Annotated in this window: 45 protein-coding genes and 1 riboswitch; of the genes, 44 read left to right on the forward strand and 1 reads right to left on the reverse strand. The window is 38.6% G+C overall.

Annotated elements, in window-relative coordinates; all coding sequences use genetic code 11:
- Positions 1–1,339: 1,339 nt before the first annotated feature.
- The 37 genes from HF876_RS13225 to HF876_RS13405 all read left to right on the forward strand — a co-directional run bounded on the left by HF876_RS13225 (position 1,340) and on the right by HF876_RS13405 (position 45,209).
- A complete protein-coding gene (locus HF876_RS13225) occupies positions 1,340–4,222 on the forward strand; it encodes a hypothetical protein (protein WP_169360535.1) in 2,883 nt (960 codons plus the stop codon).
- A 72-nt stretch (positions 4,223–4,294) separates the two neighbouring features.
- Complete coding sequence (locus HF876_RS13230; RefSeq protein WP_169360536.1) at positions 4,295–5,008, forward strand: alpha/beta hydrolase; 714 nt, start codon at positions 4,295–4,297, stop codon at positions 5,006–5,008.
- A 71-nt stretch (positions 5,009–5,079) separates the two neighbouring features.
- Complete coding sequence (locus HF876_RS13235) at positions 5,080–6,039, forward strand: ROK family protein (protein ID WP_169360537.1); 960 nt, start codon at positions 5,080–5,082, stop codon at positions 6,037–6,039.
- A 14-nt stretch (positions 6,040–6,053) separates the two neighbouring features.
- Positions 6,054–7,265, forward strand: a complete 1,212-nt coding sequence (locus HF876_RS13240; protein ID WP_169360538.1) for an alpha amylase family protein — start codon at positions 6,054–6,056, stop codon at positions 7,263–7,265.
- Positions 7,266–7,277: 12 nt separating this feature from the next.
- On the forward strand, positions 7,278–8,798 hold the full coding sequence (locus HF876_RS13245) for a DUF4127 family protein (RefSeq protein WP_169360539.1): 1,521 nt from the start codon (positions 7,278–7,280) through the stop codon (positions 8,796–8,798).
- On the forward strand, positions 8,795–10,357 hold the full coding sequence (locus HF876_RS13250) for an FAD-dependent oxidoreductase (RefSeq protein ID WP_277347118.1): 1,563 nt from the start codon (positions 8,795–8,797) through the stop codon (positions 10,355–10,357). The genes HF876_RS13245 and HF876_RS13250 overlap by 4 nt, the downstream gene beginning before the upstream one ends.
- Positions 10,358–10,515: 158 nt before the next feature.
- Positions 10,516–11,820, forward strand: coding sequence for an ABC transporter substrate-binding protein (locus tag HF876_RS13255; RefSeq protein WP_240949765.1), 1,305 nt, complete (start codon positions 10,516–10,518; stop codon positions 11,818–11,820).
- Positions 11,821–11,875: 55 nt separating this feature from the next.
- Positions 11,876–12,733: a carbohydrate ABC transporter permease gene (locus HF876_RS13260; protein ID WP_169360540.1), complete on the forward strand. Its 858-nt coding sequence runs from the start codon at positions 11,876–11,878 to the stop codon at positions 12,731–12,733.
- A 14-nt stretch (positions 12,734–12,747) separates the two neighbouring features.
- Positions 12,748–13,665 (forward strand): carbohydrate ABC transporter permease, encoded by a 918-nt coding sequence (locus tag HF876_RS13265; protein WP_240949766.1) that lies wholly within the window; start codon positions 12,748–12,750, stop codon positions 13,663–13,665.
- Positions 13,666–13,689: 24 nt separating this feature from the next.
- Entirely contained in the window at positions 13,690–14,328 is a 639-nt protein-coding gene (locus HF876_RS13270) for a YesL family protein (RefSeq protein ID WP_169360542.1), read from the forward strand.
- Positions 14,329–14,404: 76 nt separating this feature from the next.
- Positions 14,405–15,100 (forward strand): N-acetylmannosamine-6-phosphate 2-epimerase, encoded by a 696-nt coding sequence (locus tag HF876_RS13275; protein ID WP_169360543.1) that lies wholly within the window; start codon positions 14,405–14,407, stop codon positions 15,098–15,100.
- Between the two features lie 193 nt (positions 15,101–15,293).
- Positions 15,294–16,124, forward strand: coding sequence for a MurR/RpiR family transcriptional regulator (locus tag HF876_RS13280; protein WP_240949767.1), 831 nt, complete (start codon positions 15,294–15,296; stop codon positions 16,122–16,124).
- 408 nt (positions 16,125–16,532) lie between these two features.
- Positions 16,533–17,078, forward strand: coding sequence for a DUF2179 domain-containing protein (locus HF876_RS13285; protein WP_169360544.1), 546 nt, complete (start codon positions 16,533–16,535; stop codon positions 17,076–17,078).
- Positions 17,075–17,263, forward strand: a complete 189-nt coding sequence (locus HF876_RS13290) for an NETI motif-containing protein (RefSeq protein ID WP_169360545.1) — start codon at positions 17,075–17,077, stop codon at positions 17,261–17,263. Before HF876_RS13285 ends, HF876_RS13290 begins: the two co-directional genes overlap by 4 nt.
- 99 nt (positions 17,264–17,362) lie before the next feature.
- Positions 17,363–17,463: riboswitch (purine riboswitch) on the forward strand.
- Positions 17,464–17,603: 140 nt separating this feature from the next.
- Positions 17,604–18,092, forward strand: coding sequence for a 5-(carboxyamino)imidazole ribonucleotide mutase (purE, locus tag HF876_RS13295; protein WP_169360546.1), 489 nt, complete (start codon positions 17,604–17,606; stop codon positions 18,090–18,092).
- Positions 18,089–19,207, forward strand: coding sequence for a 5-(carboxyamino)imidazole ribonucleotide synthase (gene purK / locus HF876_RS13300; RefSeq protein ID WP_169360547.1), 1,119 nt, complete (start codon positions 18,089–18,091; stop codon positions 19,205–19,207). Before purE ends, purK begins: the two co-directional genes overlap by 4 nt.
- Before the next feature lie 15 nt (positions 19,208–19,222).
- Complete coding sequence (purB, locus tag HF876_RS13305) at positions 19,223–20,521, forward strand: adenylosuccinate lyase (RefSeq protein ID WP_169360548.1); 1,299 nt, start codon at positions 19,223–19,225, stop codon at positions 20,519–20,521.
- Positions 20,522–20,569: 48 nt separating this feature from the next.
- Entirely contained in the window at positions 20,570–21,286 is a 717-nt protein-coding gene (gene purC, locus HF876_RS13310; RefSeq protein WP_169360549.1) for a phosphoribosylaminoimidazolesuccinocarboxamide synthase, read from the forward strand.
- Positions 21,283–21,537, forward strand: coding sequence for a phosphoribosylformylglycinamidine synthase subunit PurS (gene purS, locus HF876_RS13315; protein WP_169360550.1), 255 nt, complete (start codon positions 21,283–21,285; stop codon positions 21,535–21,537). The genes purC and purS overlap by 4 nt, the downstream gene beginning before the upstream one ends.
- Positions 21,534–22,220, forward strand: a complete 687-nt coding sequence (purQ, locus tag HF876_RS13320; protein WP_169360551.1) for a phosphoribosylformylglycinamidine synthase subunit PurQ — start codon at positions 21,534–21,536, stop codon at positions 22,218–22,220. Before purS ends, purQ begins: the two co-directional genes overlap by 4 nt.
- Positions 22,204–24,435 (forward strand): phosphoribosylformylglycinamidine synthase subunit PurL, encoded by a 2,232-nt coding sequence (gene purL, locus HF876_RS13325; protein ID WP_169360552.1) that lies wholly within the window; start codon positions 22,204–22,206, stop codon positions 24,433–24,435. Before purQ ends, purL begins: the two co-directional genes overlap by 17 nt.
- Positions 24,411–25,832 carry an amidophosphoribosyltransferase gene (gene purF, locus HF876_RS13330; protein ID WP_169360553.1) on the forward strand — a complete coding sequence of 474 codons (1,422 nt, stop codon included), beginning with the start codon at positions 24,411–24,413 and terminating at the stop codon, positions 25,830–25,832. Before purL ends, purF begins: the two co-directional genes overlap by 25 nt.
- An 11-nt stretch (positions 25,833–25,843) precedes the next feature.
- Positions 25,844–26,899 carry a phosphoribosylformylglycinamidine cyclo-ligase gene (purM, locus tag HF876_RS13335; protein ID WP_169360554.1) on the forward strand — a complete coding sequence of 352 codons (1,056 nt, stop codon included), beginning with the start codon at positions 25,844–25,846 and terminating at the stop codon, positions 26,897–26,899.
- The gene (purN, locus tag HF876_RS13340) at positions 26,899–27,468 is read left to right on the forward strand and encodes a phosphoribosylglycinamide formyltransferase (RefSeq protein WP_169360555.1); all 570 of its coding nucleotides are present in this window, start codon (positions 26,899–26,901) and stop codon (positions 27,466–27,468) included. The genes purM and purN overlap by 1 nt, the downstream gene beginning before the upstream one ends.
- Before the next feature lie 394 nt (positions 27,469–27,862).
- Entirely contained in the window at positions 27,863–29,398 is a 1,536-nt protein-coding gene (gene purH / locus HF876_RS13345; protein ID WP_169360556.1) for a bifunctional phosphoribosylaminoimidazolecarboxamide formyltransferase/IMP cyclohydrolase, read from the forward strand.
- Positions 29,399–29,415: 17 nt separating this feature from the next.
- Positions 29,416–30,675, forward strand: coding sequence for a phosphoribosylamine--glycine ligase (gene purD / locus HF876_RS13350; RefSeq protein ID WP_169360557.1), 1,260 nt, complete (start codon positions 29,416–29,418; stop codon positions 30,673–30,675).
- Between the two features lie 579 nt (positions 30,676–31,254).
- Positions 31,255–32,985 (forward strand): adenine deaminase C-terminal domain-containing protein, encoded by a 1,731-nt coding sequence (locus HF876_RS13355; protein WP_169360558.1) that lies wholly within the window; start codon positions 31,255–31,257, stop codon positions 32,983–32,985.
- 11 nt (positions 32,986–32,996) lie between these two features.
- Entirely contained in the window at positions 32,997–34,055 is a 1,059-nt protein-coding gene (locus tag HF876_RS13360) for a DUF3048 domain-containing protein (RefSeq protein ID WP_251556574.1), read from the forward strand.
- Positions 34,056–34,080: 25 nt separating this feature from the next.
- Entirely contained in the window at positions 34,081–34,401 is a 321-nt protein-coding gene (locus HF876_RS13365; protein ID WP_169360559.1) for a YerC/YecD family TrpR-related protein, read from the forward strand.
- Between the two features lie 549 nt (positions 34,402–34,950).
- The gene (pcrB, locus tag HF876_RS13370; protein WP_169360560.1) at positions 34,951–35,631 is read left to right on the forward strand and encodes a heptaprenylglyceryl phosphate synthase; all 681 of its coding nucleotides are present in this window, start codon (positions 34,951–34,953) and stop codon (positions 35,629–35,631) included.
- Positions 35,632–35,701: 70 nt separating this feature from the next.
- Positions 35,702–37,930: a DNA helicase PcrA gene (gene pcrA / locus HF876_RS13375; protein WP_169360561.1), complete on the forward strand. Its 2,229-nt coding sequence runs from the start codon at positions 35,702–35,704 to the stop codon at positions 37,928–37,930.
- Between the two features lie 22 nt (positions 37,931–37,952).
- Positions 37,953–39,953 (forward strand): NAD-dependent DNA ligase LigA, encoded by a 2,001-nt coding sequence (gene ligA, locus HF876_RS13380; RefSeq protein ID WP_169360562.1) that lies wholly within the window; start codon positions 37,953–37,955, stop codon positions 39,951–39,953.
- Positions 39,954–39,967: 14 nt separating this feature from the next.
- Complete coding sequence (locus HF876_RS13385; RefSeq protein ID WP_169360563.1) at positions 39,968–41,101, forward strand: CamS family sex pheromone protein; 1,134 nt, start codon at positions 39,968–39,970, stop codon at positions 41,099–41,101.
- A gap of 82 nt (positions 41,102–41,183) precedes the next feature.
- The gene (gatC, locus tag HF876_RS13390; RefSeq protein ID WP_169360564.1) at positions 41,184–41,474 is read left to right on the forward strand and encodes an Asp-tRNA(Asn)/Glu-tRNA(Gln) amidotransferase subunit GatC; all 291 of its coding nucleotides are present in this window, start codon (positions 41,184–41,186) and stop codon (positions 41,472–41,474) included.
- Between the two features lie 22 nt (positions 41,475–41,496).
- Complete coding sequence (gene gatA / locus HF876_RS13395; RefSeq protein WP_169360565.1) at positions 41,497–42,963, forward strand: Asp-tRNA(Asn)/Glu-tRNA(Gln) amidotransferase subunit GatA; 1,467 nt, start codon at positions 41,497–41,499, stop codon at positions 42,961–42,963.
- Positions 42,963–44,393 (forward strand): Asp-tRNA(Asn)/Glu-tRNA(Gln) amidotransferase subunit GatB, encoded by a 1,431-nt coding sequence (gene gatB, locus HF876_RS13400; protein ID WP_169360566.1) that lies wholly within the window; start codon positions 42,963–42,965, stop codon positions 44,391–44,393. Before gatA ends, gatB begins: the two co-directional genes overlap by 1 nt.
- A gap of 177 nt (positions 44,394–44,570) precedes the next feature.
- The gene (locus HF876_RS13405; protein ID WP_169360567.1) at positions 44,571–45,209 is read left to right on the forward strand and encodes a Type 1 glutamine amidotransferase-like domain-containing protein; all 639 of its coding nucleotides are present in this window, start codon (positions 44,571–44,573) and stop codon (positions 45,207–45,209) included.
- A 181-nt stretch (positions 45,210–45,390) separates the two neighbouring features.
- Here the strand turns inward: HF876_RS13405 and HF876_RS13410 are convergent, their stop codons facing one another.
- Positions 45,391–46,707 carry a TrkH family potassium uptake protein gene (locus HF876_RS13410; protein WP_169360568.1) on the reverse strand — a complete coding sequence of 439 codons (1,317 nt, stop codon included), beginning with the start codon at positions 46,705–46,707 and terminating at the stop codon, positions 45,391–45,393.
- Between the two features lie 126 nt (positions 46,708–46,833).
- Here HF876_RS13410 and HF876_RS13415 point away from each other — a divergent pair, with 126 nt between their 5' ends.
- The 7 genes from HF876_RS13415 (at position 46,834) to HF876_RS13440 (ending at position 52,544) form a co-directional block, all read left to right on the forward strand.
- The gene (locus tag HF876_RS13415; RefSeq protein WP_169360569.1) at positions 46,834–47,397 is read left to right on the forward strand and encodes a thioredoxin family protein; all 564 of its coding nucleotides are present in this window, start codon (positions 46,834–46,836) and stop codon (positions 47,395–47,397) included.
- Positions 47,398–47,513: 116 nt separating this feature from the next.
- Entirely contained in the window at positions 47,514–48,425 is a 912-nt protein-coding gene (locus tag HF876_RS13420) for a diacylglycerol kinase (RefSeq protein ID WP_169360570.1), read from the forward strand.
- Between the two features lie 526 nt (positions 48,426–48,951).
- A complete protein-coding gene (locus HF876_RS13425; protein ID WP_169360571.1) occupies positions 48,952–50,298 on the forward strand; it encodes a cytochrome ubiquinol oxidase subunit I in 1,347 nt (448 codons plus the stop codon).
- Positions 50,295–51,320, forward strand: a complete 1,026-nt coding sequence (locus tag HF876_RS13430; RefSeq protein WP_169360572.1) for a cytochrome d ubiquinol oxidase subunit II — start codon at positions 50,295–50,297, stop codon at positions 51,318–51,320. Before HF876_RS13425 ends, HF876_RS13430 begins: the two co-directional genes overlap by 4 nt.
- 14 nt (positions 51,321–51,334) lie before the next feature.
- A complete protein-coding gene (cydS, locus tag HF876_RS19380; protein ID WP_445678175.1) occupies positions 51,335–51,439 on the forward strand; it encodes a cytochrome bd oxidase small subunit CydS family protein in 105 nt (34 codons plus the stop codon).
- Positions 51,440–51,524: 85 nt separating this feature from the next.
- Positions 51,525–52,226: a YjjG family noncanonical pyrimidine nucleotidase gene (locus tag HF876_RS13435; RefSeq protein ID WP_169360573.1), complete on the forward strand. Its 702-nt coding sequence runs from the start codon at positions 51,525–51,527 to the stop codon at positions 52,224–52,226.
- 135 nt (positions 52,227–52,361) lie between these two features.
- Positions 52,362–52,544, forward strand: a complete 183-nt coding sequence (locus HF876_RS13440; protein WP_169360574.1) for a hypothetical protein — start codon at positions 52,362–52,364, stop codon at positions 52,542–52,544.
- The last annotated feature ends 192 nt before the right edge of the window (positions 52,545–52,736 follow it).

Below are 52,736 nucleotides of genomic sequence, written 5' to 3' on the forward strand. Positions count from 1 at the left end.
AAGCTCTTCAGCGCCGATGGTAGTTGGGGGTCTCCCCCTGCAAGAGTAGGACGTCGCTGGGCACCAAAGAAAGTCGTCACCGAGTAATCGGTGGCGGCTTTTTTGTATTTAAAAGAAAAAGTGGAAGGCTATCTCTCCATAAAGAAGTGAGCGAGAAGCCGGTGGGCAAAGAGTTCGAGGAAGCAAGGAAGAGAGGCTCGGAGCGTATGGCAAACGCGAGAACCGAACGACTGCGGCTGACAAAGAAATCTGCCGCCCATCTGGTTTCGCAGCCGCCGAAGGTAGTTGGAGGACCACCCCTGCAAGAGTAGAATATCGCTGGGTACCAAAGAAATAAGATCAAGACCCCTATTCTCTATAAGGAAGTGACCTTGGGACAAGAGATTTTGTCATAATAAGCGAGAATCGGTTGGTTATATCCAATAATCGGTCGGTTCGGCATAATAATCGGTCGGTTTCACCCAATAATCGGTCGGTTCCACGAAAAAATCGGTCGGTTATACCCCATAATCGGTCGGTCAACCACCAATAGGAGACATTCACTCACCTAATGATAAATAAACTCTCTATTCATGAAGAATTCTTGCGCGTCTATCTGATTTAGCAACCCGTTCCTGGGCAATTGATGAGGCCGCCCGCAAGAGTAGGACGTCGCTAGGCAACTATAAGAAGTCGTCACCGAGTAATCGGTGGCGGCTTTTTTGTTTGTCTTTTACAGAAAAATCCAAAGGGGCAAAGAGTTCGAGGAACCGAACGACGACAGCTTACAAAGAAATCTGCAACAGATCTAGTTTTGTGAAAGCAGATGGTAGTTGGGTAATTGTCCCCCTGCAAGAGCCAAGAGCAAGAAGAGATTGGGGACCTTAAGAAAATCTTCCCCTGGTAACAGATGGAGGCTACTTTGTTTAGTATTCATCTTTAATGTCGAATGATATGTTAGAAGTTCGTCTTTAATTTACATTTCCCGGGAAATAGAAACGAGATGTGACAAAGCAAATATAAAATATAAAATTACTTAGTATATTTTAACGGAAAAGAGCAGCATTTTCTTTTGATTAAAAATTAATGTCTTAATAGATATTATTATGCAATACTCCATTATGGTAATAGAAGTTAAAAAAAGAATAATTATATATAATAATTAGAAATTTCTAATTATTATGTTGACTACGAAACATTGGTGGTGTATTTTAATTACGAAGGATTATTCCAATATTTATATTTATTTAGGAAATATTATTCTTCATAAAAGCTATGTAAATTACAACCAGAGAAAAAATTATAGGGATAGATTTAAAGCTAACTAGCTATTTAAATTATAAAGGAGATGAAAATTTCGATGAAGTATTACCAGCGACAAGTAAGTTTTGTGGTTTCTTTGTTACTTATTATTAGTTTATTACCTATTTCTGTATCAGCTGAAGTTTTAGAAAATGATTTTATTGAGGTAGAAGCTGCACCAGTAGATCCAACAATTAGTGTAGAAGGTCCAAGGCATGAGATTGATTTTGTTGATGAGAGTATAGAAGGTAAATCTGACTATATTGCTATTTTTACTGAAGAGTATGCTCGAGAAATACTTGTGAAAAAGTTTTGGGTTGCAGTCCAGGTAGACCAAAACAACCGAGTGGTAAGGGTTGTAAGTCAATCCAATAATGGAGCAGTACCTATCTGGGAAGATGAACAATTACTTTCAGTTCCCAAGGGCGGATATATTCTATTAGCACATGATGACTCTTGGGGAAACAAGAATTTCAGAAAATTTTTGGCTACAAACTTTAAAACTGCTGACGTAATCAAATTAAGAAAGAATGGTGAAGTTGTTCCAATTTCAGAATTCATGACAGGAGAAGGGTTACTTGCTGGGATTCAATTAAATAATGAGTTAATGTATACGGTCACAGAACCTCACACACAAATATCGGGAACCATTAAGAACTTTGAAAGTGGTGAAAGGTACCGGCTATTAGCGAGTGGACAAGAAATAAACTTAGCAGCAGACGGAACATTTAATTTCACACAATCAGTTAGTAATGGAACCAATTATATAGACTTAGAAATTTATAAAAATGATCGCTTGCATGAAACTCAATCACTGATTGTTTACTTTAAGGATACGAAGTCAGCAAACAAGCAGGTTTTCTTATGGGTTGAACAAGGTCCAAACGCACGTCATTTTCAATCATCAGAGGATGTTTATAATATGCTCGTAAAAGCAAAAGATGCTGGTGTAACGGCAATTGCGTTGGACGTTAAAGGAGTAGAGGGATTTGCAGCTTATAAGGAAAGTGACTTAACTGGGAGGCCATATATTAGTGAAATGACCTCGCCTGCAAGAGCTGGATCAAATCCTAATCTTGATTTATTGAAGGAATTTATTACTCATGCCCGTACGCTTGGTTTGGAAGTACATGCAGCGATAAACGTATTTGCAGAAGGGTCTATAGCTCATAATGAGTATGCGGTGCTTAACAATCATTTGGATTGGGAAGAGGAAGTCTACCGCTATGAGGACGGCGGAGAAATTTTACGATTACGAGACAGTAAATATGGAAAAGGCGGTGCACTGGTTGCATTTGTCAATCCAGCAAACTTAGAAGCTCGTAAATATCAATTGGATACATTTGAAGAAATTATTAAAAACTATGATGTGGATGGAGTTCTCTTAGATCGCGGCAGATATGATAATTACTTTGCGGATTTTAGTGAGGAATCCAGAGTACAGTTTGAAGCATATTTGAGTAAAAAGGGGAAAGTACTAACGAATTGGCCGGCGGATATATTCACTTATGACGGTAGTAATCGTATCGATGGACCACTAATTGATGAGTGGTTTACGTATAGATCTAGTGTGATTAAAAGCTTTACAAGTGAAGTAAGGGACTTAGTAGATTCATATAATGTAGCTGAAAATAGGGATGTATTATTATCTGCTTATGTTGGTTCCTGGTACGAATCTTATTATTTAAATGGAGTGAACTGGGCAAGCCCAACGTTCCAATATGATGAAAGACTCAACTATCCACAAGAAAGCTTGTATACAGAAGAATATGCAAATACAGGGTATACGGACGACTTGGATTTCCTAATGATCGGGACATATCAAACGACGGCAAATGAAGTGAAAAAGTATATTACGCAAGGAAATATTTTGACTGATGGGAAGCTGCCACTATATGCAGGAATGGCACTGGAGAATGTTCAAGAACCATACGTTCAAAGAGAGGTATTCCAAGCTGGATTGACAAATACGGATGGTCTTATGCTTTTCGACTATTCACAAGCAAACTTTCCTGTTATTAAAGCCTCCATTAATAACGAGGAATATATTAAAGATTACCAGTTGGGAATAAGTAATCCAAAAGAAAACTCTAATTTTATAGAAGGCGATTTCCTCAATATCAACCGAAATGATGGAAATATCAATGTTTACTCAGAATCTTTTGGACCATCAACTGCAACAAATAAATGGGGGGTTGAAGCGGTAGTCGACGGATCAGGGCAGGTTGTCAAAATGGTTAATAAACGGCAGGCGATGGAATGGAGTTGGGGATCACAAGAGGATAATAATAGCCTGATTCCAGAAGGCGGCTTTGTTGTTTCTGCACAAGATCCATCTGGTTCTCGTGAAAAAAGACAAACAGTAGCATTCGCATATGATATTGGTGACGAAGTAAGAGCAGCATTATTAAGTGGATTTTTAAATTATGAAGGCAAAACGTTTAACAACCATAATCTTGAATTTAAAGGAAATGTTCAAGTAGTTGGTCCAGGTGTAGCAAAAGTAGAGATAAATGGGGCAGAGGCTATTTTAAAAGAAGATGGTAGTTTCACCACTAATGTCGACCTACAGCCAGGAGCAAACAAGATTGAAGTAGTTGTTCATGTAGATGGATACAAAACTCACTTTAAAGTAGTGGAAGTTAATGCAGGAAAACTAACGATTGAAGAATTGAAGGAAGCGGTAGAAAGAACGGATATAAATCCGAATGGGATTAAAAATGCGATTCTTACACAAATCGATAATGCTATGAGAGACTATAAAAAAGCGGCTGAAAATAAGGATAAAGGAGAAGAAGAACTAGCAGCTAAGCATCAAGAAAATGGAGATAAAAAGCTTGAAGCAACGATGAAAATGATTGAGCAGCATGCAGGCAAGCATATCAGTGAAGAAGATGCTGCAGAGCTTATACGCATGATTGGATTAATTTTACCTAAATAACAAATGTTTTTCATTGTTTGGGGTGTTAGGGAAACTTTAGCGACACCCCAGACTTATGATGGAGGTATACATATGCACATGGATAAAGAAGTATTGAGGAGCAATTATTGTAATAGAGACTACGAATACCATCTATTAGGTTCTGTAAATGAAGCGAATGGAAAAGTAAACCTTCTCTATGTACAAGATGGCGGAGATTATTTGGAGTTAGGTGAAATTGAGAAGGTCTACAATAGCTTGATAAGAATGTATAAAGAACAAGGTGAAAATCTAATTTGTGTACTGGTATCACCTGGGGATTCGATTGAAAGATGGCATTCCTATGATAGAAGAGGAGCCAATTTTAATAATTATATCTCCTTTTTCAATGAGGAACTTGTGCCATTCGTAGAAGAGAAATTAAATCTGCAGGTAGGTAAAAGAGGACTTCTAGGAGATTCTTTGGGTGCGAATATTAGCTTAAATATTGCTATGCAAAAGCCAGAGAATTGGTCGCATCTATTGTTACAGTCGTCAGCAATATCTCCTAGGGAATTAAGTGATTTAGAAGGTTTCAGTACATTACCCTGGCATGTTTATCAAACGGTCGGCATTTATGAGGATGAGTTTATCTCCCCTATTTCTAATGAAAAGCTAAATATCTATTCCCGTAATCAGAAAATGTACCAAATCTTTAAGGGGAAAAATACAGATATTGAATACAAAGTGCAAGAGGAGAACCATTTATGGGATTTCTGGCGAAGAGACTTACCGACGGCTCTTCAATACTTTTTGAATAATGGTTAATTTCTATCATTATTTTATTAGAGTTAAGACGCATTATCTTTCATTACATAAAAGTGTTGGGAGAGATTGGAATGGAATATAGTATCGGAATAGATATCGGGGGTACTAAGATTGCCACAGGAATCGTAGGACGTGAAGGCAATGTACTGTCTAAAAGAATTTACCCAACGCCTAGTTCCACAAATAAGGAAATATTAGAACTTTTAACAGAAACAGTGGATGATTATATAAGGATTGCAACTGAAAAAGGTATGGAACTAGTAAGTGTGGGAATAGGTTCCGCCGGTCAAATAGATTATAAAAGGGGGAAAATACTCTCAGGTACGGTAAATATCAAGGACTGGAACAATATTGATATTAGAAAATCTCTATCTCTTATAACTAACCTTCCAATATATCTTGATAATGATGCAAATACATTTGCTATAGCGGAACATCAGCTTGGAAGCGGTAAAGGTGTAGATGACGTAGTATGCCTAACCCTAGGAACCGGGATCGGTGGGGGGATTATATCTGGCGGGAATGTCATTCGCGGTAGGTGGGGAGGAGCAGCAGAACTGGGTCATATGTCTGTGAACTTCAATGGACCAGATTGTAACTGCGGTTCTAAAGGATGTATAGAGACGTATGCCTCGGGCACAGGCATCGCCAATAGAATGAAGGAAAAGCTACGTCTCTCTAATCGGGCAGAATTTACTTATTATAAAGAGAATCCTCATTTACTTACAAGCAAAGAGGTATTCGTCTGGAGAGAACAGGGCTCAATTGAAGCAATAGAGATAATCGATCAAACCATAAAAGCATTAACTTTTGGAGTAGTGAATATTATACATACTTTCAATCCATCCATGATCATCTTTGGAGGTGGGCTAGCTGAGGCGAACAGTTGGCTGATTTCAGAAGTAAAAAAGAGTTTGGAGACAATAGGGATGTCTTCATTAGTAAAGGATGTAGAGTTAAAGATCTCCAAATTGGGTCAAGATGCAGGCCTTATTGGAGCAGCTTATCAAGTATGGATGGATAAAAACTAAAAGGAGGAAATTATATGAATGATGTTTTTAATGAAAACGCGAATATTTTGTGGGTCGATTTTTTAGCAAATGGAGAACGTCTAGCTAACGAAGAGGAACAAGTAAAATTGATTAAACAAGCAGTAGAGTCTGGAATTACACATATGATTATTGATGCCAAGGTGCCTTTTGGTCAAACTACTTATCCAAGCAACTATGCTCATCATATTAGCAGCTGGTCAGATGGCTCATTTAGTGCTTGGAAAAATCGCGACTTTTTAAAAGAGTTTTTAAGTAAGATGAAAGACATCAAGCACATTAAAGTTTTAGCGAATGTGGACGTATTTTCGGAAGGTATAACTTCTTCCCGCGATGGAATGGCATACGATAAGCCAGAGTGGCAAGTTACGTTTTATAACGACGCTGTTTCCAACGAATCAAATGCAGCTGAATACTCGGATGCTGCAACCATTTTTGTGAATCCAATTCATCCCGAAGTAGTGGAATACGAACTTAATATTATAAAAGAGATATGTACCTATAATTTAGATGGGATAGTCGTAGATCGCTGTCGTTATCCTAACATTTATGGAGACTTTAGTGATCTCAGCAGAATTGGCTTCGAATCCTATATAGGTAAAAAAGTTATCAATTGGCCAGAGGATATTTTCACGATTGATAAAACAAAAGAAATTAATCGCGGAGCACTATTCCCTAAATGGACAGAGTGGAGAGCATTAAACATCAAAAATTTCGTAAGCAAGGCAAGGGAATTGGTAAAGTCAGCAAATCCGAATCTTATATTTTCTGATTACGTTGGCTCCTGGTACCCACTATATTATAGCGAAGGAGTCAATTGGGGGAGTGAAACATATCATCCAGACCTTGAATGGACATCCAAAACCCATAATGTCTCTGGGCTTGCAGAACAATTGGACTTCATTATGACGGGCTGTTATTACCCAGAAGTATATGTTGAAGAAGCCGAACAAAATGGACGTCCTGCCGAGTGGTACAGTGTTGAAGGTGCAATTGATAAAAGTCTGGAAGTCATTAACGGTAGTATCCCTGTTGTAGGAAGTCTATTTCTGAAAGACTATACAAACAATCCAGATCAATTTAGAAAAGCGATTAGAATGTGTAAGGAAAAATCAGCTGGCGTCATGATCTTTGATACGGTGTATTTAGAGGAATATAACTGGTGGGATATCCTTGCTGAGGAACTGAATATATCTAAGGAAAGCTAAAGAGGGATGCATATGAGAAAGCTAGCTTTAATACCAGTAGATGCAAGACCAGTAACCTACGACTTACCGAAGGATCTTGCTCAACTAGCAGATTGGGAAGTAATTACACCCCCAAAATCAGAGCTTGGTTTTTTAAAGGAAGCAGCTAACTTTTCCGCTTTGTTTCAGTGGATTGAAGATATTTCGGAAAGTGTAGACGGTTTCGTAATTTCCATTGATATGCTTCTTTACGGTGGCTTGGTTCCTTCTAGAATTAATAACGAAAGTGAATCGATCATCCGGCAAAGATTGGATTGGTTAGTAAAGATAAAACAGCTATATCCAACTGTCCAGTTAATGGCATTTAGCTCGACGATGCGAATCTCCAATAATTACGTCAATCAAGAGGAAAAGGATTACTGGAATGTGTATGGAAAAGAACTATGGGCTTATTCATATCATTACCACCTATTTCAAAAGTATCAATTGAATGCGGACCGGGACATTATGAATGATTTAACAAGTAAAATTCCAGATCATATTCTTGCAGACTATATAACGAGTAGGGAACGAAACTTTAAGGTAAATCTAACCTTAATAGATTATGTGGAAAAAGGGATTATCGATTTGTTGATATTTCCTCAGGATGACACGAGTGAATACGGTTTGAATATTATGGAACAGGAGCAATTAAAGGAAAAGATTTTTCAAAAGGGTCTGTATGAAAAAATATTTATTTACCCAGGAGCAGATGAAGTTGCAAGTGTACTTACCTCTAGAATGATCTATGAATTAGAGAAAGAAGCATTCCCAACATTCTATCCGATATACAGTGGTATGAAGGGTGCGTTATCTATAGCAATGTATGAAGACCGACCTCTTTTTGAGTCTGTAAAAGGACAAATTTATGCTTTTGGTAGCCATACAGTTGAACACCCTGAGGAAGCAGATATTGTAATTGGAGTAAATGTGCCGGGTAGGAAACAAGGTGATTTGGCCTTACAAGTAAATTTAAATGAAGTAGATACAAATGACAGAAATATAGGCGAGTGGATAAGAAAACTCCGCTATTATTTTATGCGTGATAAATTAGTTGCAATTGCGGACGTTGCTTATGCAAATGGGGCAGATCGGACGATGATTCCTCAGTTGTTATCAGTCTTTTCAATTGAAGAACTTTCTGGATTTGCCGCATGGAATACAGCAGGCAACACGATTGGTACCACTATAGCGCAAGCTGCTTTAGTTTATTTAGCTGCTAAACAAGGAAGAGTGACCAGCCAAGTAAAAGATAAGCAAATTTTAATCCGATTACTCGATGATTACATATATCAAACAATTGTCAGACAGGAAGTTAGAAAAACAGTAGATGAAGAACAAGTTCAAAACGACGTGCTATTGGAAAAGGTAAGGGAATTATTTAAAGAATCATCGACTACATTTATCGAACAAACCAATATGAAATACGAGGTAGATTCTATTTATCTTCCTTGGGATCGATCATTTGAGATTGGTATAGAGGTAAAGTCGTATGAACAGGAGGGTTTCTCTTGAAAAAAGATATAGCAATCATAGGCGGAGGTATTGGAGGCTGTATGGCAGCACTGTCAGCAGTCAAGCTAGGAAAGAAAGTGGTCATGACAGAGGAAACGAAGTGGATTGGTGGCCAGCTAACAAGTCAAGCAGTACCACCCGATGAGCATCCATGGATAGAAGAGTTTGGCTGCACAGAGACATATAGGAAGTTTAGAAACGAAGTAAGAGACTATTATAAAAAGAATTATCCCTTAAACGAGAATGCAAAAAATAATAATCGTTTGAATCCTGGAAACGGCTGGGTTAGTAGAATTGCACATGAACCAAGGGTTGCTTTAAATATTTTATATGACTTTCTACAGCCTTATCTATCGAATGGACAAATCGAGCTATTGCTGGAGCATAAAATTACTGGAGTAGAAGTTAATAATGATGAAATTAAACAAGTATATGTACAAAACCTTTTAACGGAAGAGGAAATAGAAATTGAAGCACAATTTTTCCTCGATGCTACGGAACTTGGTGATGTATTACCGTTAGCTGGTGCAGAATATTCTATAGGGGCTGAGGCGAAGAGTGAAACAGCTGAGTACCACGCTTTAGATGTAGGTGACCCGCAAGATATGCAATCGATAACACATGTATTTGCCTTAGAGTTTGCTGAAGGGGAGAACCATACAATCGAAAAACCGGAGCAATATGAATTTTGGAGAAATTATCAAGCTCCTTTTTTAAAGCATAAACAAATAAGTGAGTATATACCAGAGGCTGATACAGGTGAATCTAAGATACTGCCGTTATTCCAGGACGAAAGCAACAGGCTACCGTTATGGGAATATCGAAGAATTATTGACGCTAATCAATTCACGGATGGTTTCTTTAAAGGAGATATTTCTCTAATTAATTGGCCACAAAATGATTATTGGTTAGGGTCAATTATTGATGTAAGTCCGGAAGAAAAGGCTACTCATTTAAAAGGAGCAAAACAGTTAAGCCTTTCATTGTTATATTGGCTACAAACGGAAGCACCAAGAGCTGATGGAGGCAAGGGTTATCCAGAGCTGAAGCTAAGACCTGATATTACAGGAACGGATGATGGTTTTGCAATGCATCCATACATCCGTGAGTCTCGTAGGATTAAAGCTTTACAAACAGTCGTAGAAGAAGATATAAATGCAGATCTACGAGGGGGAGCAGGGATTAAAACGTTAGAAAATTCAGTTGGAATAGGCGCCTATCGAATAGATTTACACCCAACAACGAAAAGTAATCGATTATTTTATGCAAAAAGCTATCCATTTGAAATACCATTGGGCAGCCTAATACCCGTGAGAATAAAGAATTTAATTCCTGCTTGTAAAAATATTGGAACAACTCAAGTTACCAATGGTTGTTTTAGAGTTCACCCGGTGGAATGGAATATAGGAGAAGCAGCTGGAACACTAGCCGCATTTTCTATTAACTCGGATATAAGTTTACATGAAATATATAATAGTCCAGATCGAATTAAGGAATATCAAAGTCTGCTAGTGGATAGAGGCATCAGCCTTCACTGGCCAGAAATCACGACTATATAAATAATACTAAGAAAATAAGTCTTAAAATTCAAAAAATTAAATTGACATGAATATTCTGGAAGGATATAGTTAGAATAGGAGGAAATATTCGCTTTTATTTACATAAAAGGAGGTTTACTCCGATTTTATTCATTAAAAAATATTGGGGGGGAATTATATTGACTAGTTTCAAGATGAAAAAGAGTCTTTTATGGATGCTTGTTTTGGGAGCGATGTTGTTTTTTATGGCAGCGTGTTCGGAGGATGATGCTGGAGAAGCGAAAGGGGATTCACCAGATGACGTAAAGGAATCCGGAGAGCTATCTGGGGAAGTTGAATTTATGACTATATCTCTGAGTCCTACTTTTGACGAGTACTTGAATAATTTAAAAGAAACGTTCGAAACAGAAAACCCAAAAGTAAAGGTATCTATTAGAGACGTACCTTATGAGCAAGTGGAACAAATCATTTTGACATCTGCAGCAAGTGGGAATATGCCAGATGTAATGAACCTTAATACAGAATTTGTGAAGAAAATAGCTGCAAATGGAGCACTAGTGAATATGGATGAAGCTGCAGCAGACGTCAAGGATACTTTCTTCGAAGGGTTATGGGAAACTGGTGGTGTAAACGGTTCTGTTTATGCATTGCCTTGGTATACCACTACTAGTGGTATGATTTACAATCCAGATATTCTAAAAGAAGCTGGCTTTGACGAACCACCTTCAACATTTGAAGAGGCATGGGAAATGTCTAAAGTTATTAAGGAGAAAACTGGAGCTTATGGAGAAGTAATTGCTCCTGATATGCATTTACTGTTTCCGAAAAATGGTATTAATATCTTAAATGAAGATTATACAGCAGCTGCCTTCAATACACCGGAAGCTGTAGAATTATGGACATCTTATAAAAAGTATCATGACGAAGGATTATTTCCTTTAGATATTATGTTAAAGCAAGTGTCCATGCCTGAGCTATATGCACAGGAAAAAGTTGCTTGGTGGTCGACAGGTCCTCAGCTTTTCCGTCAAGTAAACGATCTTTCTCCAGAAGTGTATGAAAAATCGATGGCAGCTCCTGCATTAAAAGGTGATGCTGGAAAGCAGCATGCTAACCCAATGAATATTGCAGTGTCGGCATCTAGTAAATCGAAAGAAGCAGCTGTTGCATTCGCTAAGTTTGTAACAAATGCAGAGAACCAATTGGAATTTGGTAAACTTGCATCTGTATTACCTCCAGTTGAAGAAGCAGTTAATGATGAATTTTTTGCACAAGGAGCAGATTCAAAGGATGCAACTGAGAGAGGAAAGTATTATGCAGCACAATCACTTGCAGATGCAGTAAATATGACTCCTGCAACTGAGCATGTGTCTAAAGTTAATGAGGCTATTCATACTGCTTTCCAACGAGTAATTTTAGAAGATAAGGATCCGGCCGAAGCGCTAAAAGAAGCGGAAGCAGAAGTAAACAATATTCTTCAATAATTTTATTGGACCTCCGATTAGAGGGGGTCCACTACTCTTCTAAGGAGGTTAACTTATGTATAAAGCAAGACATGCTTGGGGATTTTTATCTCTGCCACTTCTCCTATTGCTTCTCTTCACATTCATTCCAACCATTGCAGCATTTGTTTTGAGTTTTACAAACTATAATGTGTTTCGTCCAATGGAATTTGTAGGTTTAACAAACTATATTGATGCATTTATGGATGCTACGTTTAGAAAGGCAATGTTTAACACGGTTTATTACTGGTTACTTGTTACGCCTGCATTAGTAATATTACCAATTTTCGTAGCTATCTTAGTAAATCAGAAGCTTAGAGGTGTGAAAATTTTTAGGCTTATTTTTTATTTTCCTACATTAGTTTCTGTAGTTGTAACTGCCATCCTCTTTACTTGGATGTTTGCCGAACAGGGAATTATCAATTACTTGTTTAGTATTGTAGGAATAGATCCAATTGGTTGGTTAACGAATACGTTTACTGCTATGCCTGCATTGGCAATTGTAACAATCTGGCAAGGATTCGGATATTACATGCTTTTTTATTTAGCAGCTCTCCAAGGGGTACCAAACGACTTGTATGAAGCAGCGGAATTAGATGGGGCTAGTTCTTGGAAAAAACACTTACATATTACGATACCTATGATTAAACCAATGATCTTTTTTGTGGCCGTTATATCAACAATGGGAGCATTTAAAGAGTTTACCTTAATGTTAACCATGACAAATGGTGGACCCTTGAGCTCAACTACAACAGCTGTATTTCTAGTATTTAAAGAAGCATTTACAAACCTTGAAATGGGATATGCGAGTGCAATTTCGTTTATTTTATTTGTTTTTATCCTAATAATCACACTTATAAATCAAAAGTTGTTGGATAATAACCCTGAGAAATAATGGAGGTGAATACATTGGCACAATCGATAATCGAAGAAAATATAAAAGAAACAACAAATCAAACCGGCAAAAAATCTAAATCTGGTAATCCGAGTAAAAGAATAAATAAACAAAAAATGTTAATTAAATTGTTATCTTATCTACTTCTCTTAGTAATAACATGTATTACCATTGTCCCTTTCCTATTTGCGCTATCCACTTCTTTAAAAGGAACGAATGATGTCTTATTTTCTATACCACCTCAATTAATACCAAAGAATATTACTTTCGATAACTTCATTACTGTATGGAATACATTGCCTATTGCTAGATACTTAATGAATAGTGTAATCCTAACTTTTTTTGGCGTAGTACTTCCCTTAATATTATGTTCCTTTGCAGCTTTTCCGCTAGCAAGAATGACCTTCAAAGGTCGTAATTTTGTGTTTTTGCTAGTGATTGCGACAATGATGATTCCAGGAGAAGTTACAATGATTCCAACCTACCTAATCATCGATAAGTTGGGATTAATGGGCTCTTATGCTGGTGTTATTTTACCTGGGGCAATAAGTGTAATGGGTATTTTCTTGATGCGACAAGGATTTATGGGTATTCCTAAGGAAGTGGAAGAGTCTGCAATCATTGATGGGGCAAACGTGTGGCAAGTATTCTGGAAGATTATGTTCCCAATGGTTAAACCGATGCTAGGTGTTCTTACCATCCTAAGCTTTATGGGGGCGTGGAACAGTTTTCTATGGCCATTACTTATCCTAAACGATCCAAGTACTTATCCGATAACCTTGGGACTGTATCAACTACAAGGTGCATTTTCTGCGAACACAAGACTTGTTGCAGCTGGGGCTATGATTGCTTTAGTTCCGATTATTATCGTGTTTATAGCATTTCAACGCTATTTTATCGAAGCGGCTTATTCTAGCTCGGTAAAGGGATAAGAAATAAAGTAGGAGGTAATCTATTTGGATGCAATAACTTCTGGTATCTACGCTGGATTTGATTGGTTTATACGAATTGTTAAGCTCAATCTGTTATGGCTATTCTCATGCATAGCTGGAGTTTTTATATTTAGTATGTTTCCGGCTACAAGAGCAGCTTTTGTAGTAACAAATGAATGGACAAAAGGAAATACAGATATATCTGTTTGGGGGACGTTTAAAACATCCTTTAAAAAAAATTATTGGAAGTCACAATCAATGGGCTATTTGCTAGGGTTAATCTTTTTTATCCTTATTATAGATCTTAGATTATTTCTTTCTTTTGAAAGTAATATAATTTGGAGTTCTTTAATAGTTACCTTTTCTATTTTCTTAGTCTTTTTATTAGTAATCAGTTTTTATGTCTTCCCAATGATACTAGAATCCGAATTAAGTATGAAAGATACGCTTAAGACAGCATTCTTTACAGGGTTTTCTTATCCACACTGGACTTTCATTAACCTTTTAGGTGTATTGACGGTAACTTTTATAACTATTATCTATCCGATTTCGTTACTATTTTTGTCAGGTGGAGTAATCTTTTTATGGATAACCTGCATGAACAAAATTGTAAAGGCTAAGATTGAAACAAAATATGAAAAGTTACATGGAATTACGGAATAAATCTGTGTGGTGAACGGTGTGACGGTATTGAACAAAAATAATAATCTTATAGATTAGTACAAACAGTGGTGATTAGATGAGAAAGTCGGACTTCTTTAGTAAGGTTAAAGGTAAATTGATTGTTTCGTGTCAGGCTCTAGAGGATGAACCCTTACATGGCTCAAACATAATGGCTAAGATGGCAGTAGCAGCAGAACAAGGTGGTGCCTCTGGAATAAGGGCAAATGGAAGTGAAGATATTAAGGCAATAGAGCAAGTGACAAGCTTGCCGATAATTGGTCTTGTAAAGCGAGACTACGAGGATAGTGAGGTTTATATCACACCTACTAGAAAGGAAGTAGACGAGCTACTAGATACAGGTGTGGTTATGATTGCACTAGATGCAACATCTAGAAGGCGTCCCAACGAAGAAAACCTTCCTGACCTGATTACGTATATTAAACAACATGGCAGATTAGTGCTAGCAGATATCTCTACCGTCGAGGAGGGCTTGAAGGCTTTAGAATATGGTGCAGATTGTGTCTCAACTACCCTGTCAGGGTACACATCATATACTAGAAGTAGTAACAGCGGTCCCGATATAGAATTGGTAGAGGAGCTTTCTAGGTTAACGAGTCAACCAGTAATAGCAGAGGGTAGGGTGAATAACCCTGAAGAAGTAAGTATCCTTTTAGAAAAAGGGGCACACACAGTAGTTGTTGGATCAGCCATTACAAGACCACAGCATATTACGGAAAAGTTTGTTCAAGCACTGAACATTAAAAATGCATAAATGCACGTAGTCTTTGAAAAGGTGAAGCTAAGTACCGGCATAGACAATAATTAATGCGGACGCACAGTCTTTCGGATGTAAAGTTCCCGAAGAGGTATGTTTTTAGCTAAAAACTGTATTCAAAGAAGTAATAGTATAAAATAGAAGTATATATTTTATATTAACATTTCCTAAGATAAGGACGGTAGAATACATGAAAATGCCTATAATAGAAATAATAAATAGTTACTATCCATCATTGACTAACTCAGAGCAAAAAGTAGCAACATTTGTCCAAGAAAATTTGGGTAAGGTTATTTATTATTCGGTAACAGATTTAGCCGATGAAGCAGGCGTTGGAGAAACTACTGTACTTAGATTTTGTAGGAAGATAGGATTAAAAGGGTATCAAGAATTTAAACTAACGATTGCTCAAAACTTGTCTGAGGGTGAAAGAGACAAAGATAACTCGGAAGCATCTAATTTTATCCAATCCATTAGAGGGAATACCATTAAGGCAATAGAAAATACAGCTTCCATGATTATTGAGAACGATTTAGAGGCAGCTATCGAACTATTGAATAAGGCTCGAACCATTAGTTTCTTTGGAGTTGGTACCTCTGGAATAACTGCATTGGACGCAAAAAGTAGATTGTTAAGAATCGGTAGACCTTCAGAAGCAATTACGGATTCACATTTACAAGCTATGTCTGCGGCCACGCTTACTGCAGAGGATGTAGTAGTTGGCCTTAGTATATCTGGAAGTACTAGGGATACATTGGAGGCGCTAGAGATAGCTAAAATGGCTGGAGCAAAAATCATTGCCATTACGTATTATTCACGTTCCCCTATTACTCAATTTGCAGATATTGTCTTACTAGGCGGAGCAAAAGAGTCTCCATTGGAAGGTGGATCATTAACGGCTAAAATTTCTCAGCTTTTTATCGTCGATCTTTTATGCACAGGATTAGCATTACAATCAAAAGATAAATCACTAGAGATGAAGCAGAAAACCGCAAAGGCTGTTGTAAACAAAATCTATTAATCGTCTTAAGGCTTATGAGTTATAGTTAATGGGGGCTCCCGGGTATTAAATTTAATACTAGGGAGTTTATTTCTTTCCGTAAAATCTACATAAAATATCATTCAGATAACGAATGTTGTATTGAAAATTCTCCACACGCAACAATCCCATCCTTACCCTCAAAGTTGAATTTACTCTCCTTTAAATTCAAGATGCCCTTTCTTAACCAATCAATAAATGCTCTGTAATTCCCTTCTTTTTCAACTTTCTAATTGGTTTATACATTAATTGAATACCGATATAAAGAATGAAACCCATTTTACATGTTTCCATACTCCATGCAGCTTCCTTGATTATATATGTTCATATCGGGTATATATTAGAATATCTTCTACCTATGAGGAACTATTATTTAAAGGAGTTGGAAGAATGTTAGAAAATGCATGGATTATGGTGTTGACGATTTTTGTCATTAACATTGTATACGTTACGTTATCCACTACTAGGATGATTCTTACACTAAAGGGGTATCGATATATTGCTGCATTTATGAGTATTGTAGAGGTTACTGTTTATGTAGTAGGGCTTGGCCTAGTGTTAGATAACTTGGATGCTATTCAAAATCTTGTTGCCTATGCACTTGGTTTTGGTACGGGAATCATTGTTGGTTCTAAGCTTGAGGAAAAAATGTCTTTAGGATATATTATGGTTAATGCTATTTCTGTAGAAAGTGATGTAAACCAATTATCCAATATTCTCCGAGAGGAAGGGTACGGGGTTACCGATTGGACGGTAAATGGTTTAGCAGGGCATAGACAAGCTCTTCAAATATTAACTCCTAGGAAATATGAGAAAAAGCTATATGATCGATTAAAGGAAATTGATCCGAAAATCTTTATTATTGCACATGAGCCCAAAACGATTCATGGCGGGTTCTGGGTTAAAACGATTAGGAAAGGGAAGCTCTTTAGATGAAGCAAGAAACACAATGGTTTGAAGTGCAAGAAAATGAAAGCATTGCAGCCTGTATGGAAAAGATGGCAGAGCAGGGCTTTCAAGTGGTTGGTAGGAGAGAAGAGCCTTTGTTTGCAGAGGTGGATGGAAAACCTATTCCTATCAGGCAAATTATTCAATTAAAAGGTATTAAAGAAAAGAAATAATAGAAAATACATCAAAAACCGAACATTACAGTTTTCTGAAAATTAATTGTTCGCTTTTAGGCGTTGACGTTACTACCTAGACTTGTTAGAATATTAATAGTAATAGAACGATTTAATCCCCATATATGCTAAAGAATTGGCTTTAGCGTTTCTACCAAGTCACCGTAAATGACAGGACTATGAGGGAAAGCGACTTTTGGAAACTGCTAAAAGGGTGTGTTCTTCTATGCATATGCAAGTATCAAACACCCTTACTATGTTCCTCAAGTAAACTGCTTTTCTTCTTAAAGAAAGTAGTTTATTTGAGGAATTTTTTGTTTAAAAGGAAGGGACGAAAATAATGGACGCAAAAATTGGTGTAATTATGGGTAGTTCTAGTGATTGGGAAACGATGAAGCATAGCTGTGAAATATTAGATGAGTTACATATTCCATTTGAGAAACAGGTAGTATCTGCACATCGCACTCCTGATCTTATGTTTGAATATGCGGAACAAGCCCGAGGAAGAGGGATTCAGGTAATTATTGCAGGAGCAGGAGGAGCGGCACATTTACCAGGAATGGTGGCGGCAAAGACGACACTTCCGGTTATAGGTGTACCAGTACAATCCAAGGCATTGAATGGATTAGATTCTTTGTTATCAATTGTTCAAATGCCTGGAGGAGTTCCAGTAGCAACGGTGGCAATAGGTAAGGCCGGTGCTACAAATGCAGGTTTACTTGCTGCACAAATTCTTTCCATTCATAATGATGAAATTGCTATTCGGTTAGAAAATAGAAGAGAAGCAATTAAAAAAAATGTCTTAGAAAGTAATGGTGAGCTACGATGAAGACAATCTATCCGGGACAAACAATAGGGATTATTGGCGGGGGACAGCTCGGGAGAATGATGGCCCTTGCAGCTAAGGAAGCGGGATTTAAAGTGGCTGTCCTTGAACCGAAGATGGACTCTCCTTGTGGTCAGATTGCAGATATTCAAATTGTTGCACCATATAACGATGAGGCAGCTTTAGAAGAGCTTGCCGAAGTTAGTGAAGTGATAACCTATGAATTTGAAAATATAGATTATGAAGGTTTAAAGAGACTTACAGAAATTGCTTATGTTCCTCAAGGAGCGGAGCTTGTAAAAATTACACAAGACCGAATTTTGGAGAAGAGATCGATTCGAGCAGCTGGAGTGCCAGTAGCAAAATTTATAGAGGTACAAAGCTTTGAGGAGCTATCCTCCAACATAGATAATATCGGCTATCCATGCGTGGTGAAAACTACACGTGGAGGGTATGATGGAAAAGGACAGCAGATTGTTAAAAGTAAGGAAGAGTTACAACTAGCTAAGCCTCTTTTTCAACACTCACCATGCATAGCGGAAGCATTTGTACCATTTACTAAAGAGATTTCAGTAATTGTACAAAGAAACGGAAATGGAGAAACGTATTGCTTACCAATCGGAGAAAACATTCATGTGAACCATATTTTACATGAAACTATAGTGCCAGCGAGAATTAGTAAATCTCTATCTCAAAAAGCGGTAGAGGCTGCGGAAGTAATTGCGAACCATTTGAATCTTGTAGGAACGCTTGCTGTAGAAATGTTTGTGCTTGAAGGCGACAAGATATTAATAAATGAGTTAGCTCCTAGACCTCATAATTCAGGTCACTATTCTATAGAAGCTTGTAATGTATCTCAATTTCATCAGCATATAAGAGCGGTGTGTGGCTGGCCTTTAAGACAACCGAAGCTATGGACGAACTCAGTTATGGTGAACATACTAGGACAGCATGTAATTCCTGTAACAAACTCGCTCAGCAAGTATCCGGATTGGTCTCTACACCTGTATGGCAAAAGTGAGGCTATGGAAAACAGAAAGATGGGACACGTTACGATTCTTTCGGACGATATTGAGAAAACACTAGTAGAAATCGAACAATCAAAAATTTGGTCTTAATTTGGAGGAATAAAAATGATAGAACGTTATACACGCCCTGAAATGGGAGCGATTTGGACAGAAGAAAACAAATACAATGCCTGGTTAGAGGTAGAAATTTTAGCCTGTGAGGCATGGGCAGAAATAGGTGATATTCCAAAGGAGGATGTCGCACTTCTTCGTAAAAATGCTTCCTTTTCGGTAGACCGTATTTTAGAGATTGAACAAGAGACAAGACATGATGTTGTAGCATTCACTCGTGCAGTATCGGAAACATTAGGAGAAGAGCGTAAATGGGTACATTATGGATTAACTTCTACAGACGTAGTCGACACTGCTCTTTCTTATGTGATTAAACAAGCGAACAGCATTTTACGAAAAGACATTCAAAACTTTATCGAAATCTTAGAAAATAAAGCAAAAGAACATAAATATACGGTAATGATGGGACGTACTCATGGTGTTCATGCAGAGCCGACTACATTCGGTTTAAAGCTAGCACTATGGACAGAAGAAATGAAGCGTAACCTGGAGCGCTTTGAAGCAGCAGCTAAAGTAATTGAGACAGGTAAGATGTCAGGAGCGGTTGGTACGTATGCAAACATCGATCCATTTGTAGAGCAGTACGTATGTGAAAAGCTCGGATTAGCAGCTTCTCCAATCTCTACTCAAACCTTACAGCGTGATCGTCATGCTCAATATTTAAGTGTAATAGCGCTAGTAGCTACTTCTATCGAAAAATTTGCTACAGAGATTCGTGGACTGCAAAAGTCAGAAACTCGTGAAGTAGAAGAGTTTTTCTCAAAAGGACAAAAGGGTTCATCAGCAATGCCACATAAACGTAATCCAATTGGATCTGAGAATATGGTTGGGATGGCAAGACTTATTCGTGGTTATATGATGACTGCCTATGAAAACGTAGCGCTATGGCATGAAAGAGATATCTCTCATTCATCTGCAGAGCGTGTAATCTTACCGGATGCAACTATTGCATTGAACTATATGTTGAATCGTTTTAGTAACATTGTGAAGAACCTTACCGTGTTCCCTGAGAACATGAAACGAAATATGGATTCCACGTTAGGTTTAATATATTCACAGCGAGTTTTACTTGCATTGATCGACAAAGGGCTGGCGCGCGAAACAGCATACGATACGGTACAGCCACTTGCTATGAAGGCATGGGAATCTCAAAAGGCATTCCGTACCTTTGTGGATGCAGATGAAAAAATTACTTCATTATTAACTAAAGAAGAATTGGATGATTGCTTTGACTACAATTACCACATTCAGCACGTCGATATGATTTTTGACCGCTTAGGCTTAAATAAATAGAGTTAACAAAAACATCAAGACATATCTGATTATATGGGGGAAACTATCGTGATAAAAGGCGATCTATTATACGAAGGTAAAGCAAAAAGATTATATGTAACGGAGAACGAAGAGGTTCTCTACGTTACATATAAGGATAGTGCAACTGCATTTAACGGAGAGAAGAAGGCAGAAATCAATGGTAAGGGCATATTAAATAACAAAATTACTACTATTCTTTTCGAACAGCTAAAGAAGTATGGGATTGAATCTCATTTTATTGAGCAGCTTTCTGAAAATGACCAACTGGTAAAGAAAGTAGAGATTATCCCGCTTGAGGTTGTTGTAAGAAATATAGCTGCCGGAAGTCTTTCTAAGAGACTTGGTTTGGAAGAGGGGACCCTTCTAAAACATCCAATTGTTGAGTTTTATCTAAAGGATGACGAGCTTGGTGACCCACTTTTAACAAATGCACATTTAGATTTATTGGAAATTGCTTCTTCTGAAGAAATAGATACGCTTCAAACGATGGCACTTAAGGTTAACCAAGTGCTTCTCCCAATATTCTCTGATATTGGTGTTACTTTAGTAGATTTCAAATTAGAGTTTGGTAAAACAGCTGACGGTTCTATTTTGCTTGCCGATGAAATCTCTCCGGATACTTGTCGACTTTGGGACAAGGAAACAAACCAAAAACTAGATAAAGACGTGTTCAGACGCAATTTAGGAAGCTTAACAGAGGTTTATGAGATTATACTTTCCCGTCTAGGAGGACTATCAAAATGAAAAAAGTTAAAGTATATGTGACACTTCGTGAAAGTGTATTAGATCCACAAGGGAGTGCAGTAATGGGTGCACTACATTCTATGGAATACAAAGAAGTTACGGACGTGAGAATTGGTAAATATCTGGAGCTCCAAATAGAAGAAGGAACACGTGATTTAGATGCAATGATAAGAGAGATGTGTGAAAAGCTTTTAACGAATACAGTAATCGAAGATTATCGCTATGAGGTGGAGGAGGCTGTCAGCAAATGAAGTTCGCTGTCATCGTATTTCCAGGATCCAATTGTGATTTAGATATGTACCATGCGATTAAAGATGAGCTTGGCGAAGAAGTAGAATACGTTTGGCATGATGAGAAGGATTTAAGCAAATTTGATGCCATTTTACTGCCAGGTGGGTTCTCTTATGGTGACTACCTACGTTGTGGTGCCATTTCTCGCTTCTCAAATATTATGTCTGAAGTGGTGAAGGCTGCAGAAGCTGGTAAGCCAGTTCTAGGTGTTTGTAATGGCTTTCAAGTGCTGACAGAGGCGGGGCTATTACCTGGAGCCTTATTGCGCAACAAAGATTTGAAATTTATGTGTCGCACGGTTGACTTAAGAGTAGTAAATAATGAAACCCAATTTACCTCTGCTTATAAGAAGAATGATGTGATTCAGATCCCGATTGCCCACGGAGAAGGTAATTATTATTGTGATGAACTAACATTGATGTCACTAAAGGAAAACAACCAAATTGTCTTTACCTATGCTTCTGACAATCCAAATGGAAGCATAGAAGATATTGCAGGTATTGTAAACGAAAGAGGAAATGTACTTGGGATGATGCCTCACCCAGAGCGCGCTGTAAGCGAAATGATGGGTGGAAGTGATGGATTAGCATTATTCAAATCTATTTTGAAACAGTGGAGGGAATCTCATGTCAGTCATGCTTGAACCGAATGCGGAGCAGATTAAAGAACAAAAGCTATATGCTCAAATGGGAATGTCCGATGAAGAATTTGCGATGGTGGAAAAAATCCTAGGAAGACTGCCTAATTATACAGAGACTGGTTTATTCTCTGTTATGTGGTCGGAGCACTGCTCTTATAAAAATTCTAAGCCAGTTCTACGTAAATTCCCTACAAAGGGACCTCAAGTTTTACAAGGGCCAGGAGAGGGTGCAGGTATTGTCGACATTGGTGATGGGCAGGCTGTAGTTTTTAAAATGGAATCGCATAACCATCCCTCTGCAATCGAGCCTTATCAAGGAGCTGCAACAGGAGTAGGCGGAATTATTCGAGATGTCTTTTCAATGGGAGCACGTCCAATTGCTATGTTAAATTCTTTGCGATTTGGTGAACTAAAAACACCACGCGTTAAATATTTGTTTGAAGAAGTAGTGGCAGGTATTGCTGGCTATGGTAACTGTATTGGTATTCCAACAGTTGGCGGAGAAATTCAGTTTGATGACTGTTACGAGGGTAACCCACTAGTAAATGCTATGTGTGTCGGTTTAATCAACCATGAGGATATCCAAAAAGGAATAGCAGCTGGTGAAGGTAATACAGTGATGTATGCTGGAGCAAAAACAGGACGTGATGGAATTCATGGTGCGACATTCGCCTCGGAAGAATTGACGGAAGCTTCTGAAGAAAAGCGTCCTGCAGTTCAAGTAGGGGATCCATTTATGGAAAAGCTTTTATTAGAAGCATGTCTAGAGGTTATTAAATCGGATGCAATTATCGGGATTCAAGACATGGGAGCAGCTGGTTTAACTTCTTCCTCGGCAGAAATGGCTTCAAAAGCTGGGCACGGAGTAGAGATGAACTTAGACTTTGTTCCACAGCGCGAAACTGGTATGACTGCCTATGAAATGATGCTATCTGAATCACAGGAACGCATGCTAATTGTTGTTAAAAAGGGCCGTGAAGAAGAAATCGTTGAGGTTTTTGAAAAGTATGGTCTAGATTGTGTTGCTGTAGGTAAGGTAACAAATGATAAAATGCTTCGCCTTCTTCATAATGGCGAGATTGTAGCCGAGGTTCCAGCAGATGCACTTGCTGAGGAAGCACCGGTTTATCATAAGCCTTCTAAGATTCCTGCTTATTACACAGAATTCCAAGCTATGGAAAACAAAGAACCTGTAGTAACGGACTATAACGAAACGCTTTTAAAGCTTCTTCAACAGCCTACAATTGCTTCAAAGGAATGGGTGTACGATCAATATGACTATCAGGTTAGAACTAGTACAGTAGTTACTCCTGGTTCCGATGCAGCAGTTGTACGTGTTCGTGGGACAAATAAAGGCCTTGCTATGACGACAGATTGCAACTCTCGCTATATTTACTTAGATCCAGTAGCCGGAGGGAAAATTGCAGTGGCAGAGGCAGCACGTAATGTAGTGTGTTCAGGAGCTAAGCCATTGGCAATTACTGATTGTCTGAATTTCGGTAACCCTGAAAACCCGGAAATCTTCTGGCAGTTAGATCAGTCAGCAGAAGGGATAGCTGCTGCGTGTATCGCCTTAGACTCACCGGTAATTGGAGGAAATGTGTCCCTTTATAATGAAAGAAGTGGAACAGCCGTTTATCCAACACCAACCATTGGTCTTGTAGGATTAGTAGAGGATTTGGCTCATGTAACAACTCAATTTGTTAAGCAAGCGGAAGATCTCGTTTATTTGATAGGTGACACTAAAACAGAATTCGGTGGATCGGAGCTACAAAAATTAGTTGAAGGTCGCATTTTTGGTCAAGCACCTTCCATTGATTTAGAGGTAGAAGCAGCTCGCCAACAAGCCTTATTATCAGCTATTCAAGCTGGTTTAGTACAGTCAGCCCACGATATCGCAGAGGGTGGCTTTGCAGTAGCATTAGCTGAAAAAGCATTTGGCGCTAAAGGTCTTGGAGTAGAAGTGACGGTTCAAGGTTCCGCAGTAACGACTTTATTCAGTGAATCCCAATCTCGTTTCATCGTGACGATCAAGCCAGAGGATGCTGATCAGTTTGAAGCAATTGTAGAAGATGCTGTGAAAATTGGTCAGGTAACTGATACAAATAATCTAGTAATCTCTCAAGAAGACGGAACTACATGGATCAGCGGTTCTGTTGACGAATTCCGTTCCGCTTGGAAAGGAGCCATACCATGCTTGCTGAAATCAGAGGCTTAAATGAAGAATGTGGTGTGTTTGGTATTTGGGGTCACACCCAGCCAGCGGCCATGAGTTATTATGGACTGCATGCATTACAGCACCGAGGACAGGAGGGTGCAGGGATCGTTGTAACTGATGGCAAATCCTTACGCGCGGTTAAAGGCGAAGGCCTTGTGAATGACGTGTTTAATAATGGAAAGCTGGAGCAGCTGGAAGGGCACTCGGCTATTGCTCATGTTCGTTATGCAACAGCAGGAGGATCTGGACTTGAGAATGTACAGCCTTTACTATTCAATTCTACGACAGGCAGCTTAGCCATTGCGCACAATGGTAACATCGTCAATGCTACTCGTTTGAAGCGTAACCTAGAGCAGCAAGGAAGTATTTTTCAAACGACTTCAGATACAGAAGTGCTTGCTCACTTATTAAAAAAGAGTAAGTTACCCTCCTTTGAAGAGCGTGCAAAGCAATCTCTTCGATTACTAGAAGGAGCCTTTGCCTTCATCATTCTGACCGAGGATGGCATGCTAGTCGCACAGGATCCGCAAGGCATGCGTCCTCTTTCCCTAGGGAAATTAGACGATGCTTGGGTAGTGGCTTCTGAAACAAGTGCCTTCGATTTAATCGGAGCAGAGCTAGTACGCTCTATCCATCCAGGAGAGCTTTTAATTATTAATGACGAAGGTTGTCGTTCGGAACGTTATATTGAAAAAAAGGACCGTGCGATATGTACAATGGAGTATGTCTACTTTTCTCGCCCGGACTCTGATATAGATGGCATAAATATTCATATGGCAAGAAAGCGTTTAGGAAAGCAACTAGCAAATGAAGTATTCATCGATGCAGATGTGGTAACAGGTGTCCCAGACTCCAGTATTTCTGCAGCAATAGGATTTTCAGAATCAACGGGTATTCCGTATGAGCTAGGTCTGATCAAAAACCGTTATGTTGGCCGAACGTTTATCCAGCCATCGCAGGACTTACGTGAGCGTGGAGTTAAGATGAAGCTATCACCAGTTCGTCAAGTCGTGAAAGGCAAGCGTGTGGTTATGGTTGATGACTCTATCGTTCGTGGAACTACCTCTAGAAGAATTGTAAATATGCTAAAGGAGGCAGGAGCGACAGAGGTTCACGTAGTTATTAGTTCTCCTCCTTTAAAGAATCCATGCTTTTATGGGATAGATATTAGTTCTGATTCTGAACTGATTGCAGCAAATAATTCTATTGAAGAAATGCGTGAATTGATTGGTGCAGATTCCCTTTCCTTCTTATCGGTGGAGGGAATGGTAGAAGCTATTGGCAGACCAGACGGTGAAAAAAATTGTGGTCATTGCTTAGCCTGCTTTACTGGAGAATACCCAACAGATATATTTCCAGACACAAAATTACCACATGAAAAAGAGCTTGTTCGATAGGAGGATTATAGATGTCAAAAGCATATGAAAAAGCTGGTGTAAATATTGAAGCTGGCTATGAAGCAGTTGAACGCATGAAATCACATGTCGAACGTACAGCTAGAAAAGGAATCATGGGTACTTTTGGTGGCTTTGGAGGAATGTTCGACTTATCTTCTTTAAATTATAAAGAACCAGTCTTAATCTCTGGGACTGATGGTGTAGGAACAAAGCTTAAGCTTGCCTTTATGATGGACAGTCACGACACAATTGGTATCGATTGTGTTGCTATGTGTGTAAATGACATCGCTGCACAAGGAGCAGAGCCTTTATTCTTCTTAGATTATGTAGCGGTAGGTAAGGCAGTACCAACTCGTATCGAACAAATTGTAAAGGGCGTTGCAGATGGATGTGTTCAGTCTGGTGCAGCCTTAATAGGCGGAGAAACGGCAGAAATGCCAGGGCTTTATGAAGAGAATGAGTACGATTTAGCGGGGTTTGCTGTTGGTGCTTGTGAAAAAGCAAAAATAGTAACAGGTGAGCAGATTAGCGAAGGAGATGTATTAGTTGGTATAGCCTCTAGTGGTGTTCATTCCAATGGATATTCTCTTGTACGTAAAATAGTATTTGAAGAGCAAGGGTATACAACAGATACGATAGTGGAGGGTTTTGAGGACCTTGGAGAAATTGGCAAGGCTCTCTTAACTCCTACTAAGATTTATGCAAAACCAGTAATGGAGTTACATCAGCAATTAAACATCCATGGTATGGCACATGTAACTGGCGGAGGATTCTATGAAAACCTCCCACGTATGATGCCAGAAGGGTTGGCAACTGAAATAGATCTTGGTTCTTGGGAAGTGCTACCGATATTCCAATTCCTCAAGGAAAAGGGGCAGCTGACTGATAGAGATCTTTATAATGTATTTAATATGGGAATTGGCTTTGTACTAGCTTTAACTGAGGAAGAGGCAGAAAAGGCGATTGCTATAGCTGAGACTCATGGAGAAAAAGCATACACAATCGGTCGTGTGGTAAAAGGGGAAGGCGTACTATTCAACGGAACACATGACGGGAGTTTAGTGTAATGAGTACAGGTCCAAAGTTTGCCGTCTTCGCTTCAGGAAGCGGCACTAATTTTCAAGCAATCTATGATGCGGTTAGGACGGGTAAGCTGGTAGGTGAACCCGTCTTAGTTGTAACAAACAGACCAGATGCATATGTTGTGGATCGTGCAAAGGCAGTAGGAATTGAAACGCTAATATGTAAGCCATCCGATTTTTCTACAAAGGAAGCTTATGAGCAGGATATTTTAAACGAATTACAAGAGTTACAGGTAGAATGGCTAGTGCTTGCTGGTTACATGAGATTGGTTGGCAATGTGTTACTGGATGCATATCCGAATCGTATAGTTAATATTCATCCTTCCTTGTTACCCGCCTTCCCTGGAAAAGACGCTATCGGTCAAGCGATGGAGCATGGAGTGAAGGTTACAGGAGTTACTGTACATTTAGTAGATGCTGGCATGGACACTGGACCTATATTATCTCAATGTGCAGTAGAGGTTGTTGCTGATGACCGAGAGAAGACTGAGGAAAGAATTCATGCAGTAGAGCATGAATTATACGTAAAGGCCTTGCAACAGCTGTGGAGCTAGCCGACCTTGCTTTCTGCCAGCATAGAGCTTATGGAAAGATAACTTATTTAAAAATTAGGACCAATAGATCACAGATTTGCGCTTTCGGCGGACGCTTTCCGTGGGGTGAGCGATAAGCCATCCCCCGTCGCTTACGCGCGTGGTTGGGATGTCTTATCTGTCTCACTCTTCCCACTGGAGTCGCCGCCTACAGCTTTAATCACATGTAGTGCAGGTAGGGAAATTAGAAGGGCAAAGTTAAATTAATCCTTTATTTTATGTTATGCATGAAACTTAACATATTTAACTTTCACTAGAGGGGCTAACGAATAATTTACAATTGCTGTGGAGCTACCCCCGTACTTTTCATTTAAATATTTAATATCGATTTTTCAAAAAATTAGGAGGAATTATTGTGTCTAAACGTGCGTTAATCAGTGTATCTGATAAATCAGGAATTCTTGAGTTTGCAAAAGAGCTGGAACAGCTTGGGTATGAAATTTTATCAACTGGAGGTACCAAATCATTTTTAGAGAAAAATGGAGTTGCTATTACCTCTGTTGACCAAGTAACTAATTTTCCAGAGATTTTGGATGGTCGAGTAAAAACATTAAACCCAATGATTCACGGTGGATTACTAGCAAAGCATGATGATCCCTCTCACCAAGCTCAATTAGAAGAACATAACATAACCCCAATCCAAGTGGTTTGCGTAAACCTTTATCCTTTCCGTGAAACTATTTCAAAACCTGATGTAGCATTTGAAGATGCTATTGAAAACATCGATATTGGTGGACCGTCTATGCTACGCTCAGCAGCTAAAAATCATCAGTATGTAACAGTAGTTACTGATACAACTGATTACGAAGAAGTGTTAAGTCAGCTAAAAGAAACTGGAGAAACTACTATTGAAACACGTCGTAGACTTGCAGCTAAAGTATTCCGTCACACAGCAGCTTATGATGCGTTAATCGCAGATTATATGACAAATCTTACGGGAGAAGAATTCCCTGAGCTATTAACTCTTACATATGAGCGTAAGCAAGCTTTGCGTTATGGAGAAAATCCTCATCAACAGGCTGCATTCTACAAACGCCCACTTGGTTCTGATTTCTCGATCGCATCTGCTAAGCAATTACACGGTAAGGAGCTTTCTTATAACAATATCCAAGATGCAAATGCTGCTATCCAAATTGTTAAGGAATTTGAATTGCCAGCTGCAGTTGCTGTGAAGCATATGAATCCATGTGGAGTAGGTACAGGAAACACAATTTCCGAGGCATTCCAAAAAGCTTATGAAGCAGATTCTACATCTATTTTTGGAGGAATTGTGGCTTTAAACCGTGAAGTGGATGCTACTACTGCTAAAACATTAGCAGGCATTTTCTTAGAGATTATTATTGCTCCGTCCTTCTCCGAGGAAGCCATTGCAATGCTAACTGCTAAGAAGAACATTCGTCTTTTAACTATTTCCTATGAGCAAACGAAAAAAGACAAATGGAATACGGTCTCAGTAGAGGGTGGATTATTAATACAATCTCCAGATACTTACGGGTTAAAGGATGCAGATGTTCGAGTAGTTACAGAACGTCAGCCTACAGAGGAAGAATGGAAATCGATGACATTGGGATGGAATGTAGTAAAGCATGTTAAATCTAACGCCATCGTGGTAGCGAATGAAGAAATGACAGTAGGTGTAGGAGCAGGCCAGATGAACCGTGTAGGATCTGCTAAAATCGCTCTTGAACAAGCAGGTGATCTTGCAAAAGGAGCTAGTCTTGCATCAGATGCTTTCTTCCCTATGAATGATACGGTAGAGGCAGCTGCCAAAGCTGGTGTTACAGCAATTATTCAAACTGGTGGATCTGTGAAAGACCAGGATTCAATTGATAAAGCTAACGAGTATGGAATTGCGATGGTATTTACTGGCGTGCGCCATTTTAAACATTAAGGAGGCTTCCCACATTCATGAATATTCTTGTTATTGGTAGTGGAGGGAGAGAACATGCTATTGCTAAGCAGTTCCATCTATCTCCGTCTGTTCAGAAAGTGTTTGTAGCACCTGGGAACGCAGGGATGGAAAAGGACGTTCAAATTGTTCCGATTGATACGTTAGCTTTTGACGAGTTAGCCAATTTCGCAAAAGAAAACAAGATTGATTTAACGTTTGTCGGACCAGAACAGCCTCTTGCAGAAGGGATTGTAGATTTCTTCGAAGGTCAAGGCTTACGTATATTTGGCCCAACGAAGGCTGCCGCACAAATTGAAGGAAGTAAAACTTTTGCAAAAGAATTAATGGACAAATACAAAATCCCAACAGCTGCTTATGAAACATTTACAGAGGTAGACAAAGCAAAAGAATATATTGAACGTCTTGGAGCTCCAATTGTTGTGAAGGCGGATGGTCTTGCTGCTGGGAAAGGCGTAGTAGTTGCGATGTCGGTTGAAGAGGCGACAGCCGCAGTAGAGGACATGATTGGTAACCAATTGTTTGGAGAATCTTCCTCTCGTGTTGTTATAGAAGAGTTTTTAGATGGAGAAGAATTTTCATATATGTCCTTTGTCCATAACGGGGCTATTTATCCAATGGTAATAGCACAGGATCATAAACGTGCTTTCGATGGGGATGAAGGCCCGAACACCGGAGGGATGGGTGCATATTCCCCTGTGCCACAAATCTCTAAGGACGTAATAGAGACTGCTTACCAAACGATTGTGGAACCAACCGTTCAAGCAATGACTGCAGAAGGTTATCCTTTCACAGGTATTTTATATGCTGGTCTTATCCTGACAAAGGAAGGTCCAAAAGTTATCGAATTTAATGCTCGTTTTGGAGATCCTGAAACTCAAGTAGTTCTTCCTAGAATGAAGAGTGATTTTGGTGAATTTATGGAAGCGTTGATGGAAGGAACGTCTTATCATGTAGAATGGTCCGACGAGGCAATGTTAGGTGTAGTAATTGCTGCTGAGGGATATCCAATGAATCCGGCAAAGGGTGCAGTGATTCCTAATTTAGATTATTTGACTGAAGAGGGACTACACATATTCCATGCAGGTACGAAGTTGCAGGATGGTGAGCTAGTAGCAAACGGTGGTCGTGTCTTATTAGTAGCGGGAAAAGAAGCAACCTTAAAGGCTGCACAGCAAAGTGTCTATGAAAAGCTATCTAAAACAGAGTGGAATGGTTTATTCTATAGAACCGATATTGGTTGGCGAACATTTAAATAATTTGTAAAGAATGTCCGGTATAAGCTTGGACATTCTTTTTTTAGAAATGTGCGAGAACAGATTGTACTTCTCACGGAAGGTAATGTTTCATTAAGTGATAATACCTAATAATAGCAAAATGGAACATTTAACCACTTGTTTTAGTTTAGAGAAGCTAATGGACTTTGAAAGTGATACTAAGTCGGATCTTTATTTCCTATATACGTATGATTGAAGCGACAGGCGGGCCTTAAGTAGAGCTTGCTTATCGCTCACACCACAAAAAATTATTCGCTAGATAAGTGGGAATCTGCCATCACGTGTTAGTTCTAAACAATGACCTTTTTAAAATTTATCATAATTTCCTTTAAGGAGACTATTATATAAGAGAAGGCTATGCAATAGATATTCTAAACTATCATATGCAAACTTTACTTGTCTTTAAAATAGAGATTATTCGGTCGATAAATATAGTAGCAGATAAATTTACCTATTTGTTTATCAGAATTTACAAAAAATATAATTCAACACTTTGATTTACTAAAGTACTGTGCTAGTATTATTTTTATGAATAGAATATACGGGAAGGAGAAGGGTTACATGCATTATCCAATATGGAAAATCGAACATATAAGGCATCAAATAGAAGTGGTCAACGGTACAAAAGCACCCGACATTCTTATTAAGAATGCTACTTACTTACATAGCCATTTGAAAAAGTGGATAAGTGGAAACATTTGGATTGTCAAAGACCGCATTGTTTATTCTGGGTCTGAAACACCTCTAATTACGGATGAAACTGAAGTATACGATGCTGCGGGGCAAAAGATTGTACCTGGTTATATTGAACCCCATGTACATCCATTCCAGCTTTATAATCCACAAACATTTGCAGATTACGCTTCACAGCTTGGAACCACAACATTTATATCAGATAATTTAATCCTTTTCCTGATGCTTGAAAATAAGAAAGCGTTTTCAATAATGGATGAGTTAAAAAAATTACCCTTTTCTTTTTATTGGTGGGCTCGATTTGATTCCCAAACAGAATTAGAAAATGAAGAGCAACTTTTTAACTCCAAAACAGTAGGAGAATGGATCAATCGACCGGATGTCATTATGGGTGGTGAGCTGACGGGATGGCCTAGATTACTATCCGGAGATGACCAGATGCTGTATTGGCTTCAGCAGGCTAAAACCAAAGGAATGAAAATCGAAGGACATTTTCCTGGTGCATCCGAGAAAACACTTGCTAGAATGAGATTATTAGGGGCAGACGGTGACCATGAGTCTATGACAATCGAGGAAGTAGAAAGACGGATACTGCATGGTTATGCAGTTACCTTACGTCATTCTTCCATTCGTCCAGATTTACCAAACCTACTAAAGGATATTTTAGAGAAGGATCTACGTATCTTTGATCATTTAATGATGACTACAGATGGTTCGACACCATCTTTTCATACTGACGGTGTAATGGACAAATGTATCCAGGTAGCATTAGATGCAGGTGTAGATCCGATTGATGCGTACTTGATGGCGTCATTTAACGTTGCAAAGTACTATAATCTTTCAAATTTACATGGTGTTATTGCAACAGGTAGACTTGCAACATTGAATTTCCTAGAGGACGAGCGAAATCCTGTCCCAATCGCCGTTTTATCAAAAGGAGTATGGTTAAGAAAAGACGGAGAAAAAGTTCGTGGATTAGAAGAGGTAGATTGGTCTAATATGCCGCCGCTTCAGCTAGACTTCGATTTAACGGATAGCGATTTTCAATTCTCGATGCCATTTGGTATTGAAATGGTGAATGACGTCATTACTAAGCCTTATTCTATTAGTGTTGATACAACGGACAATGAATTGTCTCAAAGTCACGACCAAAGCTTCCTGCTACTTATAGATAGAAATGGTAAGTGGAAAGTATCTACTTTAATCAAAGGCTTCGCAACGTCCTTAATGGGATTTGCTTCTTCCTATTCGAATACTGGGGATATATTATTGATTGGGAAGAGTAAAAAAAGTATGATGCAGGCCTTTGATGAAATGAAGAAAATGAACGGCGGGATCGTCATTGTAGAAGATGACCAGGTTGTCTGTTCAATCAGTCTTCCAATAGGTGGAGGGCTTTCTGATAAGCCAATGGAAGAGCTTATAGAAGAAGAGATAGTGTTAAAGAGAGAACTAGCTAATAGAGGATTTAAGCATGGGGATGCTATATACACACTGCTGTTTTTACAATCTACTCATTTGCCGTATGTCCGTGTAACTCAAAAAGGGATATTCGATGTGATGAAGAAGAAGGTTTTATTTCCAGCAGTAATGAGGTAGGAGGCTTTAGCGTGTTAAAAAAATGGGGAATGATTGCTGTTGTTTGTGTTTTACTTTCAGGGTGTTCAAAGGAAGCAGTAATAGAGGAAGTAGTTGCTGAAGATATTAAAGAAGAGGTAGAGGAGAGTGTGGCTGAAATAATTGAAGAGGAACCGACAGTCTTGCCGTTCAATGCTCCATTTACTGGGGTTGGATCAGAAGAAGAGCTAAAGCAAAGACCAGTTATGGTAACTATCAATAATCATCCACAAGCACGACCGCAATCTGGGATATCTCAAGCAGATCTAGTTTATGAAGTCATTGCAGAGGGAAATGTTACTCGATTTTTGGCGGTTTTTCAAAGTGAGATTCCAGATAATATTGGACCAGTTAGAAGTGCTAGAGATTACTTTGTAGAGCTATCCAAGGGGTTAGATGCCTTTTATGTGGCGCATGGCTATAGTCCAGATGCACAGAAAATGTTAAACGCTAGAGTAGTAGATAATATAAACGGTATGCAGTATGATGGAATCTACTTTAAGCGTTCAAAAGAAAGAAAAGCACCACATAATTCTTATATTTCAGGTGAGAATATTTTAGCTGGAGCAGAACGAGTAGGGGCTTCAATGGAATTGAACAAAATACCGACCTTCTCTTTCTTAGAATCTATAGATGGTGCGAAGATTGGAAATCCAGCTTCCAATATAACTATTCGCTACGGGAATGGTACTAGCTTTGAGAACGAATATAATTATGTTTCAGACGAAGGGATTTACGAAAGAAAGTCTGCTGGAGTGCTTACAACCGATAAGGAAAACGAGACTCCTGTAAAACTTTCAAATCTTATTTTTATGGAAATCCCACATAAAACCATTGATAATTCTGGGCGTCAGCAGTTAACATTAGCTAATGGAGGAAAAGCATATCTTTTCCAAGCCGGTATTATGAAGGAAATAGAGTGGAAAAATATAGAGGGCATATTGGTCCCTATGGATAATGGTGTACCAGCAAAGCTAGTTCAAGGGAAAACATGGATTAGTATTGTTCCGACAAATCCTGGGATAGAAAATATGGTTAAGTATATACCGTAAACGACTAAAGAAAGGAATGAATACATTGCAGATTGAAAAAATTAAAGGTAAACAAACAGACCAACTATTCAATGCTATTCTGCAGTTAAAGGATATAGATGAGTGCTATCGATTTTTTGACGACTTATGCACGATTAGCGAAATTCAATCACTTGCTCAGCGATTTGAAGTAGCCCATTTGCTTCGTTTAAAGAAAACTTATGAATCTATTAAAAAAGAAACTGGTGCAAGCACTGCTACTATTTCACGTGTTAGACGAGCATTTGATTATGGCAATGATGCGTATGACGAAATGCTAGATAGATTATATCCAGACGAGAAACCAGTGTTAAATAGAAAAGAGTAATAGAGAAGAGCTCTCTCCGAAACTTATTCGGGAGAGTTTTTTTGTTTGTTAAGAGAAGTACCAGGGGAGGGTTGATTTATGATGCAAATAAATCTTTATATCAGAAAGTAGAATTGATTTCCGCACCAGCCGGACGCTTTCCGTGGGGTGAGCGATAAGCCATCACCCATCGCTTACGCGCGTGGTTGTGATGTCTTATCTGTCTCACTCATCCCACTGGAGTCGCCGTCTGGCGCTCCAATCAATAAATGGGAGCGGCTTTAATGCATCGATAAAGTGCTTATAAATTTACTCGCATTAACAAAAGACGAAAACGGTCACCAAACCCGATTCATAATCTATTTATTTTCTTAATAGTCAGTTGAATGACACTTTTTTAGTTTATACAGTCACTATAAAAAAAGAAATGTTAATCAAAATCAACCAATAACTTTAACAAAACTAATTTTTATTACAAATTTGGATTCCTCATGGCTTATGAGCGATGTCAGCAGGTATTTTTGGTATAATGGAGTAATGTTATCAAACAACAATTGTGTAGGTGAAAAAATGGATTATAAAGAGTGGAGACATATATTTAAGCTAGACCCTGCGAAGGAGATTTCTTCTGAGGCATTAGAGAGGGTATGCGAATCTGGAACAGATGCTATTATTATTGGCGGTTCTGATGGCGTGACCTTAGACAACGTAATAGATCTATTAATGAGAATTCGTAGATACGCAGTTCCGGTAGCGTTGGAAGTTTCTACGATAGATAGTATAACCCCTGGTTTTGATTTTTATTTTATTCCTAGTGTTTTGAACAGCACCGATACGAGATGGGTGAAGGACCTACATCATAAGGCAACAAAGGAGTTTGGTGAGGTTATGAATTGGGAGGAAATAATCCCAGAAGGCTATTGTATTTTAAACCCTGACTGTAAGGCAGCTAAGTTGACACAAGCGGAGCCAGTTGAAACAATCGATGATATAATTGCCTATGCTCAAATGGTAGAGCATATGTTTAAATTCCCTGTCTTCTATATGGAATACAGCGGAAAATATGGTGACGTTCAAACTGTAGCCAAGGTAAGATCTGGTTTAAAACAAACCCAGCTCTTTTATGGTGGGGGCATTAAAACAGAAGCACAAGCCCGCGAAATGGCTGCCTTTGCACATACCATTATTGTAGGAAACCAAATCTACGATAATTTGAATGAAGCGTTGAAAACTGTTAATGCAGTAAAATGAATTGAGGAAATAGATAGCCAAGGGTATAATAGAAAGAACAAATGTTCTTGTAGAGGAAGTGTAGTAAAGTATGGAACTTATAGCTAAAACCCTATTAAACGGGATGAATAAAGAGCAAGAGGAAGCAGTGAAATCAACTGACGGTCCACTACTGATTATGGCTGGAGCTGGATCTGGTAAAACAAGAGTGCTAACACATCGCATAGCCTATTTAATCGTGGAAAAGGAAGTTTATCCTTCTAAAATATTGGCCATTACCTTTACCAACAAAGCAGCCCGTGAAATGCGAGAGCGTATCAATAGTATTTTAGGAGAAGGCACTGGAGAAAGAATGTGGGTTTCTACGTTTCACTCGATGTGTGTACGTATTTTAAGAAGAGATATCGATCGAATTGGTTATTCTAAAAGTTTCTCTATATTAGATACTTCTGACCAGCTGACAGTTATTAAAGGTATTTTGAAGGATTTGAATATTGATACGAAACAATATGATCCTCGCTCAATGCTGAACGCTATTAGTAGTGCAAAAAATATATGTATTGATGCAGACACATATAAGTCTCAGATGAATGATTCCAATCCTTTTGAGAAAACAGTAGCAAAGGTATATGAAGGCTATCAAAAACGTCTGAGAAAAAACCAGTCGCTAGACTTCGATGATTTAATCATGACTACCTTGACATTGTTTAAGCGAGTGCCGGATGTATTGGAATACTATCAAAATAAGTTTCAGTATATCCATGTAGATGAATACCAGGATACGAACAAGGCTCAATACGAGCTAGTTCAAATGCTTGCAAACAAGTTCAAAAACATCTGTGTTGTAGGTGATTCCGATCAATCTATATATCGCTGGCGCGGAGCGGATATACAAAACATCCTTTCCTTTGAAAAGGACTATCCAAACGCGAAAGTGATTATGCTGGAGCAAAACTATCGGTCATCTCAAAGAATCTTAAAAGCAGCAAATGACGTCATTTGTAATAACCAAAGTCGTTATCCAAAAGTGTTGCGAACTGAAAACCTTGAAGGTGAAAAGATTGAGTTGTTCCGTGCAAATGAAGAGCAGCAGGAAGCTCAATATGTTGTTCAAAAGATTCAAGAGCTAATAGAAACAGAAAACAGAACGCTAAACGACTTTGCTATCTTATATCGAACGAATGCCCAGTCACGTGTGATGGAGGAAGTGCTCGTTAAATCGAACATGGCCTATACGATTGTTGGAGGTACCAAGTTCTATGATCGGAAAGAGATTAAAGACTTACTTGCCTATCTACGACTGATCGCCAATAATGATGATGATTTATCACTTGCTCGAATTATTAATGAGCCTAAGCGAAATATAGGAGCAACCTCATTTGACCGAATAGCGAGATATGCTATAGAACAGGATCGTTCCATTTTAGACGCTTTAAACGAGGTAGACTTCATGGGATTACCTGCTAGAGCAGTGAATTCTGTAGTTGGCTTCCATGGACTCATTCAAAACCTAACTCAAATGCAGGAATTCCTGTCGGTAACTGAAATTGTGGAGCAGGTATTAGAGAAAACTGGTTATAAAACGATGCTAAAAAATGAAAAGACAATTGAAGCAGAAAGCCGTCTAGAGAATATCGAGGAGTTTTTATCTGTAACCAAGGCCTTCGAAGAAAAAAGTGACGATAAATCCCTTGTTGCATTTTTAACAGACTTGGCGCTCATTTCAGATATTGATAAGCTCGATGAAGATGAGGACAAGTCACAGGGAAACATTATCCTGATGACAATGCATGCTGCTAAGGGACTGGAGTTTCCTGTAGTATTTATCATTGGAATGGAAGAAAATATTTTCCCACATGCTCGCTCTATTGGAAACGACGAGGAGATGGAGGAAGAACGTCGCTTAGCATATGTAGGTATTACTCGTGCTGAGGAAAGATTATTTATCACATGTGCACAAGCACGAACTATATTTGGACGCAGTAGCTTTAACAGTCCCTCACGTTTCATCGCGGAGATTTCAGATGAAATTATTGAGGTTGTTGGGTGGTCCAGAGATATCCGCAAAAACAAAAATAGAGATGCAAAAGTGATTGCACCAGTACCACGTGCTGCTGTGTCTAGACCGGCGTACCAGTCTACTGGTGGAGAGCGTTTAGGCTGGCAGGTTGGTGACAAGGCTTCGCACAAAAAATGGGGCGAAGGTATGGTTGTCAGCGTTCGTGGCGATGGTGAGAATACAGAGCTTGATATTGCTTTCCCAAGTCCGACTGGGATCAAGCGATTACTAGCTAAATATGCACCGATTGAAAAAGTATAATTTTCTTAGCGGAGGAAAATCGATGGATAAATTAGAAAGAGTAAAAGAGCTTCATAAAATATTGCATGACTATAGCTACTCATACTATGTATTAGATAAACCAACAGTACCCGATGCTGTTTATGATCAATATTTGCATGAGCTGATTGCACTAGAGGAAGAAAATCCGGACTTGATTTTCCCGGATTCTCCTACTCAGCGTGTAGGTTTAACTATAAGTGAAGGATTCAAAAAGGTTACCCATGCCAATCCAATGCTAAGTTTATCCAATGCATTTAATGAAGAAGATATTAGGGATTTTGACAAACGTATACGAAACATTATTGATGAGACACCGGTCTACGTATGTGAACTAAAAATAGACGGACTTGCTGTTTCACTTTTATACGAGAATGGACAACTCGTTCGTGGAGCAACTCGTGGTGATGGAACAACAGGTGAGGATATCACAAGTAACATTAAAACGATTCGTGCTGTCCCTTTACGTTTACAGGAAAATGTAACGCTAGAGGCTAGAGGAGAGGCGTATATGCCTAAATCTTCTTTCCTAAAGCTAAATGAACAACGAGCAGAAGATGGGTTAGAATTATTTGCAAATCCGCGCAATGCAGCTGCTGGTTCCTTGCGTCAGCTAGATCCTAAAATTGCAGCAAGCCGTAATTTGTCCATGTTCATTTATGGCATGGGGGGAGACGGAGAAGAGTTTAATATTGACGATCACTCGGAAGCACTTAAGTATATGAGAAAGCTAGGATTACCTACTAATAACGAAACGAGAGAATGTCATTCCGTTGAAGAGGTTATGGCTTTTATTGAAGAATGGACGACCAAAAGAAATGATATTCCTTATGAAATAGATGGAATTGTAATTAAGGTGAATAATTACTCGCAGCAAGAGGAGCTTGGCTTCACAGCTAAAAGTCCACGTTTTGCTATTGCCTACAAATTCCCTGCTGAAGAGGTAGTTACGACGATAATTGGAATCGACCTAACAGTGGGACGAACTGGTGTAGTTACTCCAACTGCATTGTTAGAACCAGCACAGGTGGCAGGTACAACAGTACAAAGAGCTTCCTTGCATAACGAGGATCTTATTCGCGAAAAGGATATACGAATAGGCGATCGAGTAATCATTCGAAAAGCTGGGGACATCATCCCAGAAGTAGTGGGAGTAATCCTTCAAGAAAGAAAGGATAATCTAGTCCCTTATGAAATGCCAACAAACTGTCCTGCATGTGATAGTGAACTGATACGTATTGAAGAAGAGGTCGCTCTACGATGTGTTAATCCGCAATGTCCAGCTCAAATTCGTGAAGGAATTTATCACTTTGCTTCCCGCAATGCGATGAATATAGAAGGTCTAGGTGGTAAGGTTGTAGAACAGCTTTATAGAGAAGAACTTATAAAGGATGTTTCGGACTTATATAAGCTTACGATCGAGGACTTGGTAAAGCTAGAACGAATGGGTATGAAATCTGCTACTAATCTTGTCGAGGCTATTACAACTTCAAAATCCAATTCAATGGAGAGAGTGTTATTTGGATTGGGCATACGCCATATTGGTGAGAAGGCAGCAAAAATTCTTTCAGAAAAGTTTCTAGATTTTGATGCACTAATGCATGCTACACGAGATGAAATTACTGGCATTCATGAAATTGGTGAAAAGATGGCAGATTCTCTTGTAACTTATTTTGAACAGGAAGAGGTTCAAAAGCTAATTGAGCGATTAAAAGAAGCAGGATTAGCAATGAGATACACAGGTAAGGTTATTGATGCTGCTACAATGGAAAACAGTCCATTTGCCGGTAAAACGGTTGTCTTAACAGGGAAACTCACACAATTGACACGTCCAGAGGCAAAAGAAAAAATAGAATCATTAGGTGGTAATGTAGCTGGCAGTGTAAGTAAAAAAACAGACTTAGTTATTGCAGGAGAGGATGCTGGATCTAAGCTAGAAAAGGCTACTAGTCTTGGTATTGAAGTCTGGGATGAGCAAAAGCTATTGGACCATTTAGAAGGATAAAAGGAGTTAAAAGCATGACCAAAAAATATTTAGTGTTAGCTCTTTTGATTTTGGCGTTAGTTATAACGGGATGTACTCCGAATCAAAAAAAGGATACAGAAGTTGTGCAAAATACGGAGGAAGAAGCGAAAACAGTCGTGATTCCAAGTCTTCAGCTGGATGAAAACTATTATCGTACTTTGATGCCGTATGAAGAGAGCGCAAGCAGAGGCTTAGTTGTCTCAAACCTTAACACGAAATACGACATGAAAGAAGTAGAATTAGGTCTCTTTCGTATTTCTCAAACAGAATTTTCCCCAGATAAGTATATGTTCCAAGAGGGACAATACTTAAAAAAAGACACCTTGCAGAAATGGCTGGCCAGAGAAGGTCAAACAAAGGAAGGGCTAAATCCGAATGATGAAGGCCTCACAGGAGAAGAAAAAGCATTAAAAACTCCTGTTTATATCACTCATATTGTCGAACAAAACTATTTAGAGGTAGTGGACAATAAAGCTAGGTTAGCGGGAGTATCTGTAGGTCTTTCCTTAAATTCAATTTATTATTATACAAAGGAAGAATATGGGGCAGTCTATGAACAAGCCCTAACAGATGAGCAAATCAAGCAGAATGGGGAAAGAATAGCTGAAGAGGTTGTTAATCGTATGAGAAAAATAGCTGGCCTGGAAGAGGTACCTATTGTTGTAGGTTTGTTTAAACAAAATAGTAATAATGCTATTGTTCCAGGTACTTATTTTGAATACGGTGTTGCTTCTAAAGGTGGCAACCTGTCTGATTGGAAGCCTATCAATGAAGAATATATTATGTTCCCGTCTTCCGAGGCTGAAAAAAAATATCGTGACTTAAATACAGTCTTTAGTAACTTTAAGCGGGATGTGGAAGAGTATTTCTCTAATTATACTAGTGTTATTGGCACAGGATACTTTAAGGACGAGCAACTACAGAAGCTAACTATTGAAATACCAATACAGTTTTTCGGTTCTGCAGAGTTAATTGGATTTACACAGCAGCTTGCGGGATATATGAAAGCCAATTTCCCTGCTTCAATGAATGTAGAAATTCAAGTGAACTCATTGGATGGTGCTGAGGCATTGCTAGTTAAAGAGGCTGGTGAAGAGGACGCATTTGTTCATATCTATAACCATTAAGGAAACGATGCGTACTCTGTTCAACTAGTGTGAAAAATGATATGATTATTGTTATGGTTTATTGAATTCGGAGGTGTAAAAATTGGCGAATATTTCAAAAGAAGAAGTAAAACATGTTGCGCATTTAGCTAGACTTGCTATTACTGAAGAAGAAGCGGAGATGTTTGCAGAGCAACTAGCTGCAATTACTAAGTTTGCAGATGAGCTGAACGAATTAGACACTACTGATGTAGCTCCAACTACTCATGTATTACCATTAGTAAATGTGCTTCGTGAGGACAAATCAGTACCTGGCTTAGAGCGTGAGAAAATGATGAAAAATGTTAAAGAAGAAGAAGCAGGACAAGTAAAAGTACCAACTATTATCGAATAAGAAAAAGTTAGGAGGGCATCTGATGACATTATTCAAACATTCAGCAGTAGAACTTCAAGATTTGATCAAAAAGAAAGAAGTATCTATTGAAGAGCTAACTGCTGAATCCTATAAAAGAATTAATAAAGTGGACGGAGAAGTTCAAGCTTTTCTAGCATTAAATGAAGAGCAAGCAACTGCTCAAGCAAAAGAAATGGATCAAGTTCCTTTCGAGGAAAGAGGCCCCCTTTTCGGAATGCCAATCGGAGTAAAAGACAATATCGTAACAGAAGGTATTGAAACTACTTGTGCAAGTAAAATTTTAGAAGGCTTTAACCCTATTTATGATGCAACTGTTGTACATAAACTACGTGATGCTGGATTAATAACAATTGGTAAGTTAAACATGGATGAGTTCGCAATGGGCTCTTCGAATGAAAACTCTGCCTTTAAAAACACAAGAAATCCTTGGAATTTAAATCATGTACCTGGTGGATCTTCAGGTGGCTCGGCTGCAGCTGTAGCAGCAGGAGAGGTACCATTTTCATTAGGATCTGATACTGGTGGATCTATTCGTCAGCCAGCTTCATTCTGTGGAGTTGTAGGGATGAAGCCTACATATGGCCGAGTATCACGTTTTGGATTAGTGGCATTTGCTTCTTCATTGGATCAAATTGGACCTGTTACACGTAATGTAGAGGACAATGCCTTTTTACTAGAGGCTATTTCTGGTTTAGATGCAAGTGACTCTACTTCTGCAAATGTGGAAGTACCAAGCTTTACTAAATCATTAACAGGCGACATTAAAGGACTTCGTATTGCTGTTCCTAAAGAATATTTAGGACAAGGTGTTGGAGAAGCATCTAAGCAATCTGTTCTTGACGCACTAAAAGTTTTAGAATCACTTGGAGCAACGTGGGAAGAAGTATCGTTACCACATTCTAAGTACGCTTTAGCAGCTTACTATTTATTGTCTTCTTCAGAAGCTTCCTCTAACTTAGCTCGTTTTGACGGAATTCGTTATGGCTTCCGTGCAGACAACGTAGAAAACTTAATGGAGCTTTATAAAGAAACTCGTGCACAAGGCTTTGGTGATGAAGTAAAACGTCGTATCATGCTAGGAACTTATTCACTTAGCGCTGGTTCTTATGACGCTTACTACAGAAAAGCACAGCAAGTACGTACTTTAATCAAGCAAGACTTTGACAATGTATTTGATAAGTACGATGTTATCATTGGACCAACGACACCAACTCCAGCATTTAAAATTGGGGAAAATGTTAAGGATCCATTAACGATGTATGCCAATGATATTTTAACAATTCCAGTAAACCTTGCTGGCGTCCCTGGAATTTCTATTCCTTGCGGATTCTCAGACGGTCTACCACTAGGATTACAAATTATCGGTAAATACTTCGATGAAGCAACTATCTATCGTGTGGCACATGCTTATGAGCAAGCAACAAGCTTCCATAAACAAACTCCGCAAATATGGGAGGGAGCAAAATAATGAATTTTGAAACGATTATTGGATTAGAGATTCATGTAGAGTTAAAAACAGACTCTAAAATGTTCTCACCAGCACCAGCTCACTTTGGAGCAGAACCAAATACAAATACACATGTAATTGACCTAGGTTACCCTGGAGTATTACCTGTTGTTAATAAAACAGCGATTGAGTGGGGCATGAGAGCCGCACTTGCACTTAATATGGACATAGCGCCTATTACTAAATTCGACCGTAAAAATTACTTCTATCCGGATAATCCAAAGGCTTACCAAATCTCTCAATTTGACAAGCCAATCGGTGAAAATGGTTGGGTAGAAATTGAAGTGGGCGGAGAAAAGAAACGTATTGGTATTACTCGTCTTCACTTGGAAGAGGATGCAGGAAAGCTTACACATACAAGCAATGGATACTCTCTTGTTGACTTCAACCGTCAAGGTACTCCTTTGATTGAAATCGTATCAGAGCCAGACATCCGCACTCCTGAGGAAGCGTATGCTTACCTAGAAAAGGTTAAATCAATTATCCAATACACAGGAGTTTCTGACTGTAAAATGGAGGAAGGTTCTCTTCGTTGTGATGCGAACATTTCCTTACGTCCATATGGTCAAGAAAAATTCGGGACGAAAACAGAGCTTAAAAACTTAAACTCCTTCAACTTTGTTCGTCGTGGTCTTGAGCATGAACAAATTCGTCAAGCAGAGGTTCTATTATCAGGTGGGGTAATTCCACAAGAAACTCGTCGCTATGATGAGTCAACTGGTAAAACACTTTTAATGCGTGTTAAAGAAGGAGCGGATGATTACCGTTACTTCCCAGAGCCAGACTTAGTGCAAATTGTCATTGATGATGCTTGGAGAGAACGAGTTCGCTCTGAAATTCCTGAGCTTCCAGATGCACGTAAAGTTCGTTATATCGAGGAGCTAGGCTTACCTGCATATGATGCAATGGTACTTACCTTAACAAAAGAAATGTCTGATTTCTTCGAGGAAACGATCGCCCTTGGTGCAGATGCGAAGCTAGCATCTAACTGGTTAATGGGTGAGGTATCTGCTTATCTAAATGCAGATCAAAAAGAATTAAAGGATATCAAGCTTACTCCTTCTAATCTGGCTGGCATGATTAAGCTAATCTCAGATGGTACCATTTCTTCTAAAATCGCGAAGAAAGTATTTAAAGAGCTTGCGGATAACGGCGGAGATGCTGCTGAAGTAGTAAAAGCTAAAGGCTTAGTACAAATTTCAGACGAAGGCGCTTTACGTGAAATCGTAACGGCTACTTTAGATGCTAACCCACAATCGATTGAAGACTTTAAAAATGGTAAAGATCGTGCCATCGGCTTCCTAGTAGGACAAATTATGAAAGCAACAAAAGGTCAAGCGAATCCACCTCTTGTTAACAAAATCCTAAACGAAGAAATCGTGAAACGATAAAATCCTAAAGATAATCATAGCGAGTAAGTGATCAGATTTCCTGACCACTTACTCGCTTTTTTGATGCATGTTAGCAAAAGCTTCTCCGCATTTAGCTACTTATCAAAGCTGTAAATATATTTAATTTTATAATTATAGATGCTATGATGAGATAATATTTGAGAAAGGGTGATGGGGATGGAGCTATGTTTTATCGGCGGGGGACATGTTTTAAAGGGTGAGCTTGATGACATTTTTGAAGAATTAGAGTGTAAAATTAGTCCGAATGCGAAAGTATTGGTCGTACCCTTTGCAACAGATGAATCTAGATACGAAAGTTGGATGGAAAGCCTGCAGCAGGCGTTTACACGCATTCCAAACGTGACGCTTGGTTTATTGCATGAAAAGCTACCAAAAGAAGACATGATTAATATGATGGAAGAGTATGATGTTCTTTATATTATAGGAGGACAACCTGAGCGTTTACTTCAGGTTATTTTGGATAAAGAGCTGACTGCAGCAATTAGTAGTTTTCCAGGATTAATGATTGGCTATAGCGCAGGTGCATTAGCTTTTTGCACAGACTGCATATTAACAAAGGATGAAGACTACCCCGACACAATTATTTTGCAGGGATTAGAATTAGTCGATTTTAGTGTAGAGGTTCACTATCGCCCAGAATCAGATGATGAGCTGCTGACTCTTTCTAAGGATAGACCAATCTATGCTCTCCCAGATGGCAGTGCAATCTTCTATAAAAACGACACCATACATACGAGAATAAATGAAGTCATTACCTTTAAGGACGGGACTAAGAAAAACTGTCTCAGCCAGTGAGGGCGTTATGGACTTGGACCGACCGATTATGAGGAGAAACCGACCGATTATCGTGCAGGACCGACCGATTATAAGAGAAAACCGACCGATTTTTAGCCAGAACCGACCGATTATTGCATATAACCGTCCGATTATAAAAAAACACCCCTGCAGACAGGCTAGTGCAGGGGTGTTTCTATCCTTAACCGGTAAACACCTGATCATTTGGATATTTATATTTAACCTTTTTCGGTTTAGTTAAGATGAAAAATAACGTGAGTGGTCCAATTCTGCCTAAGAACATCAACACACAAATGAATACCTTGCCTAACTCTGAAAGCTGAGAGGTAATGCCCATTGAGATACCAACAGTTCCGAATGCGGAAAACACTTCAAATAGCAAAGGGAGCAGAGGAAGCTGCTCTGTTATAGTTAAAGCAAAAGCAAATATAAAAACGGTTGCTAAGCTAACTGTGCTAATAACGAGAGACCTAATAATTATTTCTCGTGAGATGGACCTTTTAAATAGCACTGGATCCTCCTGCTGACGGAAAAATGCAAACGTTGCTGCTATGATGACAATAAAGGTAGTAAGCTTTATGCCAGAAGCCGTAGAGGCACTACCTGCACCGATAAACATGAGAAGCATTGTGAATAATAGAGATGGGTCCTCCATTTGGCCATAATCGATCATATTAAAGCCTGCCGTTCTTGGAGTTACTGCATTAAAGTAGGAGGTCATTATCTTCTCGAAGATTCCCATTTTGCCAATTGTATCATTATTATTAAACTCTAAGATTAAAAGAATAAGTGTAGCTATTGTATTTATTATTAATGTGCCCACGATCATAAGCTTGGTATGTAGTGACCATGCACGAAATTTATTCTTGCGAGAGATATCTATTACTACGACAAATCCAATTCCTCCAATGATTATTAGACTAGTAATAATCAATATAACTAGAGGATCACTAGTGAAGCCCATTAAATTGTCCGGAAACAAAGAGAAGCCTGCATTATTAAAAGCAGAAATTACGTGAAACAAACTATAATATAATGCATCTCCAAAGCCAAACCTTGGTATCCAGTGGAGTGTTAAGAAGACGATAGCAATACTCTCTGTAAGAAGAACAAATAAGAGAATATGCTTAGCTAGTTTGACGATACCTCCAATAGAAGGCTGATTAAAAGATTCCTGCAAATAAATTCGGTGCTGCAAACCAATTTTTTTGCGAAGAAGAATAAGTATAGCGACTGCAAACGTCATTAACCCAATACCACCACATTGAATTAAGACTAGTAAAACAATTTCCCCAAACATGGTTAGAGTACTACCAGGATCAAAAACACTGAGACCTGTAACCGTGGTAGCTGATGTAACTAGAAAGAATGCATCTACCCAAGAAATCGGAGTTGTCGTAGCAAAAGGAAGCTTCATCAAAACTGTTCCTAGAAAAATTAAGGTGGCAAAGCTACTTGCAATCACAACAGGCGGTGAAAAAGAGAGCTTTTTCTCCATTGGGACACTTCCTTTTATTGGATGTAAAATAATAACTACTTTAATCCTGAACAGGTCGCCTGTCAACAACTTGTTTGAAACAAGTGGCTAAAGAAAGTATACTTAAGGAAAAAGGGGGATTTTTCATTGAAAACTGAACAACAATATTTTGAAGAAGCTAAAACCTTAGAGCAGTATATGAATGATATGACTACCAAAAAAGAGGAATCCTTTCGTATATACGACCAATTTCAAGTTCCAGCGGATGATGAATTCATTGAGATATTAAAAACAGAAAAGCCGCATATATTAGTTATCACAGAAGACTGGTGCGGTGATGCCATGATGAATAATGCTATCGTACGAAAGATTGCAGAAGCTGGAAATTTGGACATTCGCACTGTCTACCGCGATGAGAATCTAGAGCTGATGGACCAGTACTTAACAAATGGAGGGCGCTCCATTCCAGTTTATTTATTGTTAAGTCAGGACGGAGAAGTAATTTCTAAATGGGGTCCTCGTGCTGAGATGGTTCAAAAATTTGTGATGGAAGGAAGAGCCAAGTTTCCTGATAAGGAAGACCCGGCATTCGAAGATATCCAAAAGAAATTTTATGAGCAAATGACACAGGAATTTATAGCAAACAAAGAGTTTCACTTGGCAGTTTACGAAGAAATTCGCAGTAGCTGGTTGCCTATTCTTCAAAAATAAGCGAATCGCATATTTAAGGGAGTCGGCTTTAGTCGGCTCTTTCATATGTTAGGAACTTTTTGTGAGGAAATAGAGTCTTTATAATGAAGAAATTGTAAAGTAGAAAGGAAATCCGTATGAAGCGTGCAAGAATTATCTACAATCCTACCTCAGGGAGAGAATTATTTAAGAAACATCTTCCAGAAGTTTTGGAGGCTTTAGAAATAGCTGGATATGAGACGTCCTGCCATGCAACGACTGGTGAAGGAGATGCAATTAGTGCAGCAAAAAAAGCGGTAGAAAATAATTTTGATATAATTATTGCCGCTGGGGGAGACGGAACACTGAACGAGGTTGTTGCTGGTGTAAGTGAATTTGAAAATCGCCCGAAGATTGGTCTCATTCCAATGGGAACGACAAATGATTTTGCTCGAGCAGTTCATATTCCTCGGGATATTAAACGCGCAGTAGATATTATCGTACAGGGTGATACTATTCCAGTGGACGTTGGTCAAGTAAACGACCGTTATTTTATTAACATTGCTGGCGGAGGAAGAATTACAGAGCTTACTTATGAAGTTCCTAGTAAATTAAAAACAATGCTTGGACAACTAGCCTATTACTTAAAAGGAATTGAAATGCTTCCATCGATTAATGCCACGAAGGTTCGAATTGAATATGATGGGGAAGTATTCGAAGATGAAGCGATGATGTTCCTTGTGGGTCTAACCAACTCTGTAGGGGGCTTCGAGAAGCTTGCTCCAAATTCAAGTATTAATGATGGGAACTTCTCGTTGCTTATCTTAAAGAAAGTAAATATTGCAGAGTTTATAAGACTTGCCACTTTAGCTATTCGTGGAGAACATTTAGAAGATCCTCATGTCATTTATAAAAAAGCCCAGCACATTAAAGTGACCTCCGAAGATAAGGTTCTCTTAAATCTGGATGGAGAGTATGGGGGAACTATTCCTGCCACATTCCAAAACCTATATAGACATATAGATGTCTTTGTTCCAATCGATGAGATTCGTGAGCAAGATAGACCATAAAATGAAGCGGTTTTGACAAAACTCTCCTCAACATAATAAGGCCTCGAAAATTTTACGATTTAGTAAAGTTTTTGGGGCTTTTATTCTAATTATCTGTAGTGTTCTTCGTAACTGCGTACGCTTTTTCAGGAGCACTTCTCCATACAACTTATTCGAAAAAAGGTAATCATCCTTGAATGTTAGACTAAATAGAACAAATAGAATTTGAACGCTAAAACTGATACGATCAGATGCTTTACTTCAAAAAGGAGTAAAGCCTTTTTTTATTGAACAAACGTAAGCATACTAATGGATTCAAAAAGGGGGAGATGCATTGCATCCAGTTTATTTTTGACTTTCCTCTCTAAAAGGTTATGAATCCAATAATATTGGGAATAATTTAATAATATATCTGAGCAACATAAAGGAGGAATGGTTAGTGTATAAGAGACAAGAGAGATACTTAATGTGGCTCGCCTTTGTAGTGGCAGGTATTATGATACTATCTATTGCTGGAAGAATTTTTGGAGGGTGAGGAGAGTCAAGTATGGGAAATGCTGATTCAGTTTTCTATAGTCGTGTCTTAACGGAGTTAACCTTATCTTTTCATATTATTTATGCGACAATCGGTGTTGGAGTTCCACTAATGATTATGATTGCTCAGTGGGTTGGTATAAAAAAGAATGATGAACATTACATATTACTAGCAAGGCGCTGGGCAAGGGGATTTGTTATTACGGTTGCCGTCGGTGTAGTAACTGGAACAGCAATTGGAATGCAGCTTTCCTTATTATGGCCGAATTTTATGGAGTTAGCCGGCAATGTGATTGCCCTACCCTTGTTTATGGAGACCTTTGCTTTCTTCTTTGAGGCTATTTTTCTTGGAATTTATCTTTACACTTGGGATCGTTTTGAAAATCAGAAGAAGCATTTATTATTGCTTATACCAGTTGCAGTAGGGGCTTCCTTTTCCGCAGTGTTTATCACGATCGTAAATTCTTTTATGAATTCACCGCAAGGATTTGACATGGTAAATGGGCAAATGGTGAACATTAATCCAATCCTAGCAATGTTTAACCCTGCGATGCCTACGAAGGTAGCCCATGTAGTGGTAACCGCATATATGACATCTGCTTTTGTACTGGCTTCCATTGCAGCCTTCCGTTTGTTAAAGGGTTCTAATCATGTTTATCATAAAAAAGCTTTGTATTTAACTGTAAAATTAGGATTAATCTTTTCAATTGCAACTGCTATTATAGGCGACTTTTCCGGAAAATATTTAGCGGAGTATCAGCCGGAAAAACTAGCAGCTGCCGAATGGCATTTTGAGACACAGGAAAATGCTGAACTTGTTTTGTTTGGAATATTAGATGATGGGGAAGTGAAATATGCTATTAAGGTACCTTATGCCTTGAGTATATTAGCTTACTCTAACCCAACTGCAGAGGTTATTGGATTGGATCAGTTCCCAGTGGATGAAAGACCTCCACTTTATATCCATTATCTTTTTAATATTATGGTAGTAATTGGGATGGGTCTGGCAGCTCTCTCCGCATTTTATTGGTTAGGTAAACGTTTAAAGTGGTCCTTTGTAGATTCTAGGTTGTTTCGATGGCTTCTCGTCTTAGGAGGACCTGCTGCTATTATTGCAATTGAGGCAGGTTGGTGGCTAGCGGAGGTAGGAAGGCAGCCTTGGATATTAAGAGGAATCATGAGGGTGGAGGATGCAGCAACAACAAGTGGGCAGGTAGATTTTATGTTAGTTCTGTTTGCTGGCCTTTACTTAGTTCTTGGAGTTGGAAGTGTTGTAGTACTTACTCGGATGTTCCGTAGAAATCCTGTTGAACAGGAGATAGAGGATAGAAAATCAGATAAAGGCGGTGATATTACATGAGTTTAGAGATTATTGGTCTCACCGTTCTATGGGCTTTTCTATTTGGTTATGTAATAGTAGGCTCCATTGATTTTGGTGCCGGCTTCTTTAATGCATATAGCTTAATAACTGGTAAACAACATATACTGAGCAATATTATTCAACGATACTTATCCCCAGTATGGGAGGTAACAAATGTATTTCTCGTATTTTTCTTCGTTGGTATTATTGGTTTCTTTCCTAAGACTGCCTACTATTATGGAACTACTCTTCTCGTACCTGTGGGCATAGCATTAATATTGCTTGGCATCAGAGGGTCCTACTATGCCTTTGAAACGTATGGATCCAGAGGACACAAAGGGTATTCTTTTATGTATGGTTTATCTGGATTGTTACTACCGGCTTCATTATCTATCGTACTAACTATTTCAGAGGGTGGTTTCGTTGATATGATCAACGGATCACCAAGTTTAAATTATGATGCCTTGTTCACTAGTCCGTTAACTTGGTCTATTGTCGCCTTAAGCTTGACCTCTGTTTTGTATATTTCCGCAGTTTTTTTAACTTGGTATGCCAATAAGGCAGGGGACCCAAAAGCAACTCAACTGATGAGAAAGTACGCATTGATTTGGTCTTTTCCAACGATTATAACTGCAGGCGGAATAATGGTAGAATTACGCTCACACAATGTGGAGCATTATAATAATATGCTTGATATTTCGTGGACGTTTGGTTTGTCCTTCCTCCTGTTCTTAGGTACCGTTTGGTTACTGTGGAAAAAGAAAAAATATGGTCTAGCATTTGGACTTCTAGCAGGACAATTTTTAATCGCTTTTTTTGCTTATGGGTATTCTCATTTACCGTATTTACTTTATCCATACTTATCTATACACGATAGCTTTACAAATGAGGCCATGGCAATTTCATTAATCATTGCATTTGTTCTAGGGCTAGCCTTATTAATCCCCTCCTTATATTTGTTACTAAAGTTATTTCTATTCAACAAAGATTATGTTAAAGGGAAAAAGAAAAATCACGCTTAGGAGGAATGAACGTTATGATGGAATTCCTAATATTTTATGCTCCCTTCATCGTACTGATTGGCTCCATTATTATAGCCTTCTGGGTATCTACCATGGATGGACCAGTAAGAGATGAATAATTGTCCAGGACCTCAGGTTGGGGTCTTTTTTTCTGCTCATTTCCTTCCCAGGTGTTAAAATAAGCTTAGAGAGGTGGAGAAATAAATGAAGTATGACGTAATATTGTTCGACTTGGACGATACCTTATTCGATTTTGGAATGACCGAAAGAAATGCATTCCATCAGTTATTTTTAGAATATGGACTGCCAAACGGTTTGCAAGATTACTTAGGCAGCTACAAGACAATTAGTAAGGTTTTATGGGAAGAATTAGAACAGGGCGTTACAACGCTAGAGCTACTTAAAATAGAGAGATTCAAACGTTTATTTTTAGAACATAATCTAAAGTTAGATCTGGAAGCAGTAAGTCATAAGTACATAGAAAATCTAGGTAGAGAAATTCACTTAATATCTGGGGTGGAGGAAATGCTGGCTAGTCTGGCTGGATGTCGTTTAGCTATATTAACAAATGGATTTCAAATTGCTCAGCATGCTAGGATCAAAGGTTCACCATTGAAGGATGTATTTGAAGCTATCATCACCTCAGAAGAAGCTGGTTATCAAAAGCCACAGCCTGCTATATTTGAATATACATTTAAGAAATTAGGAATAACAGAAAAGTCTAAAGTATTGATGGTTGGTGATTCTCTTACTTCTGATATACAAGGCGGAAACCAATTTGGAATAGATACATGCTGGTTTAATCCAAACCAAAAGGAAAACACAACAACTATAATACCAACATATGAAATAGAGAATTGGAGTCAGCTCAATGGAATTGTGAATGGTCAATTAATAGAGAAATAAATTAGAAAAACTCCCATTTAGTTAAAATAATTTTTTAAAATCTTCCAAATAATGTATACAATATTTCCAGTATATGCGATAATAATCTTATAACAATATTATTGTTAAAGACATAACCTGGAGTTGACCATGTTTGTGATAGCACGTAACACAAATGGTGTTACAGAAGTGTTGAAAAACTCAAATAGCCAAATGGTAAAAGTATTTTATGATTATGAAGAGGCAGAACGGTTTGTAACTCGATTAAACAAAAGTGTATTACCTAATAAACACTGGTCTGTTATAGAGGATTCGTCTATATTAAAGTTAAATGAGTAAGGAATGATTCCTTACTTTTTTTGTTGTTTAGGAAATTATAAAATTCGGAACCTGTGCCTTGCCCCTCGGGGTCAAATGGATAAAAGCTCCGGTGGCTGAGGAGCTGCCTCCTCGCTTTTCCCATTTGTCTGTCGGGGCAGTGACAGGCGATTCCGCTTTTCTTGATGTCTAGCTTCATCGCCTTGCCCCTCG

The organism is Psychrobacillus sp. BL-248-WT-3 (assembly GCF_012843435.1).
Lineage (GTDB): Bacteria > Bacillota > Bacilli > Bacillales_A > Planococcaceae > Psychrobacillus.

Coding starts and splice junctions, on each gene's coding strand:
- HF876_RS13225 (WP_169360535.1), top strand. CDS start 1,340: ATGAAGTATTACCAGCGACAAGTAAGTTTTGTGGTTTCTTTGTTACTT.
- HF876_RS13230 (WP_169360536.1), top strand. CDS start 4,295: ATGCACATGGATAAAGAAGTATTGAGGAGCAATTATTGTAATAGAGAC.
- HF876_RS13235 (WP_169360537.1), top strand. CDS start 5,080: ATGGAATATAGTATCGGAATAGATATCGGGGGTACTAAGATTGCCACA.
- HF876_RS13240 (WP_169360538.1), top strand. CDS start 6,054: ATGAATGATGTTTTTAATGAAAACGCGAATATTTTGTGGGTCGATTTT.
- HF876_RS13245 (WP_169360539.1), top strand. CDS start 7,278: ATGAGAAAGCTAGCTTTAATACCAGTAGATGCAAGACCAGTAACCTAC.
- HF876_RS13260 (WP_169360540.1), top strand. CDS start 11,876: ATGTATAAAGCAAGACATGCTTGGGGATTTTTATCTCTGCCACTTCTC.
- HF876_RS13275 (WP_169360543.1), top strand. CDS start 14,405: ATGAGAAAGTCGGACTTCTTTAGTAAGGTTAAAGGTAAATTGATTGTT.
- HF876_RS13280 (WP_240949767.1), top strand. CDS start 15,294: ATGAAAATGCCTATAATAGAAATAATAAATAGTTACTATCCATCATTG.
- HF876_RS13285 (WP_169360544.1), top strand. CDS start 16,533: ATGTTAGAAAATGCATGGATTATGGTGTTGACGATTTTTGTCATTAAC.
- HF876_RS13290 (WP_169360545.1), top strand. CDS start 17,075: ATGAAGCAAGAAACACAATGGTTTGAAGTGCAAGAAAATGAAAGCATT.
- purE (WP_169360546.1), top strand. CDS start 17,604: ATGGACGCAAAAATTGGTGTAATTATGGGTAGTTCTAGTGATTGGGAA.
- purK (WP_169360547.1), top strand. CDS start 18,089: ATGAAGACAATCTATCCGGGACAAACAATAGGGATTATTGGCGGGGGA.
- purB (WP_169360548.1), top strand. CDS start 19,223: ATGATAGAACGTTATACACGCCCTGAAATGGGAGCGATTTGGACAGAA.
- purS (WP_169360550.1), top strand. CDS start 21,283: ATGAAAAAAGTTAAAGTATATGTGACACTTCGTGAAAGTGTATTAGAT.
- purQ (WP_169360551.1), top strand. CDS start 21,534: ATGAAGTTCGCTGTCATCGTATTTCCAGGATCCAATTGTGATTTAGAT.
- purL (WP_169360552.1), top strand. CDS start 22,204: ATGTCAGTCATGCTTGAACCGAATGCGGAGCAGATTAAAGAACAAAAG.
- purF (WP_169360553.1), top strand. CDS start 24,411: ATGCTTGCTGAAATCAGAGGCTTAAATGAAGAATGTGGTGTGTTTGGT.
- purM (WP_169360554.1), top strand. CDS start 25,844: ATGTCAAAAGCATATGAAAAAGCTGGTGTAAATATTGAAGCTGGCTAT.
- purN (WP_169360555.1), top strand. CDS start 26,899: ATGAGTACAGGTCCAAAGTTTGCCGTCTTCGCTTCAGGAAGCGGCACT.
- purD (WP_169360557.1), top strand. CDS start 29,416: ATGAATATTCTTGTTATTGGTAGTGGAGGGAGAGAACATGCTATTGCT.
- HF876_RS13355 (WP_169360558.1), top strand. CDS start 31,255: ATGCATTATCCAATATGGAAAATCGAACATATAAGGCATCAAATAGAA.
- pcrB (WP_169360560.1), top strand. CDS start 34,951: ATGGATTATAAAGAGTGGAGACATATATTTAAGCTAGACCCTGCGAAG.
- pcrA (WP_169360561.1), top strand. CDS start 35,702: ATGGAACTTATAGCTAAAACCCTATTAAACGGGATGAATAAAGAGCAA.
- ligA (WP_169360562.1), top strand. CDS start 37,953: ATGGATAAATTAGAAAGAGTAAAAGAGCTTCATAAAATATTGCATGAC.
- HF876_RS13385 (WP_169360563.1), top strand. CDS start 39,968: ATGACCAAAAAATATTTAGTGTTAGCTCTTTTGATTTTGGCGTTAGTT.
- gatA (WP_169360565.1), top strand. CDS start 41,497: ATGACATTATTCAAACATTCAGCAGTAGAACTTCAAGATTTGATCAAA.
- gatB (WP_169360566.1), top strand. CDS start 42,963: ATGAATTTTGAAACGATTATTGGATTAGAGATTCATGTAGAGTTAAAA.
- HF876_RS13405 (WP_169360567.1), top strand. CDS start 44,571: ATGGAGCTATGTTTTATCGGCGGGGGACATGTTTTAAAGGGTGAGCTT.
- HF876_RS13410 (WP_169360568.1), bottom strand. CDS start 46,707: ATGGAGAAAAAGCTCTCTTTTTCACCGCCTGTTGTGATTGCAAGTAGC.
- HF876_RS13420 (WP_169360570.1), top strand. CDS start 47,514: ATGAAGCGTGCAAGAATTATCTACAATCCTACCTCAGGGAGAGAATTA.
- HF876_RS13425 (WP_169360571.1), top strand. CDS start 48,952: ATGGGAAATGCTGATTCAGTTTTCTATAGTCGTGTCTTAACGGAGTTA.
- HF876_RS13430 (WP_169360572.1), top strand. CDS start 50,295: ATGAGTTTAGAGATTATTGGTCTCACCGTTCTATGGGCTTTTCTATTT.
- cydS (WP_445678175.1), top strand. CDS start 51,335: ATGATGGAATTCCTAATATTTTATGCTCCCTTCATCGTACTGATTGGC.
- HF876_RS13435 (WP_169360573.1), top strand. CDS start 51,525: ATGAAGTATGACGTAATATTGTTCGACTTGGACGATACCTTATTCGAT.